The following is a 57,671-nucleotide window of genomic DNA, read 5'->3' as shown; positions in this document are numbered from 1 at the left end:
TACTGTTTAGCAGAACTTCTGCAACGTGCCTTAATCGATCATCAGCCACTCCCGCATCTTTATCATTGGTTAGCGCTTCTGGTTGGCTGTTTCGCGCTGCGCTCGGTGCTGCACTACACCCGTGAAAAAGTCGGCGTGAAAGCGGGCGAGGCGCTGCGTCAAGCTATTCGCCAAATAGTCTTAGACCGTTTGGAAGGGTTAGGACCCGTTTGGGTCGCTTCTCGACCTGTCGGAAGTTGGACCACGTTGCTGCATGAACAGATTGAAAAAATGCACGACTATTACGCCCGTTATCTGCCGCAGATGACTTTAGCCGCCGTCATCCCGCTACTGATCCTGATTACCCTGTTTCCCGTAAACTGGGCAGCTGCGACAATCTTGTTCCTCACGGCCCCACTCATCCCAATCTTTATGGCAATGGTCGGTATGGGGGCAGCTGATGCAAACCGCCGTAATTTTGCTGCGCTTGCTCGGTTAAGTGGCGATTTTCTCGATCGTTTACGCGGCCTAGACACCCTGCGCCTCTTTCATCGACGCCAAGCGGAAGAGCAGGCGATTGCGGAAAGTACAGAGCAGTTCCGTTTACGGACGATGGAAGTCCTGCGTATCGCCTTCCTCTCTTCAGCCGTACTAGAATTTTTCGCATCAGTCTCCATCGCGATTGTTGCGGTCTATTTTGGTTTTTCGTATCTCGGTGTTTTCCACTTTGGTAGCTATGGTGGTGCCGTCACCTTATTTGCTGGCTTTATCGCATTGATTCTAGCCCCAGAGTTTTTCCAACCTCTGCGTGATTTAGGCAGTTTTTACCATGCCAAAGCGCAAGCAGCGGGTGCCGCCGATGAGATAGAAAGCTTTCTTGCTGAGACGGAAAATTTACTCCCTACTGCTCAGGGTGAAAGCCTTACCACGGATCGGTCTGCTCCCCTAACGATTGAAGCCCGTGATTGGGTTATTACGTCAATCGAAGGCGTAAAGCTCGTCGGTCCACTGAATTTCCATTTTAACGCCGCTCAACGTTTGGCGTTGGTAGGACCCAGTGGTTCCGGCAAAAGTACGCTGCTGAATGCGCTACTTGGCTTCCTGCCTTATCAAGGGTCGCTACTGATCAATGGCCAAGAACTCAACACGCTTTCGCGTGAAGAGTGGTTGAAATCGGTGAGCTGGGTGGGGCAACATCCTCGCTTATTCCCCTGCTCTATCGAGGAGAATATTTCTCCACAAGGAAAACTCAGCGAACAAACGCTGAATGCGATCGTCGCACAAACCGGTATCGATGAGTTTCTCGAACGCTTACCGCAGGGTCTAGCCACCGAGGTGAGCGAAGAGAGTCAGAATTTATCGGTTGGCCAAGCGCAGCGCATTGCGGTTGCCCGTGCCTTAGCGAAGCAGGCTCAACTCTTACTCCTCGATGAACCGACTGCCAGTTTAGATCGCCATCATGAGCAAAGGATCATGCACAGCCTACAACAGGCGAGCCACCAGCAAATGACCGTCATGGTCACGCATCAGCTCGATCAATTGACCGACTGGCCGACCATAATCGTTATGGCAGAAGGAAAAATTGTCCAGATGGGCGATTTTAGCTCGCTTGCGGCTGAGAATGGCCTGTTTCAACGGTTGTTAAGTCATCGTTCTGGGGAGATTGAATAATGAAAGCATTATTCCCTTTTTTAGCGCTGTGGCGTAGGCATCGTTGGCAGTTAGTGCTAGGCGTATTATTAGCGACGATCACCCTACTTGCCAGTGTCGGGCTGTTGAGCCTGTCGGGCTGGTTCCTCGCAGCCTCTGCGATGGCCGGTAGTGCCGGTATTTATACGTTTAACTATATGCTGCCAGCGGCAGGGGTTCGCGGTTCGGCCATCCTTCGTACGGTCGCACGTTATCTAGAGCGTCTCGTCAGTCATGACGCAACGTTCAAGGTGCTAAAACATCTGCGCGTCACGATATTCAGTAAGATTTATCCTCTCGCGCCGGCAGGCACTCATCAATTCCGTCAGGGTGATTTACTTAACCGTTTTGTCGGCGATGTCGAGACACTGGATCACTTATACTTACGAGTTATCTCGCCGATGGTCGGCGCCCTGCTTGTGACACTGGTCGTAGGCGTGGGGTTAAGCTATATCAACCACCATGCTGCGCTGGTCGTCGCTGGCGTGATGTTCGGCGTTATCCTTCTTTTCCCGCCCCTCTTCTACCGTGTGGGCAAACCGGCCGGTGAACAGATTGCGGCCTTGAGTAGTGCCTATCGCCAACAACTGACCACACATCTTAGCGCAATGTCTGAACTCTTACTGTTCCCGCCGCAACACGATTGGCGAACAGAGCTTGGACTGACTGAGAAAAAGTGGCTGGCAACCCAAGCGCGACAACAGAACCTCAATGCCTTGGCGCAAAGTATGATTATCTTGCTGACTGGCTTAACCATTGTTGCAGTCTTCATTATCATGTCCCGCCATCAGCTAGCGCAAATCGCGACGGCCGATAGTGCGTTGTTAGTCTTCTGTGTGCTGGCGGCGTTTGAATCGCTGGGTCCAGTGGCCACTGCCTTCTTGCATTTGTCTGAAGTCTCGATTGCTGCCGATCGCCTAAACCAATTATTCACGCAACAGCCTACGGTAACCTTTCCCGCTAAGCCCCTAACCATCGATGACCGCGCGGCTGAACTCTCGATAAAGGCGGTGGATTTCTCCTATAGCGCTACCGGACCTAAGGTGTTAGATCACCTAACGCTTACTCTTGCCGCGCACCAGAAAGTGGCGTTGCTGGGTAGCACGGGATGTGGGAAAACCACGTTATTACAGTTACTCACTCGAGCTTGGGACCCGTTAGCCGGTGAGATTCGCATTAATAACCAACCCTTGACGGCCTATTCGGAACCCCAGCTTCGGGCTATGATTACGGTGGTCAGCCAGCGCGTCGCCATTTTTAATCAGACGTTACGTGAGAATTTAATGCTTGCTCAACCGCTGGCGGACGATGCACAACTGATTGAAAGCCTTACAGTAGTCGGATTGTCGGCTCTGCTGGAAGGTGCCGGATTAGACAGCTGGTTAGGAGAAGGGGGGCGGCCTCTTTCCGGTGGAGAGCGTCGCCGGTTAGCCATAGCCCGTGCATTATTACATAACGCGCCGATTTGGTTACTGGATGAGCCTCTTGAGGGGTTGGATGGCCAAACCGAGCACCTGATTATGCAACTTCTGCTTAAGGTAACGGAACAGAAAACCGTATTAATGGTCACTCACCGCCTTACCGGCATTGAAGCGGTAGATAAAATCTGCGTGATGGAGCAAGGTCATATCATTGAGGAAGGGACCCATCAGCAGCTTATGGCGCAAAAAGCGCGCTATCACGCCTTCCGTCAGCGCCAGCAAGGCCAATACGGACGATGAGTGCTATCTATCTTCCCTGCCTAGAGGGGCAGCCGAACGGGCAATTTCCATCTCCAGATTGTGCGTTGGCGTCTCCACAAGGACTGCTCGCTTACGGCGGTGATCTGCTTCCAGGACGGTTAATTGCTGCCTATCAGCAGGGGATTTTCCCGTGGTTCTCAGAGGAGGACCCCATTTTATGGTGGAGTCCCGATCCGCGCGCAGTGCTACCGATTGATGCCTTTCATCTCAGTCGCAGTATGCAACGCTTTTTACGACACTGTCCCTATCACGTCACGCTTAATCACAATTTCCGAGCCGTTATCGAAGGCTGTGCCAGCACGCATTTCGACGGCACTTGGATCACTGAAGAAGTGATTACGGCATGGTGTAATCTAGCGGCGATGGGCCACGCGCATTCGCTCGAAGTGTGGTGTGAGAATGAGCTGGTTGGCGGCATTTATGGGATGGCGTTAGGCGGAATTTTCTGCGGAGAGTCGATGTTCAGTCGTCAACCTAACGCCTCAAAACTGGCGCTATTCCAACTTTGCCACCATTTTTCTGCTTACGGCGGTGAACTGATCGATTGTCAAATACTGAATCCCCATACCCATTCGTTGGGTGCGCGCGAAATTTCCCGCCAACAGTTTCTAACGCAATTAGCAGACCTTCAGAAAAGAATTATCCCGTCGGAATGCTGGGCTAAAAAACGGTTATTTTAAATCAGGGTGAATGTTTAACAGGCTTTTTTTATAAAAAGGTAGTATAATACTGGCGCTTGTTATGCAGGTGGCGGTTTAGTTAACACTCTATTTTCTTTTTACCCCACGCTTTCCTTGCGGAATAACGCGATAGTAGATGGCCAATGCCCTACTCAAACGTGTTCCTCAAACGACATAACACCCAAATTCACGTAAAGATCGCTCGCTTGACGCCAAGCACTGACCTAATTGGTCGCCTTTTCTTTACACAGGTATAAGACTTCGGCATTATTCTGTCGAGTAAACATTTAGTTAGTCCATTCAGAGGATTCGATGGCCAAAGAAGACAATATTGAAATGCAGGGCACCGTATTAGATACGTTACCCAACACCATGTTCCGTGTAGAACTCGAAAATGGGCACGTTGTTACTGCTCATATCTCAGGTAAAATGCGTAAAAACTACATTCGTATTCTTACCGGTGATAAAGTCACCGTTGAACTGACCCCCTACGATTTAACGAAAGGTCGCATTGTCTTCCGTAGTCGTTAATCTATCGTTTAATGACTGCCATAAAAAAGGCCGGATATTCCGGCCTTTTTATTATCTAGTGAACGGTCCCTGCAGCTTTCTGTCTCGCCGCACTTTCAAAATGGTAGGTCAACTGGTCTTTGCTACGATCTAAACCAACTGAAACTGACCCCCCTTCGACTAATGACCCAAACAGCAATTCGTTAGCTAAAGGTTTCTTCAAGTTTTCTTGCACGGCTCTGGCCATAGGACGAGCACCCATCGCTTTATCGTAGCCTTTCTCTGCTAGCCATTCTCGGGCTTCATCACTCACTTCTAATGACACACCCTTCGGATCTAACTGCGCTTGTAGTTCGACGATAAATTTATCCACGACTTGATGGATCACCGCTGTGGAGAGATGTTCGAACCAGATAATGTTATCAAGACGGTTACGAAACTCTGGGGTAAAGATTTTCTTAATCTCTTCCAGTGCATCGGTACTATTGTCTTGTTGGATCAAACCGATGGTTTTACGTTCCGTCTCACGGACTCCCGCATTGGTGGTCATCACTAAGATCACGTTACGGAAATCAGCCTTACGACCATTATTATCGGTTAAGGTCCCGTTATCCATGACTTGCAACAGGAGGTTAAACACATCTGGGTGCGCTTTTTCAATTTCGTCCAGCAACACGACAGAGTGAGGATGTTTAATGACCGCGTCGGTTAACAGACCACCTTGTTCGTAACCCACATAACCTGGAGGTGCACCTATTAGACGGCTGACCGTATGACGTTCCATATATTCGGACATATCAAAACGTAATAGCTCAATGCCCAGAGCTTTCGCCAGCTGTGCGGTAACCTCTGTTTTACCCACACCGGTAGGCCCCGCGAACAAGAATGATCCGACAGGTTTGTGCTCATTGCCCAAGCCCGCACGACTCATTTTGATCGCTTCCGATAATGCATTAATCGCTTTATCTTGACCAAATACCAACATTTTCAAGCGCTCATCGAGACTGCGTAACGTATCGCGGTCGGTCGCTGAAACACTTTTTTCAGGGATCCGCGCAATGCGCGCAACAACGGTTTCGATATCTTGAATATTGAGCGTTTTTTTACGTTTGCTATTCGGCAATAGACGCGCTCGAGCACCCGCCTCGTCGATCACATCAATGGCCTTGTCCGGCAAATGGCGATCGTTGATGTATTTTACTGATAATTCCACGGCAGCGCGAATAGCTTTAGCGGTGTAGCGGACATCGTGGTGCTTCTCGTATTTCGGTTTTAAACCCGTAAGGATTTTTATTGTTTCGTCCAAGGTAGGTTCGACAATATCAATTTTTTGGAATCGGCGCGCTAAGGCACGATCTTTTTCAAAGATTGAGCTGTATTCTTGATACGTGGTGGAACCCATCACGCGGATTTTACCGCTAGAGAGCAGTGGCTTAATCAGATTAGCCGCATCGACTTGCCCACCCGAGGCAGCACCCGCTCCGATGATGGTGTGGATCTCATCGATAAACAGAATACTGTTCTCATCCTGTTCAAGCTGTTTTAGCAACGCTTTAAAACGCTTTTCAAAGTCACCACGGTACTTTGTCCCCGCGAGCAGCGAGCCAATGTCGAGCGAGTAAATCACGCACTCTTTCATTACATCGGGTACATCGCCTTGCTCGATACGCCATGCAAGGCCTTCCGCGATAGCCGTTTTCCCGACGCCTGACTCACCCACTAACAGCGGGTTATTTTTACGGCGACGGCAGAAGACTTGAACCGTTCTTTCTAACTCTTTCTCGCGGCCAATCAATGGGTCGATGCCCCCTACGCGAGCGAGCTGGTTAAGATTGGTCGTGAAGCTATCAATGCGTTCCTCGCTGGAACTGCTCGCGGCTTCGTCTGAAGAAGACGGATTGTCAGACGGTTTATCTTCAGCACTGTCGTCTTTACGTGTGCCGTGAGAGAGATAATTAACAATATCCAATCGGCTTACTTCGTGTTTCCTTAATAGGTACGCCGCTTGTGATTCTTGTTCACTGAATATTGCCACCAGTACATTAGCACCGGTGACTTCGCTACGTCCGGACGATTGAACGTGGAAGACCGCACGTTGTAGAACACGTTGAAAACTTAACGTGGGTTGCGTTTCGCGCTCTTCATCCGCTTCGGGTAACACTGGCGTCGTTTTCTGAATAAACGTCTCCAGCTCTGTGCGCAGCGCAGCGAGATCGACCGAGCAGGCTTCTAACGCTTCGCGCGCAGCAGGATTGCTGATTAGCGCGAGGAGCAGATGCTCGACGGTCATAAATTCGTGATGGTGCTCACGCGCTCTGGCGAAAGCCATATTTAAACTGAGTTCCAGTTCCTGATTGAGCATTAGGCACCTCCGATCGGTTAACGCTTAGGTCTCAGCCTAGATATAGGGGCTGATTAGATTTTTTCCAGCATACATAGCAACGGATGCTCATTTTCCTTCGCGTAACGATTCACTTGCATGACTTTCGTTTCAGCCACCTCGGCGGTAAATTCACCGCAAATCGCCTTCCCTTCATAATGCACTGTAAGCATCAGTTGCGTTGCACGCTCAATATCCAGCGAGAAGAATTTTTGTAAAACTTCGATCACAAACTCCATAGGAGTGTAATCGTCATTCAATAGCACAACTTTATACTTTGACGGCGGTTGTAACGCCTCATCAAGATGACTCTCTAAAAGTTGTTCGAAGTCGAAACCATGATCCGTGTTAGCCATAATTACCCAGCAATACTTGAATGAAAAGCTCAATTTTACTGTCAGTTTATCATGAACCCTGGCATTTAGCAGAACCGACCTTATTTCAGTCTAGCCCTTCTGGCACAATACAACTAAAAAAAACCTTATGACAAGCCATTCGGCCACTTTTCTTTATAGGACCGCATTCAAGGTTTATCCCTTCTCATCAAACTGTGAGAAATGTTGAACTACAATTAACGCATATAACGTGAATCTAATGGGAGTGGTACATGGAAAAGACAGTCGCGGCATTACTGGTAGAAACCTTAACAGAGGTAGGCGTCAAACATATATGGGGGGTCACCGGTGATTCGCTTAATGGGATTAGCGATAGTCTAAATAAGCAATCAGCAATTACTTGGATGTCAACGCGCCATGAAGAGGCGGCGGCTTTTGCTGCCGGTGCCGAAGCACAAGTCACTAATGAATTGGCTGTTTGCGCAGGCTCCTGTGGCCCAGGTAACTTACATTTAATCAACGGTCTGTTTGATTGCCATCGAAACCATCAACCGGTCCTCGCTATCGCGGCGCATATCCCTTCTAGTGAAATTGGCAGTAACTACTTCCAAGAAACCCATCCTCAAGAGCTGTTTAAGGAGTGTAGCCACTATTGTGAACTGGTGAGTAACCCCGAACAGTTCCCACAAATTCTGGCGATTGCCTTACGCACGGCGATTATAAAACGTGGTGTCGCGGTCATCGTCCTGCCTGGGGATATCGCCTTACAAAGTATTAAGGTTCCCGATAACCTCGAGTGGTACCCGCCGTCGCTGCCTGAGGTAAAACCGGTTACCTCGGAACTCGAACAACTGGCAGAAGTGTTGAATAGCGCTCACAACATTACGCTGATGTGTGGCAGCGGCTGCGCAGGGGCGCATGATGAAGTGGTGGCCCTGGCTGAAAAACTCCAGGCACCGATTCGATTGTGCATGCACTGCGTGGTAAAGAACATATCGAGTACGACAACCCCTATGATGTCGGCATGACCGGACTGATTGGATTCTCGTCGGGGTATCACGCCATGCTCGATGCCGATACACTGGTATTATTAGGAACGCAATTCCCTTACCGTGCGTTCTATCCCGAGTCGGCGAAGATTATTCAAATCGATATCAACCCCTCAAGCATCGGTTCGCACTGCCATGTTAACTTCCCGCTAATTGGGGATATCAAAGCGACAGTCAAGGAGTTGCTGCCATTACTTAGCGCTTCTCATGATCCCGCTCACCTCGAAAAGTCCGTTAAACACTATCAAAAAAGCCGCCAACAATTAGACGATTTAGCCGTGGCCAATGATGAACGCCCTATTCACCCACAGTATCTCGCCCAACAAATTGACCGACTCGCCACTGACGAGACGATTTTTACCTGTGATGTCGGCACGCCAACGGTTTGGGCGGCGCGTTATCTCACCATGAACGGTAAAAGACGTTTACTGGGATCGTTTAACCATGGGTCGATGGCGAATGCTATGCCTCAAGCCATGGGCGCTCAGTCCGTCGATAAGTCGCGTCAAGTCGTGGCGCTATGCGGTGACGGTGGATTTGCCATGCTAATGGGCGACTTATTGACGATTGCTCAACATCAATTACCGGTAAAACTGGTCATCTTTAATAATAGTGTGTTGGGTTTTGTGGCGATGGAAATGAAAGCCGGGGGGTATCTGACTAATGGTACCGAATTGGATAACCCTGATTTTGCCGCCATCGCTAAGGCCTGCAATATTGAAGGCTTCAGCGTGCAAAAGGCTTCAGAGCTAAGCGATGTCTTACAGCAGGCATTTGACCATCCTGGCCCGGCACTGATTGATGTGACGACAGCGAAAGATGAGTTAGCGATGCCGCCACAGATAAAACTCGAGCAGGCCAAGGGATTTAGCTTGTATATGTTGAAAGCGATTATCAATGGCCAAGGCAGCGAGATCATCGACTTAGCGAAAACCAACCTGTTCCGCTAGCCCATCCCCCTGTTAGCCCCTCGTTGAGGGGCTACTCATTTTGCTTCTGTAAATTTTACTAAGATCTCTATCGCATAGCTCCTGCTTTCTTCGCGATTTCACCGTAATCATGTTCGTCGCACTGCGCCTGTTGCAAACAGTCGATCAGGCCTGTACGGTAAAGGGTTGCTGCTTGCCCAGCACAGTCAGGACTGCACCGCCAATTTCATTGCAAATATTCTGGCTATCACTGTGTTCAAAATGAGTTGTCATCATGGCCTCGCGGATTGCCGGTTAAGGGGGGTAAGGGGGTACGTCGTGACTCCTCCTACTCTGCATGATTATTCATCTTCACCCTCTCACTATCGTTGAAAGTGATGTGCAGTGATTAGCGCTGCCAAGGGTACTGCAAGAGAAGTGCCTGTAATCGCGCAAGAGTAAGTTGATCGCCATACCCACTGCTATTTTCTGGCTGAAAGTGCATTTGAAACGCGCGTATCAATTGCTGCTGTTCATCAGGTGTCGCATGGGCGCTGATGGCATAGCCATAGTGTTTCAGTAGCGGTAGCAATACTGCATTGGCAACCGGTGCATCAGGCGCTCGCCCGGCTAATAACTTATTCACTAATTTCTGATCAGGCCACGCCCCTAGCCCGTGTTCAGCCAGCTGTTGCCAAGGAAAACAGGGGCCCGGATCCACTTTTCTTAACGGCGCAATATCGCTATGCCCAATAATATTTTCAGGCTCTATACCGTAGCGGTGGGCAATTTGACTCACCAGTTGAATTAATACTCCAATCTGTTGCGGCGGATACCTTTCACACTGCCCAAAATGCTGGCCGGAGGGTTCGATAACCCCTTTATTCACTAACTCGATGCCTATCGACGTTTTATTAAGATTATAGGTACCTCGCCACGCACTGAGCCCCGCATGCCAAGCGGCCTGATCTTCAGGAACGAGCTGATAGATTTCTGGTGACGACTGATTGCCCTTAGGGTGTTGAGCAATCAGATAATGACTACTGACTTGCTTACCCGTAAGGAGCGCTAAAGCTCGCTGCTCATCCGCCACCGTGTAGTGGATGACTATAGCGTTGATTCTTGGTTGATGGCTTATCGCGACATAGGTTGTGTTGACGGCCTGCTGACTCGTCGTCGGGGCAGGCTTTGTGGCCTGGCACCCCGACAACAACGCCAGCATAATGAGAAATCCCTTTTTCAATTTTTACCCCTTTACCGAGTGACGCTCTACTTTACCCCTGTTCGGTCAATTGACCAAACAGGTTAAGAATGAGATAAGAAAAAGTCTGCATCATAATTGCATACTTATGCATAATGGATTAGTATCTGGGCAAATACACTCTTATAAAAGTCAGATTTATCGCATGAGCATTCATTTAGAAGGCGTAAATTGTTTCTACGGCGGTCAACAGGCCCTGTACGATATTACTTTGAATTGTGCCCAAGGGGAGACGCTAGTGCTGCTCGGCCCGAGCGGTGCAGGGAAGAGCTCATTGCTGCGTGTATTAAATTTATTAGAAGTTCCGCGTTCTGGCCAGTTATCCATTGCCAATCAACAGTTCGATTTTAAGGATCGCCCTTCTGCTACGGCGATTCGAACATTGCGCCAAGATGTGGGGATGGTTTTCCAACAATATAATTTATGGCCACACCTCACCGTTGAACAAAATCTTATTCAAGCCCCTTGTAAAGTATTGGGCTTAAGCCGTGCCGAGGCTCAAACCCGTGCCAAAAAATATTTGGAACGGTTACGCTTGACTGATTACGCCCAACGCTACCCTCTGCACCTTTCAGGTGGACAGCAACAACGGGTGGCGATTGCCCGCGCGCTGATGATGGAACCGCAAGTCTTACTGTTTGATGAACCCACTGCGGCCCTTGATCCTGAAATTACCGGACAAGTGGTACAGATAATTAACGAACTCTCGGCGACCAATATCACACAAGTGATTGTGACACACGAAGTCGAAGTCGCAAAAAAAACCGCTTCACATATTGTCTATATGGAAAATGGACGTATTGTTGAGCAAGGAAAAGCTGATCGTTTCACACATCCTCAAACACGCGAATTTGCGAACTATCTTTCACATTAAGGACAGGATCATCATGAAAAAAATTCTTATCGCTGCACTCCTCACCAGCCTGTCAGCCTCTGCATTCGCGGCCCAAACGCTCCGTTTCGGGACAGAAGCCTCTTATCCTCCCTTCGAATTTGTCGGCAGTGATAACAAAATCCAAGGATTTGATGTGGATTTGGCGATGGCAGTGTGTAAGCAAATCGATGCAAGCTGTAGCTTTACGAATCAATCATTCGACAGCTTAATCCCTAGCCTGAAATTCCGTCGTATCGATGCGGCAATGGCAGGAATGGACATTACCCCAGAGCGTCAGAAGCAGGTGTTATTCAGTACCCCTTACTACCTTAACTCTGCGCTATTTGTCTCAGAAAAAGGTAAAGTAGCCAGTTTAGCCACGTTGAAAGGCAAAAAAGTCGGCGTACAAAATGGGACGACTCACCAGAAATACCTCGCGGATAAACATAGCGAAATTAAGGCCGTCCCTTACGATAGCTACCAAAACGCGATTCTTGACTTAAAAAATGGCCGCGTCGATGCCGTATTTGGTGATACTGCAGTCATCAACGAGTCGTTGAAAAATAATCCGTCATTGGCACCCGTCGGCGATAAAGTGACCGATAAAGATTACTTTAGTACGGGTGTCGCGATTGCCGTGCGCCAAGGAAATAGCGCTTTGCAGCAGCAATTTAACCAAGGTCTAGCGAAAGTAAAAGCCGACGGTGAATACCAAAAAATTTACGACAAGTGGTTCAAGAAATAATCGCTGATGAATGAATTACCTTATCTCTTGAATGCCGGCGGCTTGACCGTCGGCCTTGCGCTTTGCGCACTTGTCGTCGGCTTAATGCTGGCGATGATTTTCGCCAGTTGGGAATCCCTTTCCTGTAAACCTTTAGCTTGGCTAGGCAGCCTACTGGTGATGCTCATCCGTGGCTTGCCGGAAATCTTAGTCGTGTTAGGAATTTATTATGGTTCCTCACAATTACTGCTCACCTTATCTGATGGCTTTACCCTGCCGTTAGGCTTCACAACGTTACATTTGCAACTGCAGATCGAAAACTTCGAAGTGAGCCCGTTTTTATGTGGTGTGATTGCCCTTGCGCTGTTGTATTCAGCCTATGCGTCGCAAACCCTGCGCGGTGCATTACGAGCGGTTCCTCAAGGACAGAGGGAGTCTGCCTACTCCCTAGGCATGAGTAAATCGACCGTGTTTTTTACTATTGTTATGCCGCAGATGTGGCGTCACGCCCTACCCGGACTAGGGAACCAGTGGTTAGTGCTGTTGAAAGATACTGCATTAGTCTCGCTAATCAGTGTTAATGATTTAATGTTACAGACTAAAGGCATTGCCACGCGAACCGAACAGCCCTTTACTTGGTACCTCGTTGCGGCGGCTATCTATCTGATTATTACCTTGTTGAGCCAAGCAATCCTAAAATTTGCTGAGCGCCGTGTCACACGCTTTGAGTTGGAGCAACAATGATGGGCGACTATTTACTGAAGCTCAGCGCTGGCTTACCGGTCAGTCTAGGTCTCACCGTCAGTGCGGTGCTTATTGCCCTGCTGATCGCGGTGACCCTCACCATTCTTTTAGCGCTACGTAACCCGATCACCAACGCAATGATCCACTGTTACTTAACGCTATTTACCGGTACGCCGTTACTGGTTCAAATCTTCTTAATCTATTATGGGCCGGGGCAGTTCCCGATATTACAGCAGTACCCCGCCCTATGGTCGATTCTCTCTGAACCTGGGTTTTGTGCAGTGGTGGCGTTATCGTTAAACAGTGCCGCTTATACGACGCAGCTATTGTATGGGGCGGTGAAGGCCATCCCAGCGGGTCAATGGCAATCCTGTTACGCCTTGGGGATGACGCGTGGGGAGACGCTGAAAGTATTGCTTCCTTATGCATGTAAACGGGCTCTCTCTTCTTACTCTAATGAAGTCGTGTTGGTGTTTAAGAGCACGTCGTTAGCCTATACCATTACCCTGATGGACGTGATGGGATTGAGTCAGCAACTGTATGGCGGGACTTATGACGTCAATGTGTTTGTCGCCGCAGGGATTATCTATCTCTGTATTAATGGCCTATTGACCTTACTGATGCGGTCTATCGAAGCCTATGCCCTACGCTTTGAGCAACGTGCTTAACCAATAAGTTGCCTGCGGGCAACTTGTTACTCGCGAATCAATAAAGAGAGCACTTCGCTGTGAGCGGTATGAGGGAAAAGATCGAATAACTGAACGCGTTCGAGCCGATAGCCCTGTAATCGCGTAATATCTTTTGCCAAGGTTTCTGGATTACAGCTCGAATAGAGGATGGCCGCAGGCTTAACACTGACAATAAATTCACAGAGTTCCTGACCAATTCCCCGTCGAGGTGGATTAACTAACAGCAAATCCGGTGCAGAAGTCTCATTCAGAGCGTAATGCGTGGCATCTAACGCTCGGAATTGGGTATTCTTCAAGCCAAGTTTGGTCGCGGAATCTTGTGCGCAGGCAATCGCCTCAGCGGAGATTTCGATCCCTGTCAATTGTGTCTCGGCTCTCGCGCAATGTAGCCCAAAGCCCCCCACCCCACAGAACAAATCCCACAGAGTGTCAAGCTTAAGCCCTTGCGTCCATTCCCGCGCTGTCAGATAGAGTTTGGCGGCAACCTCAGGATTGGTTTGAAAGAAGCTTTGCGGGCGGATCCACAGGGGAATATGGTTAAATGACTCGGCTAATGCGGAGGCATCGCTCAACATAATCTCCTGCTCTCCCTCCATAATCGCCATATGGACTGGCTGAATATTGACTGAAATCACGGTCAATTGCGGTAAGCATTGCTGAAGTTCAGGCAGTACTTTCTTAAGCTGAGCTAACTTTTTATCCGAACGTAAGACAAAGCGAAGCATCATCCCGCCTTGCGTACTCTCTGTCAGCAGCAAGTATTTTAATTCACCTTTGCGTCGTGCAATATGATAAGGCGTTAGACCTGCTTTAGCGATGAAGGGTAAGAGTTGGCGAAAAACCGGTGCAAAGGTATCTGGATAGAGTGGACAGTCGATCAGGTCGACACCTTCGCCCTCGGTATTGACGATCCCCAAAATCGGCCGTTCCACCGAGCCACTGACGACCATTTTTGCCTTATTACGAAACCGCCTTTGCGCCGACGGCACAGGCGGACGCCACTCCGCAACCGGGATGTCGGTTAATAAGTGTTCGATCCTCGCCTGTTTATCAGCAAGTTGCGTGACGTATTCTTTGGGGAGCCATTGACAAGAGCGACACTGACCCGCGTCATAGCGAGGGCAAAACATAGGTTACCTGTGGACGATAGTGAATTGGGGCGCGGCAGTATAGCATTGAAGCGGGATGAAATCCTATTGCTCTCATCCCGCGGCGGCGGTTAGCGCGTGATCCATCCTTGCTGCTGAAGGAAGGCTAGCATATGAGGGCGACTCTCTTTAGTGATCATTCTTTCCACCATTTCACTCCAGGTTTCATGGCGATTGGCACTGCTACGATGTTGGTAATAATCCAAAAGATGCTCATCGTAAGCGGCAAGCGTTTCGGTCTCAATCGGTTGATAGCCATTTTCATGAACGAGCATCGAGAGAGGCATGCGAGGCTTTAGCTCGGGCTTGTCCGTTGGCCAGCCGAGGCAGAGTCCAAATAGCGGGAGCACAAATTTAGGCAGATTGAGTAACTCACTTACTGCCTGCGGTTGATTACGTAGCCCTCCAATAAAGACTCCGCCCAAGCCGATCGATTCAGCCGCCACCATCGCATTCTGGGCTAACAGTGCAGTATCAACGCAGCCTAAGATCAGTTGTTCGGCATAGCCTAATTCTGCTTGCTCACTGATTTGCTTATGTCGATTAAAATCGGCACAGAGTACCCAAAATTCGGCGGCCTCAACCACCCAACGTTGATCACCGGCAAGTTCCGCCAGACGCTGGCGTTTACATTTATCAGTAATCCGTACTACCGACGCACATTGTAGCAAGCTGGAGGTAGAGGCAGATTGTGCTGCTAACAGGATCGCTTCTCGTTGTTCTGCACTAATAGGCTCATCACTGAAATGGCGAATAGAACGGTGCTGGCGAAGAAGATCGATGGTCGGTGTCATGACGGGCTCCAAAAAATTTTGTAAAGAGTAAAGTGTAGCCATTACTCAACCGTCTAGCATCCCTATCGACTCACCGAATGTGCGGAATCAGTATTCAGGCCTCTTATCGACTTCCAATCTGTCTGCTGCCAAGGCATGATAAATCGTTCATTTTTCAAAGGAGCTATTATGTTTGTGGTAATTTTTGGTCGCCCTGGCTGTCCCTATTGTGTCCGCGCAAAAGAGTTAGCGGATAAATTAACTGACGAGCGTGATGATTTTAGCTATCGCTACGTGGATATTCACGCCGAAGGGATCAGCAAAGACGATCTATCGAAAAGCGCAGGAAAGACGGTGGAAACTGTTCCACAGATCTTTATCGACGAATCGCACGTCGGCGGTTTCACCGAATTTGAAGCCTATGCCAAGCAACATCTCGGATTATACCAATAATCCCTTCGGGTACTGACTTCATCAGTACCCGCCCTCCCCCTGAGTAAAATCATTTTTTCCCTCAATCAGTCATAGCAGTTGGGCAAGTGAACGATTAGAATGAGTCGGTTTTTTTAGAACCGTCAGTGCTAGTCTACAGTTGGCTGATGGAATCGCTTCTTCGACTTTTTAAATGAAAATTGACTCGTGAATATAAACGTTGCAAATTTGCTCAGCGCCAATGATGTCTTGCTTCTTTTCGTAGTGCTCTCTCTCGGTCTATGCCTAGGAAAAATTCGGCTTGGAAGTATCCAACTTGGTAGCTCAATCGGGGTACTGGTGGTCTCTCTACTGTTAGGCGAACAACATTACTCTATTAACACTAATGCACTGAGCTTAGGTTTCATGCTGTTTATATTCTGCGTGGGCATTGAAGCCGGGCCTAACTTCTTTTCAATCTTTTTCCGTGATGGAAAAAACTATTTAATGTTGGCACTGGTGATGGTTGGCAGTGCATTGCTGATCGTGTTGGGCTTAGGCAAATTTTTTCACTGGGATATCGGTCTATCCGCTGGCATATTAGCAGGGTCGATGACCTCCACGCCGGTACTTGTCGGGGCCGGTGATACACTCCGGCAAGTGATTACCGACCCTCAACAGCTCGCTCTCCTCCAAGATAATCTCAGTCTAGGCTATGCCCTGACCTATTTGGTCGGTTTAGTCAGCTTGATCTTCGCGGCACGCTATCTTCCGCGACTACAGCACCAAGACCTGCCAACCAGTGCGCAACAAATCGCACGTGAACGCGGCTTGGATGCCGATAGCCAGCGTAAGGTTTTTTTACCGGTTATCCGCGCCTACCGGGTGGGGAAAGAGCTCGTCGAGTGGAGTGGCGGTAAAAATCTACGTGAGTTAGGGATTTATCGTCACACTGGATGCTATATCGAGCGTATCCGACGTAACGGCATCTTGGCTAGCCCAGACGGCGATGCGGTGTTGCAAGAAGGCGATGATATTTCCCTGGTCGGCTATCCGGATGCGCATGCGCGCTTAGATCCCAGTTTCCGACATGGGAAAGAGGTGTTCGACCGTGATCTGTTGGATATGCGGATAGTTACCGAAGAGATCGTGGTAAAAAACCATAACGCGGTCAATAAGCGTCTAGGTAAATTACGGTTGACCGATCATGGATGCTTTCTTAACCGCGTGATCCGTAACCAGATTGAGATGCCGATCGACGACGATATCTTATTAAATAAAGGAGATATCTTACAGATCAGTGGTGAAACAAGGCGGGTGAAGAGTATCGCTGATCGTATCGGTTTTGTGGCCATTCATAGTCAAATGACCGACCTGCTCGCCTTCTGTTCCTTCTTTATCGTTGGATTGATGATCGGTATGGTGACGTTTCAATTCAGTAATTTTGGTTTTGGGATTGGTAATGCCGCAGGACTGCTTTTCGCGGGGATCATGCTGGGTTTCTTACGCGCCAACCACCCGACCTTTGGGTATATCCCGCAAGGGGCACTGACCATGGTGAAAGAATTTGGATTACTGGTCTTTATGGCGGGTGTCGGCTTAAGCGCAGGCAGTGGGTTACACCATGGATTAGGTGAAAATGGGATCTCCATGCTGTTATGTGGCGTACTTGTCAGTCTTCTGCCGGTAGTGATCTGTTACTGTTTTGGCGCTTATGTATTACGGATGAACCGAGCGATGTTGTTCGGGGCATTGATGGGGGCACGTACCTGTGCACCGGCGCTTGAAATTATTAGCGATACCGCACGCAGCAGTATCCCCGCGTTGGGTTATGCTGGCACCTATGCGATTGCCAACGTCATATTGACTCTCGCCGGAACACTCGTTGTGATGTTGTGGCCAGGCGGTTAGTCTTTGACTTATGGGGTGAAAAGATAAGACTTTTCACCCTAGCCGCAAAACATTAATTATACTAATATTGGAAATTAACAATTAATGCTACCCGCCCTCAAGGAGAACATCTCTATTATGGAGCAGTTGAACACCCAGCTTTTTTTATGGCTTAATGCGACTCCAGATTCTCCCCATTGGCTGATTAATTTCGCCACCATTTTAGCTAAAGATGTTATCGGTATCGTTCCGTTGCTGGTGGTCGGTCTATGGCTCTGGTCACCGAAACAGTGCCTCGACTCACGCCGTGAACTGGTTCTTAAAACAGCTACCGCTTTGCTCTATGCTACCCTGTTCTCCTTCGTGATAGGTGTGGTGTTTCCGCATCCTCGCCCCTTCGCTATTGGCCTGGGCTATCATTGGTTAAACCACTCTGCGGATACTTCCTTCCCAAGTGACCACGGTACCTTTATCTTTACGTTCAGCTTAGCCTTCCTATTTTGGCATCGGGCGTGGTCTGGTATAGCCTTGCTTACGATCGGCGTATTAATCGCTTGGTCACGCATTTATCTTGGCGTGCATTGGCCGCTCGATATGGTTGGTGGGCTGTTAGTGGGTATGATTGGCTGTCTTACTGCAGAGCTCGGTTGGACATTTTATGGTAAGGCACTCTTAACCTTTGCCCATAAAGTTTATCGTCAACTTTTTGCCTTGCCGATCCGTTGGGGTTGGACACAACATTAATTATTGTGGAGTTAACAAAAGCCAGGTGATGAAGTGACCCTGGCTTTTTTATGTTTACTACCTGAGAACGATTAGAACCATTTGGCAAACAATGAAGAGATATGGAGCCAAATATAGTCAACTAAACGACTGAATAATCCGCCCTCTTTAACCTCTTCCAAGACCACTAGGGGTTTTTGATCGACGACTTTTCCATTGATTTGGAAATTCACCTGACCGACAACTTGTCCTTTAGTGAGCGGTGCAGAAAGCTGGTTTTGGCTTAAGGTATAGTCTGCCTTCAAAGCAGTAACTTGACCTTTAGGAACAGTGACGGAGGCATTATCCATTACCCCAAGTGCAACCTGCTTAGACTCACCAAACCAGACTCGAGTTTGCACGAAAGGTTTACCCGCTTTAATCGGTGACAGCGTTTCGAAGTTCTGGAAGCCCCAATTCAATAACTTCTCGCTTTCACGAAAACGGATAGCGTCAGTACTTGCCCCTAGCACCACTGAGATTAAGCGCATATTACCTGCCGTTGCCGAGGCAACTAAATTATTACCCGCGCCTGAGGTATATCCGGTTTTGATCCCATCAACATTCAGTGATGAACTCCACAGCAGACGGTTACGGTTAGGTTGACGAATATTATTGAAGCTAAACTCTTTTTCTTTATTGAGCGCGTATTCTTCGGGTACATCGCGGATCAAGGCTTGACCAATCAGTGCCATATCCCGTGCGGTACTATATTGGCCAGGCTCATCTAGCCCATGCACTGTCGTGAAATGTGTATTGGTAAGACCGAGTTTTTGACTGTAATTATTCATTAAGCCAATAAAGGTATCTTGGCTACCCGCGACATAATCGGCGAGCGCGATGCAGGCATCATTACCCGACTGGATGACGATTCCGCGATTAAGATCCGCCACCGAGACCTGCGAACCAGGTTTAAGGAACATTACCGAGGAACCACGTAATTTAGGGTTACCGGTTGCCCACGCGTCTTGACCAATGGTCACCCTATCCGTTGACTTAATTTTTCCACTTTTCAACGCTTGACCCACCACATAGCTGGTCATCATTTTCGTTAAGCTCGCGGGATCCAGTCGATCATCGGCGTGAGATTCAGTCAGTACTTTCCCACTATCATAGTCCATAAGGATCCATGCTTTGGCATCAACCTGAGGGGCATTGGGTTGAGGATCTGCGAAACTCACGCTAGGGGCAATAATCAATACGGCTAGTAACGCTGGGCGAAGCGAGGTCGACATCTTTAATGGGCGCATTATATTTACTCAATCCTGATTAACTCGTTGAAAACGAGAATATCCTGCCAGAGTGCCAGTATCTACCGTCGTGTTAAAAGATTTACAATTTTTTTTCATCGGCGAGTAAATCATCTCATCGCGATGAGGCGAGTTAGCGCCTTACTATCCTCGTAATTTTAGTAAACGTTGCATTACCTCATCCGGGCTCTTCTCTCTGATCCTCTCGATAAGAGGGGTAATTATCATGACCTGCCACTTACGATCCGTCACTAACGTGTTACCCTGTAATGAATTCCCAAATTGAATGAGATTGAGATGGAACCGTTCACCGCAGACCTACTCTCCGTAGAAGATGCTCAGGCACTTTTGCTACGGGACTTATCCCCACTCACTGAATCACGAACCCTGAATATTAATGAAGCCTTAGGTTGGGTAACGGCTGAGCCGATTATCTCACCGATAAATGTGCCTAATTTCGATAATTCAGCGATGGATGGCTATGCCTTACACCTGGCCGATATTGACGCCGGATATACCTTACCCATTACGGGTCAAGCGTTCGCGGGTAAGCCCTATTCTGGCCCCCTATCCGCGGGACACGTTATTCAAATTATGACGGGCGCGCCGGTACCGGAAGGCTGCGAAGCCGTGGTGATGCAAGAGCAGACGAAAAGAACAGATCAAGGCATTCAACTGACTGCAGCCGTGAACGCTGGCCAAAATATTCGCCGAATCGGTGAGGATATTCGTCAAGGACAAGTCGTGCTGGACGCCGGTGTTCGCCTCAAAGTGAAAGATCTTCCGCTTTTGGCGTCTTTAGGAATACAGCAAGTTAAGGTCACACGCCAACTAAGCGTGGCGGTTTTTTCTACCGGCGATGAACTCGTCACACCCGGAGCCCCCCTTGCTGTCGGGCAAATTTACGATACAAATCGCTTTGCGATTGCGCTTATGCTGCAACGCCTAGGCTGTAACGTGATTGATCTGGGCATCATCCCAGATAATAAAGTTTCGCTTACAGAAGCTTTTCACCGCGCTGACCAACAAGCCGATCTGGTGATCAGCACTGGCGGCGTGTCAGTAGGGGCTGCTGACTATACCAAGGATGTCTTACTAGAATGCGGAGATATCACGTTCTGGAAGTTGGCGATGAAACCCGGAAAGCCTTTCGCGTTTGGTCGATTACGTGAGAGCCTATTTTGTGGGTTACCCGGCAATCCGGTCTCTGCGGTAGTGACTTTTTGTCAACTGGTATACCCAATGATCCTGCGTTTACAGGGGATCACCGCAGCGCCTTTCGCTCCCTTCCCTGCAGTCTTGACCGCCTCGATCACTAAGCAACCAGGTCGAACTGAATTTCAACGTGGGTATTTTTCTTCTCATCATGGAGAGCTTCGCGTAACGGCGGATGATAAACAGGGCTCCCATATGTTTAGTACCTTTACTCATGCCAACTGTTTTATCTGCTTACCGCGTGAATCAGGTTCAATAGCGTCGGGTGAGACGGTAACGCTTCAACCTTTCCCTGATTTCTTAGACGGTGCATAATGTCTTTATCTGATCACGCTTTATTACGCTATGACCGCCAAATAGCCCTAAAAGATTTCGATATTGATAAGCAGCAACAGCTTGCCGCAGCGAAAGTGATAATAGTGGGAATGGGAGGTTTGGGCTGTGTCGTGGCGACTTATCTGGCCTCAAGTGGTATCGGCCAACTGACATTAGTTGATCCCGATACCGTCAGCCTCTCTAATCTTCCTCGACAGATATTGTTCACTGAGACCGACTGTGGCAAAGCAAAAGTTGAGGTCGCGAAACAGCAACTCGCCTTACGTAACCCAGACTGTCAGGTCATTATTTCACAGCAAGCCTTCGGCAAATCGAGCGAATGGCTCGCGCGCTGCGCTGAACATAATATGGTTATAGATTGCACCGATCAACTTTCTAGCCGCCAGCAGATAAATCATCTGTGCTTCACGACCTCAACCCCACTGGTTTCTGGGGCAGCTATTCGTATGGAGGGCTGTGTGATCAGCTTTACTTGGCAGAAAGACGAGCCCTGCTACGAATGCCTGAGCCATTTCTTTGGCGAACCTGTCGGGAGCTGTGTAGAAAACGGGGTGATGGCGCCGCTGACCGGGATAATCGGGAGTCTACAGGCTATGGAAGCGATTAGACATTTAACGCAGTATGGCAGTGAAACAAAAGGCCGCTACTTACTTTACGATGCGATGAATTTCAGCTTTACCCCGTTAAAAGTAAAGCGAAATCCAGACTGTAGGCTCTGTGCCTAACCCCCACGCTGGCTAGGCACACTATTCACTAGTTAATACCTTGAGAATTTAAATAATCTTCATAATTACCGGTGAAGTCGCTGACTTTACCTGGTTTAATTTCCAGAACGCGGGTCGCTAAAGAGCTTACAAATTCACGATCATGTGAAACGAAGATGAGTGTCCCTTCGAACATTTCCAGCGCCATATTTAAAGATTCGATGGATTCCATATCTAAGTGGTTAGTTGGCTCATCCATTATCAGAATATTAGGTTTCTGCATCATTAATTTACCAAATAGCATCCGCCCTTTCTCACCCCCTGATAGCACTTTGGCGGGTTTTTTAATATCGTCTTGGCTAAAGAGTAATCGACCTAATACACTTCTTACTGCTTGCTCATCATCACCCGCCTGTTTCCATTGGCTGATCCAATCGAAAACCGTTAGATCGTTAGCAAATTCGTATTCATGGTCCTGGGCGTAATAACCGATAGAGGCATTTTCAGACCATTTTACATTGCCACCTTCCGGCGCTAAATCACCAACCAAGGTTTTAAGTAACGTTGTTTTACCGATACCGTTAGCACCAATAATTGCTAATTTCTCACCGACTTCGAGCAGAAGACTGAGTTTTGAAAATAGTGGGCCGTTATCAAATCCTTTCGTCAACGCTTCAACTTCTAACGCGTTACGGAATAATTTTTTATCTTGTTCAAAACGAATAAATGGATTTTGACGACTTGAGGCTTTGACTTCATCTAATTTAATTTTGTCGATCTGTTTAGCCCGCGAGGTCGCTTGACGAGACTTCGACGCATTGGCACTAAAACGGCTAACAAAGGATTGTAGCTCCGCAATTTGCGCTTTCTTTTTAGCGTTATCAGAAAGTAGACGCTCACGAGATTGCGTGGCAGCAGTCATGTATTCATCGTAATTCCCTGGATAGACGCGAATTTCGCCATAATCCAAATCCGCCATATGCGTACAGACCATATTCAGGAAGTGACGGTCGTGCGAAATAATAACCATCGTACTGTCACGCTCATTTAGGGTTTGTTCTAACCAGCGGATCGTATCAATATCCAAGTTGTTCGTCGGTTCGTCTAATAGCAGAATATCAGGATTTGAGAAAAGCGCTTGCGCAAGCAACACACGCAGCTTCCAACCCGGAGCAACTTCGCTCATTGGCCCATAATGCAGGTCAACGTCGATCCCAACACCCAATAGCAGTTCACCCGCTCGGGCTTCTGCGCTGTAACCATCCATCTCACCGTACAGGACTTCAAGATCAGCGACCTTATAGCCCTCTTCTTCACTCATCTCAGGTAATGCGTAAATACGGTCTCTTTCTTGCTTAATTTGCCATAACTCATCATGGCCCATGATCACCGTATCCAACACAGTAAAGGCTTCAAAGGCGAACTGGTCTTGGCGCAGTTTACCGATACGCTCGTTCGTATCTAACGCTACGTTACCCGCCGTTGGTTGTAAATCACGTCCTAAAATTTTCATAAAGGTTGATTTGCCGCTACCATTTGCGCCAATTAACCCGTAGCGGTTGCCCCCGCCAAATTTCACAGAAATATTTTCAAATAGTGGTTTACTACCAAATTGCATGGTTACGTTATTGGTTACTAACACGATTAAGCCTTTTAATTAATGGGATTGGGCACTGATTGAGTATGACTTGACAGAATTTACCGCTGTAGCTGTATAAGCACGACACAAGGAAGTGATTATAACTCATCTGGAAAATTTCTCTGAATACTACAGAAAGAAAACAATAAAAAAACCAGCGCGTACGCTGGTTATTAAGTAGCACTGAGCTTAGATCAAGAAGCTGTCGAGTGACTTGCCTTCATCCAGTGCTTTTTTGATAGCGGCTGGAGTACGACCTTGGCCAGTCCAAGATTTTTTCTCGCCGTTTTCGTCAGTATAAGCATACTTAGCAGGACGAGGTGCGCGTTTAGCACGTTTTTTACTGGTCTCAGTCGCGCCTAATAATTCGCTTGGGTCAATGCCTTCGGCAGCTAATAATTCGCGGTATTTAGAAAGTTTTTCCGCTTTCTCGCGGTTTAATGCTTCTTCAGCTTCAATTTCTTCACGGCGTTCTGTCACGACAGTCGTTAATTTTTCTAAAATTTCTTCTAGGTCAGTTAACTCAACTTCGCGAGCTTGCGCACGCAGTGTACGGATATTGTTCAGTAGTTTAAAAACATCGCTCATTATTTTTCCCTTTCTGTAAACTTAAAAAATCACATTAATGCCAAGGTTACCGAAATTAGTTTAGAAAATAAATAGAAAATTAGAAATATTAAGTCTAAAAAATAAATATTATTACAAGGTTAAGAGATCTGACACCTTCATTACAAATTCATTACTTCTGAAATTGCTAGATCATTAAACGCTTTTAATCTAACAACTAAATTTCTTTTATTCAGTAAAAACCCGTTTCAGATAATTCTGGTACTGATTCCATTCACTCATTGTGTCCATTACATTCTCTGATAGTGTAAGAGAATTTTGATTAATTAACCTAATTTTCAGAAAAAAATAATGCACGCATATACTAAGTGTCAATAATGTTAAAACAGTGACCGAAATCGCGAAGGGAATAAAAGTAATGTTCACTGTTTATTCCCTACTATTTACAAGGAAAATGACGGGAACAGCGTAGTTAATACTAGGGATTATGTTTATTTTTTGCGATAAAAGTTTTAAATACCGCTAAGGTTTCATCACTAACATGGTGTTCGATTCCTTCAGCATCACAATGAGCGACTTCAGGAGATATGCCTAAACTCAATAAAAATTCTTCAACAATAGCATGACGTTCGCGGCTCTGTTGAGCCAGGCTTTCACCTTCTTGGGTAAGAAAAACACCACGATAAGGGATTTGCTGGATAAGTCTGGCAGCAGCTAGACGTTTCAGCATTTTCGCCACAGTAGGTTGTGAAACACCTAGTCGTGCAGCCATATCCACTTGACGGACTTCGCCAAACTCATGAATAAGATCAGAAATTAGTTCGAGGTAATCATCGATCAGTTCGCGCCGGTGCGCTTCTCTCACCTGTTTAAAACCTTCAACATGGTTTTCTAGATCTTTAATCGGGCCAATTGTTGGCTTTACACGAGTATTAGGGTGATTCATCGAAATTCCTTACAAAGGCCAATGTCGACATTGCCGACCATGCTCACTATCTTAAACGAGATGAGATCAAGCTCAACTCTTTTCTCACATAGCAATGGCTAAACAATATAGCCTGTGCTATAAATTATGAACGTTGACACTTTTTTGTCATCATTGTTGAGGAGGACGGGCCATGCGTGACAATAAAGAACACTCTCGAGAACTAAGCGGTTCCCACCACTCGCCTGTTCAAATTTCCTTTTATGGTTACGCAACACTTTCTCCTTTCCAATTACGTCTTTACCTTTTAAAACGTTTAGTACGCATTTTCTTTAGGTAAAAAAAAACGACCCAAAAGGGTCGTTTTTTAGGAACTGTACAATTAGAAGCTGTAACCAACACCAGCGATCCAAGTACCAACGTCTACGCTACGGATACGGCTTTGCTCGTAACCAACGTCAAGCGCAACGTTTTCCCATGGGTTGAATTGCAGGCCAGCACCGTAAGCAACGCCGACATCGCTGTTGCTCTTGCTGTTGTAACCTGCAGCACCGTGACCTTCCGCATTGTTTTGAACGCGACCGATACCGATACCGACAACACCGTAGATGCTCGCCCAGTCATTTAGACGGTAAGCTGGACCTGCAGTAACGCCGTAGTACTGACCTTTACGGTAGTCGTTGACGTTTTTGTTTGAATCTTTTTCGGTGTAAGTGAATGATGCGATCCAACCTAATGGGTTAGACTCATCTTCGTAACGGTATTTTAAGTTGAAACCGTTAGCTTTGTTTAAAACACCTTGGTAATCGCTTTGTGCGTAACCACCAGTAACGGTGCTTTTAGCCATTGCAGAACCTGCAGAAACGGCGAGTAAACAAGCTAAAGCTGAAAGACATGCAATTTTTTTCATAATAACCTCAATGTGAAATTACTTTTATTTTTACTGACAACAGATGAAATATAACAAAAAAAAGTAAGAAACTCTGCTCGAATTTTGTTGTCCAACCCCTAGTAACATGTAACATAACGTGTACAGTAGCACCTATATTACTGATAAACCTGGTTAAATAGCTCAAAAAAAGCGCCATAATTTTTTTCTAAAATAACAAATCTTTAAGCATATTCTGAATCTCTATAGCTATTTTTTCACGTTTCAATACAATTCATCCCTACCATTCATCCAATTCGAGCTCTTCCTATGGCCACTCCACAAAAAGGGTCTGCGTCGGTATTGTATCCGCTCGGCCTGCTGTTAATTGCCATGTTTACCTTACAAGGCGCAGCGTCTTTGGCTAAGTCACTATTCTCTGAGGTGGGCGCCCCAGGAGTCGCAGCACTACGGTTGGGCCTCTCCACCATTATGTTGTGGATAATGTTTAAACCTTGGCGTTTAACGTTCGCTCCAGAACAGCGTCGGCCGCTAATTTTTTATGGCCTTGCATTGGGAGGGATGAATTTTCTCTTTTACATGGCATTGCGAACTATCCCTTTAGGAATTGGTGTCGCCCTTGAATTCGTTGGGCCGCTAACGCTTGCGTTAGCAAATTCTCGTAAACTTACCGATTTTTTGTGGATCATTATTGCCGTCAGCGGCCTATGGATGTTGCTTCCAGTACACGGTGGTGCAAATAATATTGACCCACTGGGGGCATTTTTTGCCTTAGCCGCGGGAGCCTGTTGGGCCATTTATATTATCTTTGGCCAAAAAGCCGGGGCTGAGCATGGTGCGGCAACGGTGGCGGTTGGATCACTGATTGCCTCGAGTGTTTTTGTTCCCACCGGACTGGTGATGGCGGAACCAGGCATTTGGCATTGGTCAATTATCCCTGTCGGGCTGTTAGTCGCCTTGTTATCGAACGCGATACCTTACTCACTTGAAATGATGGCTTTGACACGTTTACCTGCCAGAGTATTCGGTACCTTAATGAGCATGGAACCCGCCGTTGCCGCCTTCTCAGGCTTTTTATTCCTCAATGAACACTTAACGCTCATCCAACTTGCAGGGCTAATGGCGATAGTGTTGGCCTCAGCAGGATCGGCGTTAACCATGAAACCTAAAACCAATCGAATCAAACGAATTAAGACTAAAAAGAAAAATCATTCTCATTAGAGTTAAATTATTCAGTCTATCTCACTAATAGGCCAGACCTTGCTGCAGTTTCACGATGCACTGCTATACTGGTTTCAGTTGATTTCAATAGGTTCATAACAAGAAGGAATTTTTCATGAGTACTGCAAAACTTGTTAAAACAAACAATACTGAACTGCTTTATACCCGCAATGATGTGTCGGATGAAGATAAAGCCGCGACGATTCAAGTCTTAAACAAAATCGTGGTTGAACTGATTGATCTATCTCTCATCACTAAGCAAGCGCACTGGAATATGCGTGGCGCAAACTTCATGGCAGTCCATGAAATGCTGGACGGATTCCGTACCGCTATCACTGAACACCAAGACAGTGTGGCTGAACGTGCAGTGCAACTCGGTGGCGTTGCCTTAGGAACCACACAGGTGGTTAACGATAAAACGCCTCTGAAAAGCTACCCGCTGAACATTCATAATGTTCAGGAACATCTGGTAGCGCTTGCTGAGCGTTATGCACTCGTGGCGAACGATGTGCGTAAAGCTATTAGCGATGTGAATGACGAAGACACCGCCGACATCTTTACTGCAGCGTCTCGTGATTTAGATAAATTCTTATGGTTTATCGAAGCTAATATCGAGTAATGGCTCTCGAAGCCAGCTTAGGCTGGCTTCACCAATGCCTTCCTCTCCCGTTTATTATGAAAGCTCCACACTAATAGCCGACTTTTTTTATTGCCCTGCCCCATCTCGATCTCTCTTATTACCGGCACAGACTTTTCCTTCAATACTTTTCTTAGCGGCACTAAACTTTGTTGCTTGGCTACCAATGTGGTAAACCACAATACTTGGTGTCTAAATAACAGACTCTCTTCGATCATCTGCGTAATAAAGCCAATTTCTCCACCCAGGCACCATAATTCGTGGTGACGTCCCGCAAAATTGAGCTGCTGTTCCGCGATGCCTAGATGATTATTTTTACGCGCGGTACCTTGCGCCGCAGCCTGTTCCGAGGTATGAAACGGAGGATTGCATAAGGTAGCGTGATAGAACTCATTGTGCTGGATAATACCGTCGAAAATTTTCCGCTGATCTTTTTGCCGTCTTAATCGAATCGAACGCGTTAATCCTGCATTCATTGCTAACAATTGTTGAGCCGCGCAAATAGATTCGGGCTGACAATCACTGCCAGTGAAACGCCAACCGTATTCAGCGTTACCGATTAACGGGTAAACACAATTCGCTCCACAACCAATATCCAAGACTGAAATCTGGGGACCTCGATGGATTGGTAAATCCTCTGCAAGACAATCCGCTAAGTGGTGGAGGTAATCGGCTCGCCCCGGTATGGGCGGACATAAATGGTCGTCTGATAACGTCCACTCCAGGTGGTACCACTGTTTCAAAAGCGCTTTATTTAATAGCTTAACCGCTTCAGGTTCACTGAAGTTAAGGCTCACTTTGCCAGCCGGGGTGAGGGTTGACCAGTTTTTAAGGCTTGGCTCCACTCTAAACAGTGCCACGAGGTCATAATGGCCTTGATAACGATTTCTGGGATGCATCAGTAACCTTGCTCCGTGAGCCATGAATCCGCTTCACTCTGCGTAGAAAAACGCTCGCAGACGACGAGACAACTGATAATTTGCTCGCGAAGCGGAACAGGAATAGGACATTTTTGACTTAACACGGCCTGCATCCACTCCACTGTCGTCGCAATCTCTTTATTCGCGGCTAGCGGCGTTTGTGCGGGAATCCCCCGAGGTAAGATTTCTGAGGTATCACTCCCCTCATTATTCACATAGTGTATCGCGGAAGGTCGTTGCGGATTGAGATACACCTCACCCTCACACCCATTAGATACCAGAGCCTTAGCGTGAATATCGCGGAAAAATTGTATGACTTTCGGTAAATATTCAGGATGCGACACACTGCTAAGCCTTACCCCAGCGTGCGCCACAAAAGGCGAAATGAGCTTGGCCAACGTATGGGCGCTATTACGTAGCCCTAGATGCCACCGCAGGTCGAGTTGTTTTGCTAACGGGGGACAAAGCGTATCTATGGTCATAAACGAGAAACCTGTCGCCAACATTTGTTGATGGCTTTCAGCAATATCGCGCGCCGGTTTGATATCCATTGCCGCGAAGATCTCTGCGCTAGTAAACCGCGTCGGGTCGCAATGAATACCGTGTAGAAAGACATTCACTCCACACTTATGCAGTAATAAAGCTAACAGTGGCGTCATATTTGCCTGGCGACGCGCGCCATTATAACTCGGGATAATTAAGGTATTCGGTAGGGCTGGCCATTGCGGTAGAAAATCCTCCAGCCCACGGTAGAAACCGAGGAGTTCTTCTTCACCCTCACCTTTAATTCGGAGAGCGATGAGGATCGCCCCCAAAGAGAGATCATCGACCTCATCGCTTAACATTGCGCGATAAAGGGCCGTCGCGGTGTCTTCGTCAAGATGGCGTGCATGCAGTTTGCCACGGCCAATCTCTTTAATTATTTGCTTACTGTCCATCATTTCTCTACTTACGCGATGCGCGACGACGAATGGTTTTCTTTTTTAAGTCTGAAGGTACTACGCTGACGTCACTTGGCGCAAATTTTGGCTGTTCAATTGGAAATATCGGTAACGACGCCAAGAGTCGACTTCCGTAATGACGTGTGATCAATCGACGGTCGTAAATAATAATCTCGCCATGGCAATGATGACTCCGTATTAATCTCCCGACTTGCTGAATTAACGTGAAGGAGGCCGTGGGTAAGCTCTGACTTTCAAAAGGATAACGTTGCTTACTCTTCAGCCACTCTCCTTCCGTTACAATAACTGGACTGTCGATGGGCGCAAACGCAATTTTATGGATATGGACTGCCGTCAACAACTCCCCTTTTAAATCCAGCCCTTCAGCAAAAGATTGCAAACCAATAAGGATACTTTGTTTCCCGGCCAGCACCCGCTCGCGATGGAGTTCAATAAGTCGAGTGCGCGGTTGGTCGCCTTGTACCAACATCGCCAAACGTTTATCACTCATCAGTGTCACAAATTGCTGTAATGCGCGCATGCTGGAGAATAGGACTAAGATCCCCTTATGCTCAGATTCGACCAACGTCTGACGAAAAATACCCGCCATCTCAGCAAGGTGTAACGCTTCGTGCTGGAAGTCAGGCTCATACTGCATCTGCGGTATAATCAACTTACCCTGCTCAGCATGATTAAAGGGACTCTCGAGACACACAAAACGGTCGGTCGATTTTTCGCTTAACCCAGAAAGTTCCTGGAAACGACTGAAAGTATTGAGGCTGCGCAGAGTAGCCGAGGTTAAAATGGTATGCGGTACTTTTGACCAAAGAATATTCTCTAACTGAGTACTAACGCGGATCCCGGCGCAATGTAACCATAGTTGGGGTTTTTCTTCCGCTGTTTCTAAGGTTGCCCATTTCGATACGGGCGCTCCAGACAGTTGTCGTAACGCCGCTAAACGCCATAACTTTGACTGGGCTTCGAAATGACCAAAAAAACGATTGAGTTGCAGCATACCGCGGTGGATCCGCACCATATCCGCTTTCCCTGTCTGTTCGCCAAGGAAGTTCAATAACGTCTCAGCCGCTGCACGCAATCCGTCATAAAGTTTATAAAGCTGTTCACATTGTTCTCTTAGCGCATCCGGCAGCTCCCCCATCACAAATCGATAACTCTGCTCCGGCGCGGCCTTGACCTGAGGTAACACTGCCTGAGTAAACGCCGAGACTAACTCATCAATGGTCTCTCGATGGGTGGCCAATCGTTCGGGCTTCGCCAGTGCCGGGGGGGATTTAAGCGTAAATTGCGCGGTGATCTGCGCAATGGTTTTGGCGAAAAGATCGAGTTGGAAAGCTAAACTACTCGGGGTTATCTCCGCGCTGATCTCTAAGGCATCGCGCGCAACATCAGGAAGGTGATGCCCTTCATCCATGATCAGCAATAACTCTTTCGCGGGGGGTAATACGGAATCGCTCTCTAGGGCAGCCATCACCAAAGCATGGTTGGTAATCACCACGTCGACATTATCGATATCACGCCGTGCCGAAAAGAACGGACACTCCTTGTACCATTGGCAATGGTGTGCCAAACAGTGCGCTTTATCGGTTGATAAACGCGCCCATAAGCGATCGCTAATATTCTCTGGATAGTGATCCCGCACGCCATCCCAATTGCCCTTATCAAGCACCTGCTGTAGCTGTTCACATTGTTGCTGTTCAAGCGGCGTAATAACGCCAGGCGCTTGACTGCTTAATGAATCATCATCCAATAAATAGAGCAGATCGGGCTGACTATTATCGCCCGTAAAATAGAGGTTTCGCGGACAGACATAGCGCCGCCGACCAAATGCGGTGGTATAAGTGAGATCGGGGATAAAACGTTTGAGTAACGGAAGATCTTTACCATAAATTTGATCTTGTAACGCGACATTGGCGGTACTGATGACGAGGGTTTTACTCTCTTCACGACTGACCGCGATACCGGGGATGAGATAAGAGAGCGTTTTCCCCACCCCAGTGGGCGCCTCGATGGCCAAGTGCCGTCCCGATTCGCCGGTCAAGGTTTTGGCTACTTCCGCCATCATCTGACGCTGTGCCAGCCGAGGAATAAAATCGTCAACATTCCGCTGAAGTTTTTTATACCAATCGCTGATTTGCGCTTTTACTGCTGAAGTGAGTGCCATAACAAGCCATTATCGAGTGAAACAGCCTGTATTTTTACACAGTATCTATTCAACGTCAGTAATTGTGAGCAATATTTTTCACTGTCGAGTCAAAAGTAAAAACATCACGGTTGTCGCTTGGTATTCCCCGGTGGTCGACAGCGCATAGCGCGGAATTTCTCCTGCCACGATCCAGCCTAAGGACTGATAAAATGTAACGGTAAAATCGTTAGTGCGTGTGTCGAGCACTAATAATTTTAACCCTGCTTGTGTTGCACTGTCGACGGCTGTTTGCATCAGTTTTTTTGCTATCCCCTGACGACGCCATGCCTGACCGACGATTAATTTAAAGACTTCACCCCGATGCGTCCCGTTATATTTTCCGCAAGGCTCTAAACCAATGATGCCGACTATTTGCTGTTCGATGCGGGCACAAAAAAATTGCACGTCACCTTGCGTAAGGGCACTACTCTGCCGTTGCCAGTAGCGAGACATTGCCTCAACCTGCTTAGTCGCATCGGTATAGCCAATACTGGCGCCCAAGCTGACCGCTTCTTGCATCAATGCCGTCAACTGACTCAGTTCTTCACCCGTGATGGGTGCAGTCAGACGAGAAATATTCATCGCTATCTCCTTTAAAGACGACCTTACCCGAACTACGCCTTTATAGGTCATAGCATTTTCTTATCAAGGCTTAAGGTTTCGCACGTCTTTATTGATCTGCCTGTTAGGAGTATCATCCCCCTAAAATATCTTCGAGACTCTGTAGATGAACATCAAAAAATTTTTTTTTATTATTCTATTCATATTGATGGCGTTAGGGGGGATTGGTGGCGTGGCGCTAATGGGATACTCGATTGTTATCGGCAAATAACCTCTCCACTGGGGGGGAAATTAATCCCCCGCCCGTAACTGCTTGGCCAGCATCGGAAAAGTTGTTTTAAACCAGGGTGTGAAATGTTCAGGCGAAGAGACCAACTCTTGCTCAATCTCAGATAACGAGGCAAAACGATAGTTTTCGGCCTCTTCGGGATTGAGTCGCGGTAACTGATCGGTATAACCGGTAAAAATATGCCCAAACTCATGTTCAACCAAGCCGTCCGTCACCGGCAAATTATAATACGTTTGCGTGATTTTCTTCAGTGGCAGCTTTAATCCCATCTCCTCATCAAGCCGCCGTTCGGCAGCCTGCTGCGTGCTCTCGTTAGGAAAAGGGTGACCACAGCACGTATTACTCCATAGCCCACCACAGTGGTATTTGCTGAATGCCCGCTGCTGCAGCATCAGCTGCTGCTCAGTATTAAAGATATACACGGTGATGGCACGATGAAGGCGACCTTGACGGTGCGCTTCTAATTTTTCCATCTGGCCTAGTGGGTTATCGTGTTCGTCCACCAGTATAACGTCGATATTTTCCATGCTCTCACCACATTTTGTCATGCTCGAAGCATAAGTGTAGCAGCCTTATAAAAAAAAAAGCTGCCTTATCACAAGGCAGCGGTATTCACTCGGTAATCCTTAAGGGTTGGTAAATGATTTCGCGTCGGTATGTACCGAGTCAATGCCGATCATCACCACGAATTCTCCCGGTTCAACTTGCCATTTCATCTGTTGGTTCCAGAACCCTAAGTCGTTCTTGCTGAGTGTGAAGGTCACCTTTTTCGACTCACCCGGTTGTAATTGAACCTTTTGAAATGCCTTCAGCTCTTTAACCGGACGACTGATGGAAGCAACAGGATCACGTAAGTACAGCTGCACGATCGTTCCCCCCGCCCGTTTACCGCTATTCGTTACAGTTACCGATGCCATTTTCACCCCCTCTGCCGAACCTGCAGAGGAGAGCGTAACCGGTGACAAGGTAAACTCGGTATAGCTCAAACCAAATCCAAACGGATAGAGCGGGCTATTATTAATATCAAAATAGTGCGACGTATATTTATTCGGATGCGTAAAGTCGTAAGGGCGTCCGGTGGGCAGATGATTATAATAAAGCGGTAATTGTCCAACTGAGCGCGGGAACGTCACGGGCAACTTACCGGATGGGTTTACATCACCAAATAATACATCGCTGATCGCATGCCCACCTTCTGTTCCACTAAACCACGTCTCTAAAATCCCATCGGCTTGTTGATCTTGCCGAGTAATATCCAGCGCACGACCATTCATCAACACCAGCACGAGGGGTTTACCCGTGGCCTTAATCGCAGTAATAAGATCACGCTGCGCCTTGGGCAAGCGGATATCACTACGACTGGAAGCCTCGTGCGCCATGCCTTGAGACTCCCCAACCGCCATCACGACCACATCGGCCTTTTTAGCGGTGGCAATCGCTTCATCACGAAGCTGCTGCGGGCTACGTTTATCAACGTCTACTGCAGGCTCGTAGAGGTTTAGGAAGGCCTGCACCTTGGTATTATCCGTAATATTCGATCCTTTGGCATAAAGCAGTGTTGCTTTATTCGCCACAGCCTCACGCATCCCTTGTAATAACGTCACCGATTGTTTGGCCACGCCGGCTGCTGACCAGCTCCCCATAATATCTCGCTGACTGTCGGCCAACGGGCCAATCAAGGCAATGGTACCCTGCTTCTTAAGCGGTAGAATTTGCTGCCAGTTTTTGAGCAGTACTAAACTTTGCGCCGCCACCTCTCGGGCTTGAGCGCGATGTAAACGATCTTCCGCATTGGTATCTTGAGGATCGCTCCCTGCCGGACCTAAATGGCTGTAAGCATCGCGAAACAGTCCCATATCGTATTTTACATTCAGCACATGCCGTGCGGCATTATCAACTTCCGCAACGCTCACCGCGCCGCTTTTTACCAGTCCTGGTAAATATTGGCTGTAGTATTGATCGCTCATGCTCATATCAATACCGGCCTTGATCGCAACACGCACCGCATCGGCTGGATCGCTGGCGACACCATGATTAATCAGTTCTTTAATCGCGCCATGATCGCTGATAGTAATGCCCTTAAAGTGCCATTGGTGGCGCAGAAGGTCGGTAAGCAGCCAACGATTCGCAGTAGCCGGTACCCCATTGATGGAATTCAGCGAAACCATTACCCCGCCACTGCCCGCTTGTAATGCCGCCTGGTAAGGTGGGAGGTAGTGTTGGAACATCTGCTGAGGGCTCATATCAACACTGTTGTATTCTCTGCCCCCCTCCACCGCACCGTATAAAGCGAAATGCTTCACACTGGTCATGACCGCATTGCGGTCGGCAGGATTAGGTCCTTGCATCGCTTCAACCATGGTTTTACCCATTATTGAGGTGAGATAAGTGTCTTCTCCAAATCCTTCAGAGCTTCGCCCCCAGCGGGGTTCATGGCTGACATCCACCATCGGTGCCCAGGTCATATTCAATCCATCCTGCGCCGCTTCAAGAGCGGAGATGCGGCCAACGGTTGCTATGGCTTGAGTATCCCAACTTGCTGCTAAGCCGAGAGGGATGGGGAAAATGGTGCGCTGACCATGCACAACATCATAAGCAAAAAATAAGGGGATTTTCAGTCGACTGAGCTGCATGACTTGGTCTTGCATGACGCGAATATCGGGACGCGTGACCGTATTGAAAATAGCCCCCACTTGCCCCTTTTCAATCATTTGTTTAATGGTTTGCTTAGGCGTTTCTGGGCCGACAGTGATCAGCCGTAACTGGCCAATTTTTTCATCCAGGGTCATTTTCTTTAACAGCGCGGAGACAAAGTGATCACGCTGAGTCTCATTTGACGCCTGAAGTGGCGCTGGCTCGGCAAAGGGGGTGGCAGAGAAAAATGCTAGGGGTAAGACAACAGCCAGTGAAAACATCGATTTCATTAACAACTCTCTTTGAGATAACCCCCGCCACTCACGCGCTTATGGGAGAAGATGATTGAGTCATGATAATGTCAGAATCCGGTAAAAAAGAGAAAATAAATTAATGGAAGGCACGACGACGTCCGCCGTGCCAGCGTGACACTTAAGGTTGTTCGATGGATTGCGCCTGTTCTAACGCTTTCTGCTCAATCACCATAGTTTGTGGCGAGGAGAGCGCGACATTGGCCGTTCGTAATCTCACTAATACCTCGAACAATAATTCACTGCGGGTGGCTGAGATTAATCGTTGTGAATTCACATTACCCGTTACGCTCAAGAGAATACCTTGAGCAGAGAGATCTTTAAAACTTACCGACGGTGCCGGATTGTCCAAGATTTTCTCATTATCATTAAACGCTGCGAGTAAAATATTTTTGACCTGTACCGGATCGATATCTAATGGGAAGGTCAATGGAATCGTGACGACACCTTGGGCGTTGCCCATGGTGGCATTACGAACATTTTGCGAGATAAATTGCGAGTTAGGGACAATCACTGTCGACTTATCGGTTAATAATATCTCGGTGGCACGCACGTTTATACGACGAATATCGCCTTCAATGCCACTGATTGTCACTAAATCGCCAACCTTAACCGGGCGTTCGGTGAGTAAGATTAGGCCTGAGATAAAGTTTTTAACGATCTCTTGTAAGCCAAAACCGATACCGACAGATAATGCACTGACGATCCACGCTAATTTATTCCACTGCACCCCAATCGCCGATAGGGTCATCAGCAATACTAAAACGAATCCAATATTGCTGAACAAGGTCACTAGCGACACTCGCATCCCAGCGTCCATCGAGGTCTGCGGGAGGAAATCATTATCCAGCCAGTTACGCACTGAACGCAGGACATATATTCCTGCAATCAGGGTCACGAGGGCCATTACGACGTGTGACGGAATGAGATTCAGTTTCTCTAAACCACGGCCCGCGAAGAAATCGACAATACGGCTCAGGATCTCGGCGGGACTGGAGGAAGAGATTGTGCCGTTCATCAATAATAAAATCAGCAAAATGATCAGTGCAGATTTTAATAAGCCAGAAAAGAGGCTTCCTAATTGCAGTAACGTTTTCTTATTCAGATTCAGAGAACGGGTAACTAATTTGCCGGGCCCGCTATCGGTGGAGAATAGGACTTGGCAACCATCAATGGCTAAGGCATTAAGGAAGTAGAAAGTACTTAATAAAATCCCTACCCAAATCACTTCGTAACTTAAATAACGAGCCAACCCAACATAGCCAATCACCAGACAGATAAGAATCGTAATGCCGGTCAGGATCAGGGCGATATCGACTAAGCCGGCAATACGCGAGCGTTCAACTTCATGGCCAGCGATGTCTAATTTCCGACGAATCCGGCGAGTCCGAGTGACCATAAGTAAACAGAGTAAACCAATCAGGATGGCGGTGAGGCCGTTACCAAAAATGGTGGTATTGACATTGGTTTCAATCGCCCGGTTAAAGGCTTCGAGTCCTTGGAAGATAAAGACCAAGGTCGCAATCACAATGGGGAAAGGTTTTAACGCCTTAGCTAATTCATCATTGATCACCGGTAAGCGCCAGCTTGGACGCCGGGTCGAAAGAAATGCTCGACCAAGGCCGGCAATAAGCCCCGCCAAGAGACTCTGAATGCCTAAGCTCGAGACCAGATCACGAACATCATCGGCCACATCGGGATGACGGGAGAAAGCCAAGGCAAGGAAGTTACAGCATAGGGTTATCGCGAGCAGCGTGGTAATCGCTATCGCACAAGCGAGAAAACTGCGTCGTAGCCGCCCTTCGGAGAGTTTATTAATACTGACCCAAGCCAGAAACTCTTCCATATAACGGCGGCCTATTACCATGACCAGGATCGCGGCACTAAACCACAGTGTCGTCCCCAAACCGTAACCGGGTGAGAAGGAGAGTTGCACACTCTGTTTAAGGTCTTGTGCGAAGGTGATAATCTTGGGCCCATCGACGGGATTATTATAGAGAGGCTGCCAAAATTTCGCCGCCAGCACACTGCCGGTGTTTAGGCTTACTTGATTTTTTAAGCGATCACGTCGGTAATTTAAAATTTGTGACGACAACACCGATGCGCCTTTTTGTAACGCATTCGCTTGTTTAATCTGATCATCCAAGCGTGACTTTTGTGCCAGTAAATGGCGACGCTGGCTCGTGACGTCAGCAGTTTCTTTAACGCCACTGCCTGCTTCAGGAGCTGGGCCTAATACTGCAAGCTGCGTATCAATTTGTTGACTTTGTGGAACCAAGTTTTGCGAAAGCGTACTCGCATTCTCACCCAGTTCGACCGCCATATCATTCAATTGAGCCAGTTGCGACTCGTCCGAGGCACTCGATACTTGCCCTTTAATTTTATCAAGAATAACTTGCATTTTCGGCAGTTCGACCGAGGCATCAACCTTAGGTGCTGCCGTGTCACTGCTTTGATCAGTACTTTCATCAGCCAGTACCGAGGTCATCGGTGCCGCTAAAGTAAAGAGCATACAGAGCGTCAAGATGACTTTTTGTAAACGACTCATACACATTCCTAAATTCCTTCCCTATCGCTACGATTAAGTATAGGGAGTTGTAAAAAATCTGCCTATCAGAAGGTGGCTGCAAAAGGCTTACTGCTTATTTCGCCGTCACTCTATAGGCCAAGGCCGCGGCCGGAACCGGCGCAGCCTTTCCAGTTTCTAACCAACTGCGGATCCGATTGGCATCGGCAAAATGGGTATATTTGCCGAAAGCATCCAGTACCACCAAGGCCACTGGACGGCCCTTAATAACGGTACGCATCGCTAAGCAGTGCCCCGCTTCATCGGTGTAGCCAGTTTTCGTGAGTGCTATTTGCCAAGTTTTGTTGTAGACCAAATGGTTAGTATTACGGAAGGGTAAGGTGTAACGCGGGTTTTCGAAGGAGGCCGTGGTCTCTTGCGTCGTGCTCAATTGTCCCATCAACGGATAAGCACGGGTCGCTTTCAGTAATTTCACTAAATCTTCGGCATCTGAAACATTATGGATAGACAGTCCCGTCGGCTCAACATAATGGGTATGCGTCATGCCTAGTGCACGCGCCTTATTGTTCATCGCTTGAATAAATGCGTTATAGCCGCCCTTATAATTCGCCGCTAGGCTGGCTGCCGCACGGTTTTCTGAAGACATGAGTGCAAGCAACATCATGTCGCGGCGACTAATATGACTGTTGACTTTGACTCGCGAGAATACGCCACGCATCTCAGAGGTTTGATGAATATCTACGGGTAATAGCTCGTCCAATGGCTGTTTAGCATCCAAGGCAACCATCACCGTCATCAGTTTGGTGATCGAGGCGATAGGTCTTACACGTTCCGGGTGGAGCGAAAAGATGACTTTATTCGTCGTGAGGTCGACAACCAATGCACTGCCGGAGGCAATCGTCGGTTGTATTAATCGATTCTCTTGGCTTGCACTATACTTAGCCGGAGTCACTTTCGGGGACACGGAAAAACAACAACATAACAGGAGAGCTAGGATACAATGATGGCGTTTTACTGGCATTTTTCGTCTAATATGGTCAAAGTCAATTTTCTGTATTGGATACAGGCTGCCCTCCTCCGAAAGGGAGAAACGCTGGCGACAGCATCATACGCGTGTCGAGTCAGAAAAAGCTAAGTCTCTTTACGGATTTAGCCTGGTATTTGTAAAAAAATCTGTCAATTCAATGTTTCGTGTGCCATTGCTCGCACACATGATGATAAAACGATCATTTACTTACTTCAGGACCCTATTTTGTCTATCGATATTCATTCACTGATCTCACATTATGGTTATCTCGCACTGGTCATCGGTTGTATGGCCGAAGGCGAAACCTTTGTTCTGCTTGGCGGTATTGCGGCGCATGAAGGGTTACTTCACCTCTACTGGGTAATCGCTGCCGCCATGGTGGGCGGTATTATCGGTGACCAGATTCTGTTCTTTTTGGGTTGGCGTTATGGCACCAAATTTTTAACCCGCTTCGAGAAGCAGCAAAGTAAAATTGATAAGGCGAATACGCTGATCCATCGCCATCCAGCCCTGTTTGTGATTGGGGCGAGATTTATGTACGGTTTTCGGATTATTGGGCCGATTATTATCGGTTCGAGCGGATTACATCCCTGGTTGTTCGTGTTATTAAATATTATTGGTGCGGCACTATGGGCCGGTATTTTTGCGAGCCTCGGATTTTATGCAGGCAAGATCATCACCCCATGGTTAAATCGCATCGAAGGTTACCTTGAACCCTTATTTTGGGTAGCGGTTGCGGCGCTAGTTATTTGGGGAATGTGGAAATTGATCCAATGGCTTAGAACCCGAAACTCCCCACAGTGATATCCAGAAATATCAGATTCTTGTATTGAAAGTAAAAAGCAGATGTTCATTCATCACGTCTGCACATATACTAAGCATAAGGCTGAGTCAGATTCGGCCTATTACCTTGTTCACACTACCGTTAATCAGGTTTAAGCCATACATTACTATGAAAAAAAGCATCCGCGCGCTGATCTCTGCTGCCATGACTGTTGCAGCCTTTTCTCAGACTGCACATGCGGTGGTATATCCACTTCCGGCAGCCAACAGTAGCATTACTGGTGAGAACCTCGAAGTTTCTATCCCTACTAACAGCAGATTACCGCTGGAAGCTTTTGCTGCACAATATGAGATGGGGCTAAGTAATCTGTTAGAAGCCAATCCGGGTATTGATGTCTATTTACCGAAAGCCGGCTCTAAACTGATTATTCCACAACAGCTGATTTTGCCTGATGCGCCCCGCGAAGGGATCGTCATCAACAGTGCTGAAATGCGTCTTTACTACTATCCGAAAGGCGGACATACCGTTGTCGTCCTCCCTATCGGTATTGGACAGTTAGGTAAAGATACGCCGCTCAATTGGGTCACTAAGGTGGAAAGTAAACGCCCTAACCCAACCTGGACGCCGACCGCGAAAATGCATAGCGAATATGCCGATGAGGGTAAAAATTTACCGACCATCTTCCCTGCGGGTCCAGATAATCCAATGGGCCTCTACGCGCTTTATATCGGTAAAATGTATGCGGTTCATGGCACCAATGCTGATTTCGGTATTGGACTGCGTGTAAGTCACGGCTGTGTTCGCCTGCGTGGTGACGATATTAAGTGGCTATTTGAGCATGTACCGGTCGGCACCCGTGTACAATTTGTCAACCAACCGGTCAAAGCGTCAGTCGAAGCTGACGGGTCACGCTACCTAGAGGTGCATAACCCGCTGTCGACGACCGAAGAACAATTTACGAGCAATGCGGTGGTCCCAGTTAACTTACCGCAATCTGTAAGCAAAGTGCTTTCTGATTCTAGCGTTAATCAAGACGTGGTTAATCAAGTACTGAAAAATCGTTCAGGGATGCCAGTAAAAGTGAATGGTGTGGCAGAAGCCCATGCTAATACGCCGCAACCCGTCTCTGAGCAGAGCGATGCGCAACCGACTGAAGCACCAGACTCTACCTTCTCCGCTCAAGGGGCAAGTGTTTCCGTGACTCAGCCACCACCGGTTGAAGAGTAAGCTTTTCTAAGGCCACAACCTAAGTTGTGGCCACCTTAGCTTACTGTTGGTCGGCGACTCCTGACCAGTAATGTTCCCACCAGTAACGCCCCTAAACAGACCATAACGGCTGCTGCCAAGTATATTGACCGTATCCCACTTTGGTTCATCAGTAATCCCGCCACAGGTCCAGTTAAGCCCAATGCTAAATCCAAGAATGCTGAATAGGTGCCCAGTGCCGACCCTTTACTCTGCTCGCTAACCTGCCGAACCGCTTCGACGCCCAATGCGGGAAAGACCAATGAAAAGCCTGCGCCGGTCAGCAATGCCCCAATATCGGCCCATAATACGGTTTCTGCCTGCCAGAGCATAAACAAACCGACGGCCTCAGTGAGTAGACACCCAAGAGATACGGCTAGCCCCCCGAAACGTGTGATCATATTACTAAAGAGAAAACGCGATAACACAAAACCTAAGCTATAGAGGCTTAATGTCGTGGCTGCACCCTGCCATCCACGACTGGAGAAGTAGAGGGTGATAAAGGTCGCGATCACACCGAACCCGAGCGTGCCTAAAGCTAAGCCTACTCCATAAGGGCTGACCAACCCTAACACTTGGCGAAAAGGTAAATGTGGTGCGCTGAGCGAGAGTGTGATACTGGCTTTGTTACGGGCCAGCACAAAACCCACTACGCCCATTAGCGTAATCAGCCCCGCAAAGCCACTGATCCCAAACCATTGGTTAAGCGCCACGCCAAATGGTGCCCCGACAGCCATCGCAAAGTAAGTCGCCACGCCATTCCATGAAATAACCCGTGCGGTATGGACTGATCCAACCAAGTTCATCCCCCATAATGTTGCCCCTGTACTACTAAAACTTTCACCAATGCCTAAGCAGAGTCGACCCAATGCAAGCAGCAGTAAACTACTGATTGGGTGGCTGGCAGATAAGCCTGCTATCACCGTCATCCCCCCGCTCAGCCCACAGAGTACCATCCCCAACATCACCACTTTTTTCGGCCCAAAGCGATCAGCCAGTCGGCCACTGTGTGGGCGACTCATTAATGTCGAGAAATATTGTAGACTAATGATCAGTCCGGCGATGAAGGGCGAGTACCCTAATTGGTGATGAACGAAACCAGGTAGTACGGCCAAAGGTAGGCCTACCGAGAGATAGCAAAAGAAGGTAAATATCATCACCGACAAAATACGCTTATTGAGTTGACCACGCGTCGGTTCACTGTGCTGAGGCATACGCATACCAGGATAAAAAGAGGGATAACCTCAGCATAGCATATCAGTGAGTAGAGGTTGCTTTACAAGGTTGGTATTAGGTTAATTTTATTAACTCTTTGTTAATGGCTTGAGCAATTACGGAGGAGTGCGTCATCGGCCGGATCTGACTGAACAGTTCGTCAGCCTGAGGGTACGATTTTCGCAGATAGCCTAACCATTGTTTGATCCGCGCAACATGATACATTCCAGTATCACCCTGTTTTTCAAGATGACAATAATCCTCTAACAACGCCACCACTTCTGGCCACGGCATCGCCGGATGATTGTATTTAATCATCTTACTAAGATTAGGAATATGCAGCGCCCCTCTTCCGACCATCAGATCATTGCAACCTGTGGTGGCCAGACACGCTTGTGCTGAAGCCCAATCCCAAATTTCACCATTCGCAATCACGGGAATCGTCAGCCGCTCACGAATTGCGGCTATCGCCGACCAATTCATCGCCTCAGCACGGTAGCCATCTTGTTTAGTTCGGCCATGGACGACAATCTCCGTCGCGCCGGCCTGCTCTACCGCATCGGCAATCTCAACACTGTGATCGAGGGAATCCCATCCTAAACGGACTTTCACGGTGACGGGAAGGGAAGAAGGGACTGCCTGACGCATCGCTTTCGCCGCATGGTAGATGAGTTGCGGATCTTTTAATAACGATGCCCCGCCGCCACTGCCATTAACTGTTTTGGAAGGACAACCACAGTTAAGATCGACTCCCCAAGATCCCAGCTCCACCGCGCGATGCGCATTTTCAGCTAACCACTGCGGGTGTTGACCCAGCAATTGGACCCTAACAAGTGTTCCTGTCGGCGTTCGACTTTGATCCGCTAATTCTGGGCACAAGCGATAAAAGGATTTTTTGGGTAATAACTGGTCAACGACTCTCAAAAATTCTGTGACGCAGAGATCGTAGTCGTTGACCTTAGTCAGGAGTTCCCTGACTAAGGCATCCAGCACACCTTCCATTGGTGCTAATAACACACGCATGGGACTAGCGATTGCCCTGCGGTTTCTTAGCGGCAGGCTTAGTCGACGTGGCAGAGCTATTACGCGTGCGAGGACGTGAGGCATTTTCTCCTTGAGGACGCCCCTGACCGCGCGAAGCACTGTGGTCAGAACGTCCACCACGGGCGGCACCGCGGCCGCCTTGGCGTCCGTTTTGAATCGGCTCAGCTTTAATCGAAGGATCCGGCTCGTAACCGGGTATAGCCAAACGTGGAATCTCTTTTTTCAGCAGTTTTTCGATGTCACGCAGTAACTTGTGCTCATCGACACACACCAGTGAGAGTGCTGAACCACTGGCTGCTGCACGTCCTGTACGGCCGATACGGTGAACATAGTCTTCCGCCACATTCGGTAGCTCGTAGTTTACGACGTGAGGCAGTTCTTCAATATCGATGCCGCGTGCCGCAATATCTGTCGCGACTAATACGCGCACTTCACCGGTCTTAAAGTGCTCCAGGGCACGTGTTCGCGCACCTTGGCTTTTATTACCGTGAATCGCGGCTGCCGTGATCCCATCTTTATTGAGCTGCTCCGCAAGATGGTTAGCGCCGTGTTTGGTCCGGGTGAAGACCAAAACCTGCTGCCAATTTTCTTTACCAATCAAATAAGACAACAATTCCCGCTTACGTTTTTTATCAACAAAATGCACCTGCTGAGAAACTTGCTCGGAGGCCGTGTTACGGCGAGCCACTTCCACTAATTTAGGGCGGTCTAATAATTTTTCAGCCAGTGCTTTGATCTCGTCAGAGAAGGTCGCAGAGAACAGTAAATTTTGACGACGAGTCGGTAATTTAGCCAAGATACGACGGATATCATGGATAAAGCCCATATCTAACATACGATCGGCTTCATCCAACACTAAGATTTCGATATTCGACAATTGCACGGCATTCTGATGCACTAAATCGAGTAAACGCCCCGGTGTGGCAACCAATACATCGACACCGCCGCGTAATTTCATCATTTGCGGGTTAATGCTCACGCCGCCAAATACCACCATCGAACGTAATTTAAGATAACGACTGTAGCTTTGAACGTTCTCGCCGACCTGTGCAGCCAGTTCCCGGGTAGGCGTTAAAATTAATGCTCGTACCGGCCTGCGCCCATTAATGGGCTTCTCAGTCGCGGCAAGGCGGTGTAACAGTGGCAGGGTGAAGCCCGCGGTTTTACCGGTACCAGTTTGCGCGCTGGCTAATAAGTCATCACCCGCCAACACGATAGGGATAGCTTGTTGTTGGATAGGCGTAGGGGTGGTATAGCCCTGTTCGTTAACAGCACGCAAAATCTCGGCATGTAAACCGAGTGAATCGAAAGTCATGGGGTATTGCTCCAGAGACGCCCTGACCGTCTTTTCACGGTGCAGTTTTCAGGGGGGACAGTGTCACTAATTTGAGAGAGATCAACGCAAACTACAATGCGATAAGTGCGAAGGAGTGTATCAGACTTTGCGCAGGACTGCGAGGATGTTAAAAAGGCCAGTCGAATGACTGGCCTTGAAGGTATTAGCTGCGTTTTTTCTCGACTCGTTGACCAGGACCTTTGGCGAACAATGAGAAAAGTGCGGGCCCGATAAGCATCGCCACACCTACTCCACAAATCAGTAGCGGATTGTGCAATACGCGAGAGAATAAGAAGAGTGACAACATCGCCGCACCAAAATAATAGGTGGTAGAGGCTTCTTCTAAATAATCTCCCACTGCGCGTAAGCGCGAGACGTTTTGCGTAATTAGCATAGCAACCAGCAAAACGACATAACTTGCGACCAATCCGGCACTGACTTCAACTAACAACTTGTGTTTAAAACCCCAAATTAATGAAGCTACGATGGTTAAGTGCATCGCAATATGAAAACACGTTTGCCCAGTGACAATCTGAACACGGTTAGACCATTTCATAGTTATCTCCTAGTAATACTCGCGGTAAAGCAAAACACCTTAACGCCAGTAAATGTCCTTCGAGAGTAATCGAAATAACTCGGCTGACTACAACTCTATGCTGCAATTGTGATAAGACCGACGTTTCTTCGGATAATTCTCTAAGAAGACGCGCTCAGTTTGCCACAAGTTAGGAGAAATATCATATTTTGTTTTAAACCCGCAATTTAATCAGCAGAAAATACTGCAATAAAGCCGAAAATTAAAATTTATCAGAAGAATGTATCAAAACGCCCCGCAGCGATTAAAAATCAATCAATTACCGATCTCGGTAATTAAATTAATCTAAAAAACAATGGCTTGAGCTAGACAGCCCATTTACCCTATTTGTAACTTAGGATATTTCTGGTGTTTTTTTGCGCAAAAAAAAGAGGGGTAAATCCCCTCTTTTCACGATCTTCTGCTGTTTCCCTATCGTCTGTCACCAAAAATTCTTAGTAACATCATGAAAAGGTTAATGAAATCTAAATACAGCGTGAGTGCACCGACGATACTGTAGCGACGAAAATTCGCTTTATCCGAAGCATCGATATTCTCGCCTAATTGACGAAGTTTTTGGGTATCGTAGGCCGTTAAGCCAACAAAAACCACAACGCCGATGTAAGTAATCGCCCACATTAATGCGGTGCTTTTAAGCCAATAATTGACCAGAGAGGCGATCAATATGCCGATTAACGCCATAAACAGTAAACTTCCCAATTTACTCAGGTCGCGCTTGGTCACCGCGCCATAGACCGTCATCGCACCAAACATCGCCGCCGTTACCACAAAGGTGCTGGCAATCGACGAATACGTAAAGGCGAGAAAAATACTGGCCATGGTGAGTCCGGTCAGCACCGAGTACAGCATGAAGAGGCCAGTGGCCAGTGCCGCGCTCATTTTATGTACCATGCCTGAAAGCACGAATACCACGGCGAGTTGCGCAATGATTAACCCGAAGAAGGTAATACGGCTGGAGAAGATCGCTTCCATTACCGCAGGCGTTCTTGCGGCAAACCAGCTCACGAAAGCTGTTAATAATAAGCCAGTGGTCATCCAACCATAAACTTGGGTCATGTACGCTTGCACGCGACTGCCCGACGAGGTGTGTCCTAACGATGAAGGACGTTGATAATTTTCCATTACTCCTCCCTAGCTTGAAGTAAACAGTGTTGATAACGTTGATTGACGCGTTGTGCAAACCACGCAGTAGTCAAATTACGAGAAATTTTGGGACTTTCTAACGTGATCCCTGGTAACCGCTCGTGTGGCCAAGCCTGCCCCCGCTTTTTGTCGGCAGCAGAAAAGACTTTTTTCCAAAGTTGGCTTTGTTCAAATTCCAGTGATTCACCTTGTGACAATTGTTGATGAATCGCTGAGTCACTCAGCTGCAGTGTAGAGCGAATTGACCTAATCGCCAACTCGGTCCGACTCGGAGCATCGTTCTGATATTGAAGTAAATCGCCATCTAAAGCCAATTTTTGTCCGCTTAAATAGGAGACTGCCGCTTGGAAGGCGGCATTACGACTCGCGTACCACCCTGCATTATAGTCAGCAAAACGGTATAAAGGCACCGAATAATGGGTTGGATAGCCAAGCAGATGAAGCGTACCAAAGTATATCCCGCCGCGCTGCGTGAGCACTTCTTTACGGATACTCTTTTCTACCTTGTAAGGATAGTTCTCTGCGTGCTGTTCGGCAAAAGCGATACTGACCTGCATCGGTCCGCCAGTATGGATGGGATTGAATCGACCAAATAGTCGTTGGCCTAAGGGAACGGAATCGATTAAATCGTCAAAAATATCACTCAGTTCGCGCTCACTGCGCACAGTATCTAACCGCTCAGTATAGCTTTTGCCATTGGTCGAAGGAATTTTCAACGCGGTGCGCACCACGAATTCAGGAATATGCAGCGAGCCGGCTCGACGATAAATCTCCTGCCAAGCAATCTGCGGTAGCCCTTTTACCGGCGCTTCGGCATTGAAAGTCGTCTCTTGTCCCGCGACAGCAATGACTGCACACAGATTACTAACATTGGGATCGATCTGTTGATGTAAAAATGCTTGGTAGATATCTTCTGACCACTGAGTTTTATTCGAGACATAACTCGGCAGCAACTGCTTAACTTGGGTGGTTACCGCGACTTTGGGCCGTGCAGGGGCTTTAGGTTTCTCTGACGCACAACTCGCCAGAAGTAGTGCCATGATACCCAACGTCGTCATTTTTAGAACTGTTGGTCGAGTCACTCTCATTACTCCTTATTCATCCATTTTTCTGGCGCAGTACTGTCTTGTAGCGTGGGAGATAACCACCTTGCACCCTCTTCTGTGACTTCCCGCTTCCAAAATGGCGCTTGGCTTTTCAATAAATCCATAATGAATTCTGTTGCCATAAAAGCAGCATGCCGGTGAATGGCGCTCACAATCACCAATACGATCTCTTCTCCCAATGAGAAAGTCCCCACGCGATGAATAATAGTGATATTGTTCACCGCAAAGCGCGCTCTAGCTTGATCCGCCAAACCATATAACACCCGTTCTGTCATTCCTGGGTAGTGCTCTAAGGTCAGCTGATTCACCGCGTGCCCTTGATTCATATCACGCACTTTGCCCACGAAAAAGACGATAGCGCCATCTTGATGATGGCTGGCAGCAAGCCGGTACTCATGGTCTACGCAGAAAGGAGCTGGGGTGACCTGGATACGGGTCAGAGCATGCATGATTATCCCCCTGTGACGGGTGGGAAAAAAGCCACTTCATCACCTGACTGTAAAGGCTGTGAAAAGTCGCAAATTTCCTGGTTTACGGCGACCAGCAATCGCCCATCAGCCAGTGCCAACCGCCAGCGTTTACCACGCTGTACGAGGGCGGATCGGAGTTGTTCAACATTATTAAAATCGGCCGGCAGCACCAGCTTTTCACACTCCACCAGCTCACGCGTTTGCGCAAAAAAAAGCACTTTAATCATGCCATCTACCCTGATAATCACCGGATTTCCCGCCCTGTTTTTCCACCAGACGAATGCACTCAATCACCATATCTTTCTGCACCGCCTTACACATGTCATATAAGGTCAATGCCGCAACCGACGCTGCCGTCAGCGCCTCCATCTCCACGCCTGTTTGCCCGCTTAAACGGCAGAGTGTTTGAATATGAATACGACAGGGATCGCGTAGCGGCGTCAACACCACTTCCACTTTACTCAGCATTAAAGGATGGCACAGCGGGATCAGATCCCACGTCTTTTTCGCCGCTTGGATCCCGGCGATCCGCGCAACGGCAAAGACATCCCCTTTGGGGTGTTTTCCTTCGGTGATTAACCGTAGAGTGTGCTCATTTAATTGGAGATAAGCTTCGGCACGGGCTTGGCGTAATGTCACGGCTTTATCGCTGACATCCACCATATTCGCCTCGCCCGCGTGATTGAGGTGAGATAACTGATTCATTTATCGACTTTCTTGAGTTGTGAGACGAAATTACAGGGCTTAGTGTGACGATCTAATTGTGCATCGATAATCTGTTCCCATGCCAAATGACATGCCGAGGTGGATCCGGGAAAGGCGAAAATCACCGTGTTATTGGCCAGCCCCGCAACAGCACGAGATTGCAACGTTGCCTGCTGGATCTGCTCAAAAGATAACATTCTAAACAGTTCACCAAACCCGGTGATCGCTTTATCGAATAACGGCACTATCGCTTCGGGTGTCGAATTTTGTTCGTGGAACCCGGTTCCGCCATTGATTAACACCACTTGAATATCCTGGCTAGCAATCGCTTGTGACACGATGGCCCGGATCGTATAGCGGTTATCAGGGCAAATTGTCCGCTGTACGACGTGATGTCCGGCTAGCTCGACTGCCTGTTGCAGGTAGTCGCCCGAGGGATCATTTTCCTCAGTACGATGGTTCGAGATCGTTAACACAGCAACATTCAGTGAATCTGTGTTACCTAGTGGATGATCCATTTCAATTCCTCGCCTTAACCACCAATGTAAGAGAGATTACGTGCCATGCCCGTCATCCCTTGGTGGAGAAAATGTGTCTGTTTCTTATTTGCCAAGCTCGACTGAATTCGCGCTTGTAGCAACGGTTGTTGATCATCAGCGTGCAGTAAATCGCGTAAATCAATCCCCTGTTCACCGAATAAACAGAGGTGTAACTTGCCGATAGCCGAGACGCGTAATCGGTTACAGCTGTCACAAAAATCTTTGTCATAAGGCATGATCAACCCAATTTGCCCTTGATAATCAGGATGACTAAAGAGTTGAGCAGGCCCAGCATCAGGCGCTCGGGCAACTAATTGCCAGCCTTGATCCACTAATTGACGGCGCAGGTGTTCGCCGGAAAGGTGATGTTTAGCGAAGTAATCGTTGCCCTCCCCCGTTTCCATTAACTCGATAAAACGAAGCTGGAGCGGGCGATGCTTGATCCAATCTAAAAATTCGGGAAGCTGTTGGGTAAGGTGTTTCATCAATACCACGTTTATTTTGACTACTGGAAAGCCCGCTTCCAAACTGGCATCGATTCCAGCCATCACTTCGGTAAATTTATTCTGTCCGGTGATTTGATGGAATTGACGCGCATCCAGACTATCTAGGCTCACATTTACCGCACTTAGCCCCGCCGCTCGCCAGTTCGCCGCCTCTTTGGCTAAGCGATAGCCATTAGTGGTCATGGCAATCTGTTTAATCGCAGGTTGCTGATGAATGGCAGCGATAATATCGCTAAAATCACGACGCATTGAAGGTTCGCCGCCCGTTAAGCGAATTTTCGTCGTGCCTAATTGACCAAAGGCTTGTGCCACCCGGGCTATCTCGTCGACAGACAAGAATGAATCTCGGTCCTTATTCGGCCGATAACCATCAGGCAAACAGTACGTACAGCGAAAGTTACAGACATCCGTAATTGAAAGTCGTAAGTAATAAAATTTGCGCTGAAATGTATCGGTCAAGGGTAACAAATAAGGACCTCGTTAAAGGTGATGCAACAAAACATTCATCCACTCCAAGATGAGTGTAATGAAAAACCGGAGGAATGATGACATTATCCTAGCTTGAATAGGAATAGGTGTCATGTTTGGCTCGGCAATTCTTCGACATTTTTCAAATTTGTCATAGGCAATACGTAGAGAACAGCAGATAATACGCACCCGTGCTTGCCGTAAAAAAATCGACCCTTTAAGGATGATGCCTCTAATGAACCGTACCTTAGCAGATCTAGACAGAGTCGTTGCCATCGGTGGCGGCCACGGCTTAGGACGCGTGATGTCCTCGCTCTCTTCCCTCGGTTCCCGTCTTACCGGAATTGTCACCACGACCGATAATGGCGGGTCGACGGGTCGTATACGTCGCTCAGAGGGCGGGATTGCGTGGGGAGACACGCGTAACTGCTTAAATCAGCTCATTACTCAGCCTAGTGTCGCGTCAGCGATGTTTGAATATCGCTTTTCTGGACAAGGAGAATTAGCGGGGCATAATTTAGGGAATTTAATGCTACGTGCCCTCGATAGCCTAAGCGTTCGCCCGCTTGAGGCCATCAACCTTATTCGCAATGTATTAAAAGTCGATGCCTTTTTGATCCCGATGTCTGAACAACCTGTCGACTTGGTCGCGACCGATGCACGCGGTACCCTAATTCATGGCGAGACTGAGATCGATGCCATGACAGAGTGGCCCAGTAGTTTGGACCTCTCGGCTCCAGTTAAAGCTACCCGAGAAGCGATCGAGGCTATTCTCGATGCCGACCTGATTATTTTGGGACCTGGCAGTTTCTATACCAGCATCATGCCGGTTATTTTAGTGAAAGAAATCAGCCAAGCGTTACGTCGTACCCCGGCAAAGATGTTGTTTATCGATAATTTAGGGACTGAACTGAGCCCGGCGGGACATCTCTCCGTGGCCGAGAAGCTTACGATGATTGAAAGTGAGATTGGCCGTCGCGTGATAGACGGCGTTATTTTAGGCTTGACGGCGGATAGCAGTGGGGTTACACAGCGATTACGCATCCAGCGGCCACTGGATGCCAGCGATGTGGGATACCGCCATGATCGACAACTGCTCCGTCGAGCGCTAGAAGATGCCTTCCAGGCCTTGCATTGAGATGCCTGCAGCACGACACGCTGTCCGTAACGTGCTGTGGCCGCCCCGCCCCCTACATTGCAATAAGCAGTAGATCCCGGAGTTGATGTAGCTCATCACGTAAACGTGCGGCCTCTTCAAATTCGAGGTTCTGCGCATGTTTCTGCATGGTCCGCTCGTATTCCGAAATCTTCTTCTGTAATTCTGGCGCGGTCATTAGTGAGTATTCCGCCGCCGTTTCCGCGGCTTTTAGCTCAATATAACCTTTCGATGGACTCGCTTTTTTGCCGGAACCGGATGCACCGCCAATCTCAAGAATATCCGTGATTTTCTTGTTCAATTTGGTTGGGGTAATACCGTGCTCTTTGTTCCAAGCTTCTTGCTTCTCGCGACGACGCTCAGTCTCTTCAATCGCGCGGGCCATGGATGGCGTGATCTTATCCGCATAAAGAATCGCTTTACCGCTGACATTTCGAGCGGCCCTTCCGATAGTCTGGATCAATGACCGATCTGAACGGAGGAACCCTTCTTTATCCGCATCCAAAATTGCCACCAGCGAGACTTCTGGCATATCCAGACCTTCTCGGAGTAAGTTGATCCCGACCAATACATCAAACTTACCAAGACGTAGGTCGCGAATAATTTCCATACGTTCGACCGTGTCGATATCCGAGTGCAGATAGCGGACTTTCTCACCATGCTCTTCTAAATATTCGGTCAGATCTTCTGCCATGCGTTTGGTTAATACGGTCACCAACACCCTTTCATTTATTTCGACGCGTTGGCGAATCTCAGACAATAAGTCATCCACTTGCGTCGCCACCGGCCTAATTTCCAAGATCGGATCCAGCAGTCCAGTCGGACGAACCACTTGATCGATCACTTCATCACCGGATTTTTCTAGTTCGTATTTGCCTGGGGTCGCTGAAACATAAATCGTTTGTGGGGCGAGCGCTTCAAACTCCTCAAACTTCATCGGACGGTTATCCAGAGCAGAAGGAAGGCGGAAGCCATATTCGACAAGGTTTTCCTTGCGTGCTCGGTCACCCTTGTACATCCCTCCAATCTGCGGAATTGTCACGTGTGACTCATCCACCACCAGTAGCCCATCGGCGGGCAGATAGTCAAATAAGGTTGGCGGAGCCTGACCTGGACCACGTCCCGATAAATAGCGTGAGTAGTTTTCAATACCTGAGCAGTAACCCAATTCGTTCATCATTTCGAGATCAAATTGTGTGCGCTGAGTGATGCGCTGCTCTTCAAGCAACTTGTTATTGTCTAAAAGAACTTTTTTACGATCAGCGAGCTCGACTTTAATCTCTTCCATCGCTTGCAAAATCCGCTCACGTGGCGTGACATAGTGTGTTTTGGGATAAATAGTGAAGCGGGCGACAGATTGCTCAATTTGCCCCGTTAACGGGTCAAAGAGCGAGAGTTTCTCGACCTCTTCATCAAAGAGTTCCACGCGCAGCGCTAAATCGTCCGATTCCGCTGGGAAAATATCAATCACATCCCCCCGCACTCGAAACGTTGCACGCTGAAAGGCTTGGTCATTTCGCGCGTACTGCAGCTCTGACAGTCGGCGTAAAATACTGCGCTGGTCGATAATCATGCCACGAGTGAGATGCAGCATCATTTTTAAGTAGGCATCGGGGTCGCCTAGCCCATAGATGGCAGAGACTGATGCCACGACGATGACATCCTTACGCTCGAGCAATGCTTTGGTGGCTGAGAGACGCATCTGCTCGATGTGTTCATTCACCGAGGCATCTTTTTCAATAAAGGTGTCGGAACTTGGGACATAGGCTTCCGGCTGATAGTAATCGTAGTAAGACACGAAATACTCGACGGCATTTTCGGGAAAAAAGGCCTTCATCTCACCGTAAAGTTGCGCGGCCAGCGTCTTATTCGGTGCCATAATCATGGTCGGACGGTTAGAATCGGCAATAACGTTAGCGATAGTAAAGGTCTTCCCTGAACCGGTTACGCCAAGTAAGGTTTGATGGGCTAGACCATCGTCTAACCCTTCCTCTAATTTTTTAATCGCTTCAGGCTGATCACCAGAAGGCTTAAATTCCGAGTGTAAGGTAAACACTTTACTCATAATCATTGGTTCCGGTTAGTCAGTATCAGGATGAGGGGTGATTTTACTCCTTAGCGCTAAGAAGTACAGATTTACTGGATAGATATCCAGCTCAGCAGCACTAACATCGCCAAAAGGGCCAGGCGCTGAATAAAAGTCAGCCAGTCAACCTTTTTTTTAGGTTATCCACCGTCTGCCGCCGATAATTTATTTTTGTCAAGCATTAGTCGAAAAGTTCTCGGCGCGCCTTGTGGGCTATCGCTTATGCTATTGCTTTTGCGTAACGTATTGATTTTGAATTTATATAAAAATAAGTGTAGTTTACAACCACTCCAATGCCAACCCGCATCATTCATCGGCTAGCATCAGTTTTCAGAGGGTAATACACATGGTTATCCACAGGAATGGTGGATAACTGCTGGCAGGCCAGTCACCGTGGGCTGTGTATAATTTTTCAGAAAGATGACAAACGAATAAAAAAAATTTTTTTTAAATCATGGCACTTTTTTACTTCGTTAGAAAACGCGCAGAATCGTTTTAGAAGGCTTAACTAAATGGTTAAAGTCAATACTTGTCGCGATAAATAATTGCCGTTTTATGAGTCGTTATGCACCAAATAAGCTCATCTTTTCACGCGATACCCCACCCCCGCGTCTCTCCCTAGTGATGCCTAGCGTCGCAAAAGCTGGCGCGCTTTTTGCTTAACAACTTTATTACATAGCGTGCTAATGGATTGGGGGATAACACCATGCTTCAACTTAGAGAGATTAATCAAGCCTACGACGACCACCATACGCTCTGGGATATCAATCTTGAAGTGAGTCAAAATAGTTGCTCAGCCATTGTCGGACAGCAAGGCACCGGTAAAACAACGCTTTTCCATTGTATTTTGGGGTTCCTTCCCATCATGAGTGGCGAGATGACTTGGCAGCCGAAAAATACGCTACCTTGTAGTTTGATCTCGCTTCCTAGCCAGCACCGCTCGCAATTAGGCATTACTTATGTTCCACAAGGTAGTCCGATTTTTTCACAACTCAGTGTGGAGGAAAATTTATTGATTGCGCTGAAAGCGGGCCATCCTAGAAGCTTACCTGTCACCTTGCCTAGGTTAATCAGTGAGCTTTTTCCAATCTTGCTCAGCAAGCGCCATCAACGCAGCGGGGTTTTGGCAAAAGGATTACAATACCAGTTGGCGCTGGCGCGAGCGGTGATCACTCATCCGAAATTAATTTTACTGGACGAGCCTTCGGAAGGATTAACCGCTAGCGAGGCTGATCACCTAGTCGCGATAATTGCCGCACTAACTAAGGACTATAATATCAGCGTGTTATTGATGGACAACAATTTAGCTTTTGTGACGCGGGTCGCCGATAAGTTCACCTTGCTCCATCATGGTCGCAGTGTCATGTCGGGGACGGCCGCCGATTTAATGCGCTTCAGCGGCTCGGAGAAGTGGAGTAATGGGTCGTCACCGACTAGGGTAATGTAAGATAGTGTCCAATATTATCCAATTGGTTAGCATCGCTAAGGAAGGGGATTTCGCCCAGTAACGGCGCGCTAATCTGGTCAGTCAAGTAGGCACAATAGGCCGCATACTCGTGCGGCTCAGGACTAAGGCTATTGGCCACCCAGCCTGCTAGGGTGAGCCCAGCTTGCTGGATAGCCGCTTGCGTTAACAACGCATGGTTGATACAACCCAACTTCATTCCCACCACCAAGATAACCGGTAGTTGCTGCGCACTTACCCATTCACCATAGTGTTGCTGTGCCGATAACGGGGTAAACCAGCCCCCTGCTCCTTCAACCAGCACCCAATCCGCCAGAGCTTGTAATGCCGCGAGGCCCGCATCGAGCAGTGGGAAACTAATGGGTTGGCCCTCGCGTTGACTCGCAATATGCGGAGAGGTCGGTTGTTCGAAGGTTAAGGGGTTGACCGAAGCATAGGGTAAATTAACATTACTATAGCGCTGTAAAATCAATGCATCACGATTGCGTAACCCTTCTACTGTCCACTCTGAGCCTGATGCGACAGGTTTATAGCCAGCAGTGGTATAGCCAGAACGCCCCGCGGCTTGAAGTAATGCCGCCGACACGAGGGTTTTGCCAACATCCGTATCCGTTCCGGTTAAGAAATAAGTGTGACTCATCGAGTGACTCCAAAAACGATTTGATAGGTGAGACGAAAACCGTGTTCATCTCGCGGCCAATGGTCGGCCAGTTGGTGGAAAAATTCACGTCCTCCCAGTCCGGATTGGCGGCCAGCATGCAAGTGTGAAGCACCGATACCTTTCAACGACCAGAGTGCATCGAGGGGGGACGGAAAATGGCAGACGACAGGGGCCTGCCAGGCAGTTAGGCCAAGAGACTCCGCGGTGGAGAGCAGTGATTCGGCACTGGACCAGCGATTGATCGGTGCCGAGCGCCCCATTCGCTGCCAGACCTGTTCAATTTCCGGTAGGGAACCTGCCGCTAAGGTCGAGACAGCGAGTTTACCGTGCGACGTGAGCGAGCGTTGAAACTGCTGCACGGTATGATGGAAGTCACTGCACCACTGAAGCGCGAGGTTACTCCATAAGTAATCAATACTTTGCGGATGAAAGGGAAAAGCCTCCAGATCGCCACGAACATAGTAGTCAGCCGAGTGCTGCTGGGCTGCGTGCTGTAGCATGCCGCTGGACAGATCAAAGGCCGTCACGCAGTGCCCTTGTTCGCGAAAATAACGACTAAACCAGCCTGAACCCGCCCCGGCGTCAACCACTACACCCGGCTTATGCCAGTCGCAATGTGCCATCAGTTGCTCACCGACTGTGCGTTGGAACGCAGCGAAGTGATCATACTGTTTGGCTGCACGACTAAATGCCTGCGCAAGCGCCTTTTTATCGATTTGGCTAACGGTATTAGAGGGCATGATGCAAGGCCTCAACCAAACCAATGATCTGCTCTGTACTGTGCGCAGCACTCAGGGTGATTCTTAATCGAGCGCTGCCTACGGGTACCGTCGGCGGGCGGATCGCCTGTACCCAGTATCCAGCAGACTGCAGGCTTTGGGCAACGGCCAGCGCTCGATGATTATCGCCAATAATCACCGGTTGAATCGCCGTCAGGGAATCGGTCAGCGCAATCCCCTGCTGCAAACACAGGGTCCTGAAATCGCTGATATTTTGGGCCAGTTTTAACCGATATTCCGGTTGCTGGCGGACAATATCAATACTGGTTAAGACGGCCTCGGCTTGAGCCGCAGGTAATGCCGTGCTGTAAATCAGATGACGAGCGGATTGTTCCAAGTATTCGGCCACAGCGTTTGAACAGAGTATTGCCGCACCGCTCACACCGAGGGCTTTACCAAAGGTGACGACCAATATATCCGGTTTAATTTGCTGCTGCGCACAGCTTCCTCGCCCCTCATCGCCAAGCACTCCCACTCCATGTGCATCATCGACCATTAACCATGCTTGGTGTTCACGACACATTTCACTGATGGCGGCTAAGGGAGCTTGGTCACCATCCATACTGAAGACGCCCTCGGTGATCACCAGACGGTTCTTTGTCTCGGTCGCCCCTAATTGCCGCGCAAGGCCGTCTAACGAGTTGTGAGGGAAACGGCGATAACGGGCTGGGGATAGCGTCGCCGCTTCCTGTAACGAGGCATGCATTAATTTATCGGCGATAAGCGTGTCACTGGACTCAGCGAGGGCAAAAATTAAGGCTTGGTTAGCGGCAAATCCAGAGCTTAACAATATGGCTCGAGGAAATCCTAACCACTCGGCCAATGTCTGCTCAAGAAGTTGATGGCAAGGTGAATAACCTGTCACATGTCCCGATGCGCCCGCCCCCGTCCCCCATTTTTGCGCCCCTTTACACCACGCATCAATCACCGCAGGGTGATGACTTAATCCTAGATAGTCATTACTGGAAAAATGTGTGAAGTGTTGCTCGCCCAGAGCTAAGCTGGCATGCGGGGAGACGCTGAC

General features: G+C 48.2%; 52 protein-coding genes and 1 pseudogene (2 of these 53 only partly in view). 20 read left to right on the top strand and 33 right to left on the bottom strand.

From position 1 onward, the window contains the following. The 4 genes from cydD to infA all read left to right on the top strand — a co-directional run. Window positions 1–1,650 carry the 3' portion of a heme ABC transporter permease/ATP-binding protein CydD gene (gene cydD, locus BMX14_RS06805; protein ID WP_092674616.1) on the top strand. It extends 126 nt beyond the left edge of the window, so the window shows 1,650 of its 1,776 coding nt (coding positions 127–1,776); the start codon falls outside the window, past its left edge; it ends in the stop codon at window positions 1,648–1,650. Next, window positions 1,650–3,389: a heme ABC transporter ATP-binding protein/permease CydC gene (gene cydC, locus BMX14_RS06800; RefSeq protein ID WP_092674613.1), complete on the top strand. Its 1,740-nt coding sequence runs from the start codon at window positions 1,650–1,652 to the stop codon at window positions 3,387–3,389. Before cydD ends, cydC begins: the two co-directional genes overlap by 1 nt. Next, window positions 3,386–4,090: a leucyl/phenylalanyl-tRNA--protein transferase gene (gene aat, locus BMX14_RS06795; protein ID WP_092674610.1), complete on the top strand. Its 705-nt coding sequence runs from the start codon at window positions 3,386–3,388 to the stop codon at window positions 4,088–4,090. Before cydC ends, aat begins: the two co-directional genes overlap by 4 nt. A 312-nt stretch (window positions 4,091–4,402) precedes the next feature. Next, window positions 4,403–4,621: a translation initiation factor IF-1 gene (gene infA, locus BMX14_RS06790; RefSeq protein ID WP_028684310.1), complete on the top strand. Its 219-nt coding sequence runs from the start codon at window positions 4,403–4,405 to the stop codon at window positions 4,619–4,621. A 55-nt stretch (window positions 4,622–4,676) separates the two neighbouring features. On the opposite strand, the gene clpA is transcribed toward infA, so the two are convergent. Together clpA and clpS are read right to left on the bottom strand one after the other, a co-directional pair. Next, complete coding sequence (gene clpA, locus BMX14_RS06785) at window positions 4,677–6,962, bottom strand: ATP-dependent Clp protease ATP-binding subunit ClpA (protein WP_092674607.1); 2,286 nt, start codon at window positions 6,960–6,962, stop codon at window positions 4,677–4,679. 53 nt (window positions 6,963–7,015) lie between these two features. Then, complete coding sequence (gene clpS, locus BMX14_RS06780) at window positions 7,016–7,336, bottom strand: ATP-dependent Clp protease adapter ClpS (RefSeq protein ID WP_092674604.1); 321 nt, start codon at window positions 7,334–7,336, stop codon at window positions 7,016–7,018. A 251-nt stretch (window positions 7,337–7,587) separates the two neighbouring features. Between clpS and poxB the strand changes: the two are divergent. Beyond that, a pseudogene (poxB, locus tag BMX14_RS06775) lies at window positions 7,588–9,314 on the top strand (ubiquinone-dependent pyruvate dehydrogenase). Window positions 9,315–9,681: 367 nt separating this feature from the next. Here the strand turns inward: poxB and BMX14_RS06770 are convergent. Then, the gene (locus BMX14_RS06770) at window positions 9,682–10,494 is read right to left on the bottom strand and encodes an N-acetylmuramoyl-L-alanine amidase (RefSeq protein WP_371316080.1); all 813 of its coding nucleotides are present in this window, start codon (window positions 10,492–10,494) and stop codon (window positions 9,682–9,684) included. Window positions 10,495–10,678: 184 nt separating this feature from the next. On the opposite strand from BMX14_RS06770, the gene artP reads away from it, so the two are divergent. The 4 genes from artP to artM are packed head-to-tail and all read left to right on the top strand — an operon-like array spanning window position 10,679 to window position 13,543. Beyond that, the gene (artP, locus tag BMX14_RS06765; RefSeq protein WP_092674795.1) at window positions 10,679–11,407 is read left to right on the top strand and encodes an arginine ABC transporter ATP-binding protein ArtP; all 729 of its coding nucleotides are present in this window, start codon (window positions 10,679–10,681) and stop codon (window positions 11,405–11,407) included. Between the two features lie 13 nt (window positions 11,408–11,420). Further along, entirely contained in the window at window positions 11,421–12,152 is a 732-nt protein-coding gene (gene artJ / locus BMX14_RS06760) for an arginine ABC transporter substrate-binding protein (RefSeq protein ID WP_092674598.1), read from the top strand. Window positions 12,153–12,158: 6 nt separating this feature from the next. Then, complete coding sequence (gene artQ / locus BMX14_RS06755) at window positions 12,159–12,875, top strand: arginine ABC transporter permease ArtQ (RefSeq protein ID WP_092674595.1); 717 nt, start codon at window positions 12,159–12,161, stop codon at window positions 12,873–12,875. Continuing rightward, window positions 12,875–13,543 carry an arginine ABC transporter permease ArtM gene (gene artM, locus BMX14_RS06750; RefSeq protein WP_092674792.1) on the top strand — a complete coding sequence of 223 codons (669 nt, stop codon included), beginning with the start codon at window positions 12,875–12,877 and terminating at the stop codon, window positions 13,541–13,543. The genes artQ and artM overlap by 1 nt, the downstream gene beginning before the upstream one ends. Window positions 13,544–13,569: 26 nt before the next feature. On the opposite strand, the gene rlmC is transcribed toward artM, so the two are convergent. Both rlmC and nfsA read right to left on the bottom strand, forming a co-directional pair. Continuing rightward, window positions 13,570–14,694, bottom strand: coding sequence for a 23S rRNA (uracil(747)-C(5))-methyltransferase RlmC (gene rlmC / locus BMX14_RS06745; RefSeq protein ID WP_092674592.1), 1,125 nt, complete (start codon window positions 14,692–14,694; stop codon window positions 13,570–13,572). Window positions 14,695–14,783: 89 nt separating this feature from the next. Beyond that, a complete protein-coding gene (gene nfsA, locus BMX14_RS06740) occupies window positions 14,784–15,506 on the bottom strand; it encodes an oxygen-insensitive NADPH nitroreductase (RefSeq protein WP_092674589.1) in 723 nt (240 codons plus the stop codon). Window positions 15,507–15,674: 168 nt separating this feature from the next. Here nfsA and BMX14_RS06735 point away from each other — a divergent pair, with 168 nt between their 5' ends. The 3 genes from BMX14_RS06735 to ybjG all read left to right on the top strand — a co-directional run bounded on the left by BMX14_RS06735 (window position 15,675) and on the right by ybjG (window position 18,530). Beyond that, window positions 15,675–15,938, top strand: a complete 264-nt coding sequence (locus BMX14_RS06735) for a GrxA family glutaredoxin (protein WP_092674586.1) — start codon at window positions 15,675–15,677, stop codon at window positions 15,936–15,938. Window positions 15,939–16,124: 186 nt separating this feature from the next. After that, window positions 16,125–17,807 carry an aspartate:alanine antiporter gene (locus BMX14_RS06730; RefSeq protein WP_092674583.1) on the top strand — a complete coding sequence of 561 codons (1,683 nt, stop codon included), beginning with the start codon at window positions 16,125–16,127 and terminating at the stop codon, window positions 17,805–17,807. 117 nt (window positions 17,808–17,924) lie between these two features. Continuing rightward, window positions 17,925–18,530: an undecaprenyl-diphosphate phosphatase gene (ybjG, locus tag BMX14_RS06725; protein ID WP_092674580.1), complete on the top strand. Its 606-nt coding sequence runs from the start codon at window positions 17,925–17,927 to the stop codon at window positions 18,528–18,530. A 71-nt stretch (window positions 18,531–18,601) separates the two neighbouring features. Here the strand turns inward: ybjG and BMX14_RS06720 are convergent, their stop codons facing one another. Beyond that, window positions 18,602–19,798: a serine hydrolase gene (locus tag BMX14_RS06720; protein WP_092674577.1), complete on the bottom strand. Its 1,197-nt coding sequence runs from the start codon at window positions 19,796–19,798 to the stop codon at window positions 18,602–18,604. 297 nt (window positions 19,799–20,095) lie between these two features. Here BMX14_RS06720 and moeA point away from each other — a divergent pair, with 297 nt between their 5' ends. Further along, on the top strand, window positions 20,096–21,328 hold the full coding sequence (gene moeA, locus BMX14_RS06715; protein WP_092674575.1) for a molybdopterin molybdotransferase MoeA: 1,233 nt from the start codon (window positions 20,096–20,098) through the stop codon (window positions 21,326–21,328). Then, entirely contained in the window at window positions 21,328–22,074 is a 747-nt protein-coding gene (gene moeB, locus BMX14_RS06710) for a molybdopterin-synthase adenylyltransferase MoeB (protein WP_092674572.1), read from the top strand. The genes moeA and moeB overlap by 1 nt, the downstream gene beginning before the upstream one ends. Window positions 22,075–22,102: 28 nt before the next feature. On the opposite strand, the gene BMX14_RS06705 is transcribed toward moeB, so the two are convergent. From BMX14_RS06705 to ompX, 4 genes are all read right to left on the bottom strand, one after another. Further along, entirely contained in the window at window positions 22,103–23,695 is a 1,593-nt protein-coding gene (locus BMX14_RS06705; protein ID WP_092674569.1) for an ABC-F family ATPase, read from the bottom strand. Between the two features lie 186 nt (window positions 23,696–23,881). Beyond that, window positions 23,882–24,280 carry an H-NS family histone-like protein gene (locus tag BMX14_RS06700; protein ID WP_092674566.1) on the bottom strand — a complete coding sequence of 133 codons (399 nt, stop codon included), beginning with the start codon at window positions 24,278–24,280 and terminating at the stop codon, window positions 23,882–23,884. Window positions 24,281–24,737: 457 nt separating this feature from the next. Then, window positions 24,738–25,205, bottom strand: coding sequence for a manganese-binding transcriptional regulator MntR (gene mntR / locus BMX14_RS06695; RefSeq protein WP_092674563.1), 468 nt, complete (start codon window positions 25,203–25,205; stop codon window positions 24,738–24,740). A 361-nt stretch (window positions 25,206–25,566) separates the two neighbouring features. Further along, window positions 25,567–26,094, bottom strand: a complete 528-nt coding sequence (gene ompX, locus BMX14_RS06690) for an outer membrane protein OmpX (protein ID WP_092674560.1) — start codon at window positions 26,092–26,094, stop codon at window positions 25,567–25,569. Between the two features lie 288 nt (window positions 26,095–26,382). Here ompX and rhtA point away from each other — a divergent pair, with 288 nt between their 5' ends. Next, window positions 26,383–27,294: a threonine/homoserine exporter RhtA gene (gene rhtA / locus BMX14_RS06685; RefSeq protein ID WP_092674557.1), complete on the top strand. Its 912-nt coding sequence runs from the start codon at window positions 26,383–26,385 to the stop codon at window positions 27,292–27,294. A gap of 115 nt (window positions 27,295–27,409) precedes the next feature. Beyond that, on the top strand, window positions 27,410–27,913 hold the full coding sequence (gene dps / locus BMX14_RS06680; RefSeq protein WP_092674554.1) for a DNA starvation/stationary phase protection protein Dps: 504 nt from the start codon (window positions 27,410–27,412) through the stop codon (window positions 27,911–27,913). A 17-nt stretch (window positions 27,914–27,930) separates the two neighbouring features. On the opposite strand, the gene rlmF is transcribed toward dps, so the two are convergent. From rlmF to pbpG, 8 genes are all read right to left on the bottom strand, one after another. Continuing rightward, window positions 27,931–28,830 carry a 23S rRNA (adenine(1618)-N(6))-methyltransferase RlmF gene (gene rlmF / locus BMX14_RS06675; protein ID WP_230527355.1) on the bottom strand — a complete coding sequence of 300 codons (900 nt, stop codon included), beginning with the start codon at window positions 28,828–28,830 and terminating at the stop codon, window positions 27,931–27,933. Further along, a complete protein-coding gene (gene ybiB, locus BMX14_RS06670; RefSeq protein WP_092674548.1) occupies window positions 28,830–29,789 on the bottom strand; it encodes a DNA-binding protein YbiB in 960 nt (319 codons plus the stop codon). The genes rlmF and ybiB overlap by 1 nt, the downstream gene beginning before the upstream one ends. A gap of 7 nt (window positions 29,790–29,796) precedes the next feature. Beyond that, window positions 29,797–31,974, bottom strand: a complete 2,178-nt coding sequence (dinG, locus tag BMX14_RS06665) for an ATP-dependent DNA helicase DinG (protein WP_092674545.1) — start codon at window positions 31,972–31,974, stop codon at window positions 29,797–29,799. Window positions 31,975–32,052: 78 nt separating this feature from the next. Further along, the gene (locus BMX14_RS06660; protein ID WP_177173099.1) at window positions 32,053–32,577 is read right to left on the bottom strand and encodes a GNAT family N-acetyltransferase; all 525 of its coding nucleotides are present in this window, start codon (window positions 32,575–32,577) and stop codon (window positions 32,053–32,055) included. Between the two features lie 270 nt (window positions 32,578–32,847). Next, window positions 32,848–33,372 (bottom strand): isopentenyl-diphosphate Delta-isomerase, encoded by a 525-nt coding sequence (gene idi, locus BMX14_RS06655; RefSeq protein WP_092674539.1) that lies wholly within the window; start codon window positions 33,370–33,372, stop codon window positions 32,848–32,850. A 99-nt stretch (window positions 33,373–33,471) separates the two neighbouring features. Further along, entirely contained in the window at window positions 33,472–35,769 is a 2,298-nt protein-coding gene (bglX, locus tag BMX14_RS06650; RefSeq protein ID WP_092674536.1) for a beta-glucosidase BglX, read from the bottom strand. Window positions 35,770–35,911: 142 nt separating this feature from the next. Then, on the bottom strand, window positions 35,912–38,338 hold the full coding sequence (locus BMX14_RS06645; RefSeq protein ID WP_092674533.1) for a DUF3772 domain-containing protein: 2,427 nt from the start codon (window positions 38,336–38,338) through the stop codon (window positions 35,912–35,914). A gap of 94 nt (window positions 38,339–38,432) precedes the next feature. Then, the gene (gene pbpG, locus BMX14_RS06640; protein ID WP_092674530.1) at window positions 38,433–39,338 is read right to left on the bottom strand and encodes a D-alanyl-D-alanine endopeptidase; all 906 of its coding nucleotides are present in this window, start codon (window positions 39,336–39,338) and stop codon (window positions 38,433–38,435) included. Window positions 39,339–39,569: 231 nt separating this feature from the next. Between pbpG and BMX14_RS06635 the strand changes: the two genes are divergently transcribed. Both BMX14_RS06635 and BMX14_RS06630 read left to right on the top strand, forming a co-directional pair. Beyond that, window positions 39,570–40,148 carry a DedA family protein gene (locus BMX14_RS06635; protein WP_092674527.1) on the top strand — a complete coding sequence of 193 codons (579 nt, stop codon included), beginning with the start codon at window positions 39,570–39,572 and terminating at the stop codon, window positions 40,146–40,148. A gap of 148 nt (window positions 40,149–40,296) precedes the next feature. Beyond that, complete coding sequence (locus BMX14_RS06630) at window positions 40,297–41,355, top strand: L,D-transpeptidase family protein (protein WP_092674524.1); 1,059 nt, start codon at window positions 40,297–40,299, stop codon at window positions 41,353–41,355. 35 nt (window positions 41,356–41,390) lie between these two features. On the opposite strand, the gene BMX14_RS06625 is transcribed toward BMX14_RS06630, so the two are convergent. The 11 genes from BMX14_RS06625 to moaA all read right to left on the bottom strand — a co-directional run bounded on the left by BMX14_RS06625 (window position 41,391) and on the right by moaA (window position 50,500). Next, window positions 41,391–42,587, bottom strand: coding sequence for an MFS transporter (locus BMX14_RS06625; RefSeq protein WP_092674522.1), 1,197 nt, complete (start codon window positions 42,585–42,587; stop codon window positions 41,391–41,393). Window positions 42,588–42,663: 76 nt separating this feature from the next. After that, window positions 42,664–43,611 (bottom strand): tRNA dihydrouridine(16) synthase DusC, encoded by a 948-nt coding sequence (dusC, locus tag BMX14_RS06620; protein ID WP_092674519.1) that lies wholly within the window; start codon window positions 43,609–43,611, stop codon window positions 42,664–42,666. Between the two features lie 4 nt (window positions 43,612–43,615). Next, window positions 43,616–44,947: an ATP-dependent RNA helicase RhlE gene (gene rhlE / locus BMX14_RS06615; protein ID WP_092674516.1), complete on the bottom strand. Its 1,332-nt coding sequence runs from the start codon at window positions 44,945–44,947 to the stop codon at window positions 43,616–43,618. 184 nt (window positions 44,948–45,131) lie between these two features. Then, entirely contained in the window at window positions 45,132–45,524 is a 393-nt protein-coding gene (locus tag BMX14_RS06610; protein WP_092674514.1) for a YbhQ family protein, read from the bottom strand. 450 nt (window positions 45,525–45,974) lie between these two features. Next, on the bottom strand, window positions 45,975–46,685 hold the full coding sequence (locus tag BMX14_RS06605) for a Bax inhibitor-1/YccA family protein (protein ID WP_168174403.1): 711 nt from the start codon (window positions 46,683–46,685) through the stop codon (window positions 45,975–45,977). After that, window positions 46,685–47,788, bottom strand: a complete 1,104-nt coding sequence (locus BMX14_RS06600; RefSeq protein WP_092674788.1) for a DUF1615 domain-containing protein — start codon at window positions 47,786–47,788, stop codon at window positions 46,685–46,687. Before BMX14_RS06600 ends, BMX14_RS06605 begins: the two co-directional genes overlap by 1 nt. A gap of 5 nt (window positions 47,789–47,793) precedes the next feature. Beyond that, entirely contained in the window at window positions 47,794–48,261 is a 468-nt protein-coding gene (moaE, locus tag BMX14_RS06595; RefSeq protein WP_092674511.1) for a molybdopterin synthase catalytic subunit MoaE, read from the bottom strand. Window positions 48,262–48,263: 2 nt separating this feature from the next. Next, window positions 48,264–48,509 (bottom strand): molybdopterin synthase sulfur carrier subunit, encoded by a 246-nt coding sequence (gene moaD / locus BMX14_RS06590; protein WP_092674509.1) that lies wholly within the window; start codon window positions 48,507–48,509, stop codon window positions 48,264–48,266. Next, the gene (moaC, locus tag BMX14_RS06585) at window positions 48,502–48,987 is read right to left on the bottom strand and encodes a cyclic pyranopterin monophosphate synthase MoaC (protein ID WP_092674507.1); all 486 of its coding nucleotides are present in this window, start codon (window positions 48,985–48,987) and stop codon (window positions 48,502–48,504) included. The genes moaD and moaC overlap by 8 nt, the downstream gene beginning before the upstream one ends. Then, on the bottom strand, window positions 48,984–49,505 hold the full coding sequence (moaB, locus tag BMX14_RS06580; RefSeq protein WP_092674504.1) for a molybdenum cofactor biosynthesis protein B: 522 nt from the start codon (window positions 49,503–49,505) through the stop codon (window positions 48,984–48,986). The genes moaC and moaB overlap by 4 nt, the downstream gene beginning before the upstream one ends. A 14-nt stretch (window positions 49,506–49,519) precedes the next feature. Then, window positions 49,520–50,500: a GTP 3',8-cyclase MoaA gene (gene moaA, locus BMX14_RS06575; protein ID WP_092674501.1), complete on the bottom strand. Its 981-nt coding sequence runs from the start codon at window positions 50,498–50,500 to the stop codon at window positions 49,520–49,522. Between the two features lie 226 nt (window positions 50,501–50,726). Between moaA and yvcK the strand changes: the two genes are divergently transcribed. Next, the gene (yvcK, locus tag BMX14_RS06570) at window positions 50,727–51,638 is read left to right on the top strand and encodes a uridine diphosphate-N-acetylglucosamine-binding protein YvcK (protein WP_230527364.1); all 912 of its coding nucleotides are present in this window, start codon (window positions 50,727–50,729) and stop codon (window positions 51,636–51,638) included. A gap of 52 nt (window positions 51,639–51,690) precedes the next feature. Here yvcK and uvrB read toward each other — a convergent pair whose 3' ends face one another. Next, on the bottom strand, window positions 51,691–53,721 hold the full coding sequence (uvrB, locus tag BMX14_RS06565) for an excinuclease ABC subunit UvrB (RefSeq protein WP_092674496.1): 2,031 nt from the start codon (window positions 53,719–53,721) through the stop codon (window positions 51,691–51,693). A gap of 727 nt (window positions 53,722–54,448) precedes the next feature. Here uvrB and BMX14_RS06560 point away from each other — a divergent pair. Next, window positions 54,449–55,189, top strand: coding sequence for an ABC transporter ATP-binding protein (locus BMX14_RS06560; protein ID WP_092674494.1), 741 nt, complete (start codon window positions 54,449–54,451; stop codon window positions 55,187–55,189). Here the strand turns inward: BMX14_RS06560 and bioD are convergent. The 3 genes in view from bioD to bioF are tightly spaced (each overlapping or abutting the next) and all read right to left on the bottom strand, a layout consistent with a single transcriptional unit that may run on beyond the window. After that, complete coding sequence (bioD, locus tag BMX14_RS06555; RefSeq protein WP_092674491.1) at window positions 55,176–55,847, bottom strand: dethiobiotin synthase; 672 nt, start codon at window positions 55,845–55,847, stop codon at window positions 55,176–55,178. The genes BMX14_RS06560 and bioD overlap by 14 nt on opposite strands. Next, a complete protein-coding gene (locus BMX14_RS06550; RefSeq protein WP_092674489.1) occupies window positions 55,844–56,608 on the bottom strand; it encodes a methyltransferase domain-containing protein in 765 nt (254 codons plus the stop codon). The genes bioD and BMX14_RS06550 overlap by 4 nt, the downstream gene beginning before the upstream one ends. Beyond that, window positions 56,598–57,671, bottom strand: the 3' portion of a protein-coding gene (bioF, locus tag BMX14_RS06545) for an 8-amino-7-oxononanoate synthase (RefSeq protein ID WP_092674487.1). The gene runs 75 nt beyond the window's last position; 1,074 of the gene's 1,149 nt are visible here — the last part of the coding sequence; its start codon lies beyond the right edge, outside the window — the gene reads right to left on this strand; the stop codon is at window positions 56,598–56,600. Before bioF ends, BMX14_RS06550 begins: the two co-directional genes overlap by 11 nt.

The sequence above is a fragment of the Rosenbergiella nectarea genome (assembly GCF_900111105.1).
Lineage (GTDB): Bacteria > Pseudomonadota > Gammaproteobacteria > Enterobacterales > Enterobacteriaceae > Rosenbergiella > Rosenbergiella nectarea.
Note: the sequence above shows the minus strand (reverse complement) of the source record. Positions and strands in the feature narration are given on the sequence as shown.

Excerpts from the sequence above, each read along its gene's own strand:
- pbpG (WP_092674530.1), bottom strand. The coding sequence starts at position 39,338 with ATGCCAGTAAAACGCCATCATTGTATCCTAGCTCTCCTGTTATGTTGT.
- moeA (WP_092674575.1), top strand. The coding sequence starts at position 20,096 with ATGGAACCGTTCACCGCAGACCTACTCTCCGTAGAAGATGCTCAGGCA.
- aat (WP_092674610.1), top strand. The coding sequence starts at position 3,386 with ATGAGTGCTATCTATCTTCCCTGCCTAGAGGGGCAGCCGAACGGGCAA.
- dusC (WP_092674519.1), bottom strand. The coding sequence starts at position 43,611 with ATGCGTGTGTTATTAGCACCAATGGAAGGTGTGCTGGATGCCTTAGTC.
- BMX14_RS06735 (WP_092674586.1), top strand. The coding sequence starts at position 15,675 with ATGTTTGTGGTAATTTTTGGTCGCCCTGGCTGTCCCTATTGTGTCCGC.
- uvrB (WP_092674496.1), bottom strand. The coding sequence starts at position 53,721 with ATGAGTAAAGTGTTTACCTTACACTCGGAATTTAAGCCTTCTGGTGAT.
- cydC (WP_092674613.1), top strand. The coding sequence starts at position 1,650 with ATGAAAGCATTATTCCCTTTTTTAGCGCTGTGGCGTAGGCATCGTTGG.
- BMX14_RS06610 (WP_092674514.1), bottom strand. The coding sequence starts at position 45,524 with ATGAAATGGTCTAACCGTGTTCAGATTGTCACTGGGCAAACGTGTTTT.
- moaD (WP_092674509.1), bottom strand. The coding sequence starts at position 48,509 with ATGATTAAAGTGCTTTTTTTTGCGCAAACGCGTGAGCTGGTGGAGTGT.
- rlmF (WP_230527355.1), bottom strand. The coding sequence starts at position 28,830 with ATGCATCCCAGAAATCGTTATCAAGGCCATTATGACCTCGTGGCACTG.
- BMX14_RS06550 (WP_092674489.1), bottom strand. The coding sequence starts at position 56,608 with ATGCCCTCTAATACCGTTAGCCAAATCGATAAAAAGGCGCTTGCGCAG.
- artJ (WP_092674598.1), top strand. The coding sequence starts at position 11,421 with ATGAAAAAAATTCTTATCGCTGCACTCCTCACCAGCCTGTCAGCCTCT.
- artQ (WP_092674595.1), top strand. The coding sequence starts at position 12,159 with ATGAATGAATTACCTTATCTCTTGAATGCCGGCGGCTTGACCGTCGGC.
- infA (WP_028684310.1), top strand. The coding sequence starts at position 4,403 with ATGGCCAAAGAAGACAATATTGAAATGCAGGGCACCGTATTAGATACG.
- BMX14_RS06770 (WP_371316080.1), bottom strand. The coding sequence starts at position 10,494 with ATGCTGGCGTTGTTGTCGGGGTGCCAGGCCACAAAGCCTGCCCCGACG.
- moaC (WP_092674507.1), bottom strand. The coding sequence starts at position 48,987 with ATGAATCAGTTATCTCACCTCAATCACGCGGGCGAGGCGAATATGGTG.
- clpS (WP_092674604.1), bottom strand. The coding sequence starts at position 7,336 with ATGGCTAACACGGATCATGGTTTCGACTTCGAACAACTTTTAGAGAGT.
- BMX14_RS06720 (WP_092674577.1), bottom strand. The coding sequence starts at position 19,798 with ATGCGCCCATTAAAGATGTCGACCTCGCTTCGCCCAGCGTTACTAGCC.
- rhlE (WP_092674516.1), bottom strand. The coding sequence starts at position 44,947 with ATGACTTTCGATTCACTCGGTTTACATGCCGAGATTTTGCGTGCTGTT.
- BMX14_RS06630 (WP_092674524.1), top strand. The coding sequence starts at position 40,297 with ATGAAAAAAAGCATCCGCGCGCTGATCTCTGCTGCCATGACTGTTGCA.
- yvcK (WP_230527364.1), top strand. The coding sequence starts at position 50,727 with ATGCCTCTAATGAACCGTACCTTAGCAGATCTAGACAGAGTCGTTGCC.
- rhtA (WP_092674557.1), top strand. The coding sequence starts at position 26,383 with ATGGCCACTCCACAAAAAGGGTCTGCGTCGGTATTGTATCCGCTCGGC.
- idi (WP_092674539.1), bottom strand. The coding sequence starts at position 33,372 with ATGGAAAATATCGACGTTATACTGGTGGACGAACACGATAACCCACTA.
- mntR (WP_092674563.1), bottom strand. The coding sequence starts at position 25,205 with ATGAATCACCCTAATACTCGTGTAAAGCCAACAATTGGCCCGATTAAA.
- BMX14_RS06605 (WP_168174403.1), bottom strand. The coding sequence starts at position 46,685 with ATGGAAAATTATCAACGTCCTTCATCGTTAGGACACACCTCGTCGGGC.
- nfsA (WP_092674589.1), bottom strand. The coding sequence starts at position 15,506 with ATGACACCGACCATCGATCTTCTTCGCCAGCACCGTTCTATTCGCCAT.
- moaE (WP_092674511.1), bottom strand. The coding sequence starts at position 48,261 with ATGCATGCTCTGACCCGTATCCAGGTCACCCCAGCTCCTTTCTGCGTA.
- moaB (WP_092674504.1), bottom strand. The coding sequence starts at position 49,505 with ATGGATCATCCACTAGGTAACACAGATTCACTGAATGTTGCTGTGTTA.
- BMX14_RS06700 (WP_092674566.1), bottom strand. The coding sequence starts at position 24,280 with ATGAGCGATGTTTTTAAACTACTGAACAATATCCGTACACTGCGTGCG.
- ompX (WP_092674560.1), bottom strand. The coding sequence starts at position 26,094 with ATGAAAAAAATTGCATGTCTTTCAGCTTTAGCTTGTTTACTCGCCGTT.
- dps (WP_092674554.1), top strand. The coding sequence starts at position 27,410 with ATGAGTACTGCAAAACTTGTTAAAACAAACAATACTGAACTGCTTTAT.
- artM (WP_092674792.1), top strand. The coding sequence starts at position 12,875 with ATGGGCGACTATTTACTGAAGCTCAGCGCTGGCTTACCGGTCAGTCTA.
- clpA (WP_092674607.1), bottom strand. The coding sequence starts at position 6,962 with ATGCTCAATCAGGAACTGGAACTCAGTTTAAATATGGCTTTCGCCAGA.
- ybjG (WP_092674580.1), top strand. The coding sequence starts at position 17,925 with ATGGAGCAGTTGAACACCCAGCTTTTTTTATGGCTTAATGCGACTCCA.
- moeB (WP_092674572.1), top strand. The coding sequence starts at position 21,328 with ATGTCTTTATCTGATCACGCTTTATTACGCTATGACCGCCAAATAGCC.
- bglX (WP_092674536.1), bottom strand. The coding sequence starts at position 35,769 with ATGAAATCGATGTTTTCACTGGCTGTTGTCTTACCCCTAGCATTTTTC.
- bioD (WP_092674491.1), bottom strand. The coding sequence starts at position 55,847 with ATGAGTCACACTTATTTCTTAACCGGAACGGATACGGATGTTGGCAAA.
- BMX14_RS06645 (WP_092674533.1), bottom strand. The coding sequence starts at position 38,338 with ATGAGTCGTTTACAAAAAGTCATCTTGACGCTCTGTATGCTCTTTACT.
- ybiB (WP_092674548.1), bottom strand. The coding sequence starts at position 29,789 with ATGGACAGTAAGCAAATAATTAAAGAGATTGGCCGTGGCAAACTGCAT.
- artP (WP_092674795.1), top strand. The coding sequence starts at position 10,679 with ATGAGCATTCATTTAGAAGGCGTAAATTGTTTCTACGGCGGTCAACAG.
- dinG (WP_092674545.1), bottom strand. The coding sequence starts at position 31,974 with ATGGCACTCACTTCAGCAGTAAAAGCGCAAATCAGCGATTGGTATAAA.
- BMX14_RS06660 (WP_177173099.1), bottom strand. The coding sequence starts at position 32,577 with ATGAATATTTCTCGTCTGACTGCACCCATCACGGGTGAAGAACTGAGT.
- BMX14_RS06560 (WP_092674494.1), top strand. The coding sequence starts at position 54,449 with ATGCTTCAACTTAGAGAGATTAATCAAGCCTACGACGACCACCATACG.
- rlmC (WP_092674592.1), bottom strand. The coding sequence starts at position 14,694 with ATGTTTTGCCCTCGCTATGACGCGGGTCAGTGTCGCTCTTGTCAATGG.
- BMX14_RS06625 (WP_092674522.1), bottom strand. The coding sequence starts at position 42,587 with ATGCCTCAGCACAGTGAACCGACGCGTGGTCAACTCAATAAGCGTATT.